Genomic DNA, 57,671 nt, shown 5'->3' with positions numbered 1-57,671 from the left:
TGCGTACGTACTCGCGCGCGTCCGGCAGCGACTCGTCGAGCCGCAGATAGATCTGTCCGCGCACCCCCGGCGCGACCGTCGAGGACAGGGCGCTCGGGGTGATCAGGAGGCCGCCGCGCTTGTAACCCGTCGGATCCACGAGCGAGCGGGCCTGCTTGACGTCCTTCGGCAGGGTCCAGGCGACCGGTTTGGTGTTCTCGGAGCTGTCCGAGGTCTCGGTGTCGAAGTAGAGCCTCCGGCCGGGCTCGGCGGTCAGGGCCCCTTCCTCGCCGTCGTCCCCGCCGCCCTGCAGGACGAAGGAGTCGCCCTCGCGGCACGAGGGCAGTGCGGCGATCTCGCGCAGGGACGCGCAGTCGGCGACGGTCACCCGGCTCCAACGAGCCGAGTCGCCGGGCCCGTCGGCGATGTACCCCTCGTCGAACGCGTACACCTTCTCCACGCCCTTGGTCGCGGCGAGTTCCTTCGCGGACGCGGCCAGTGCCTTCCCGTCCGGGACAGTCACCTGCATCTGAGCCCGCGAGACGTCGTAGCCGGTGCTCTTGGTGTAGTCGCCCTCGACACCCGCGAACAGCATCTGCAGAGCGATCGCCCCAGCCACCGCCACCGCGATGCCGTTGACCATCCGGGCCGCCGTGCCGCTGCTCAACTGAAGCCTGCGCACGGCCAGTTGCCAGGACAGTCCGCCCGCGCCCAGCCGGGCCACGACCGCCTCGACGATCCACGGCAGCAGCGCGGTCACCCCGACAAGGAGCAGGACGACACCGCCGGTGACGAGGTACTGGTTGAAGTCGCCGCCGTCGCGCCCCTGTCCGACCATCGGGTAGAGCATCGCGAGGCCGGCCAGCGGCAGCAGCAGCCGCCACCACAGCCGGCGCCGTGCGGGCTTCGCCGTACGCACCACGCCGAGCGGCTCGATCACCACGCCGCGCAGGGCGAACAGTGTGACCATGACGGCCGCCGCGGGCACCGCGAGACCGACCAGCAGGGCCAGTGCGGGGGAGGGGTTGAGGTAACTCGGGAACACGCTCATCCCGAACACCTCGACGGAGCCCGCCACTTCGCGTCCGATCAGGAAGAACCCGGTGCCGAGGACCAGCCCCAGCACCGCTCCCGCGAGCGCCTCACCGGCGGCGATCCGCCGGGTCGAGCGGCCGTCGGAGCCCACCAGGCGCAGGGCCGCGAGCCGCCGGTCGCGCCGCTCGCCGCCGAAGCGCACGGCCGCGGTGATGAACACGGCGACCGGCATCAGCAGGACGACGAAGACGACGAGGACCAGCAGGAGTATGACCGGGTCGGTCTGCTCCTTGGTCGGGTGCGGGTCCCCGAAGCGGTCGATCCGGGTGATCCGGCCGCCGTCGATGCCCTGGGCCGCGAGCCCCTCGGCGCCCCGGTAGTAGGCGAGTTCATGGGAGCCGATGAGTCCGCTCTCGCCGATCGTGCCGACGATCCGCTCGGGCAGCCGGTCCCGCAGGAGCCTGCCGTCGCCGGACTCCAGCAGCTTCTTCAGCGCGGGGGAGACGACCATCTCGCCGGCCGCCGGGAACGCTCCGACCCCCGGCGGCAGCGGTGCCTTCGGTCCCTCGGGCTGCAGCTCCCGGCCGCGGATGCTCAGGTCCCGGAAGGTGGTTCCGGTGGCCGCGACCAGCAGGGTGTCGGCTGCCTTCGGGATGACCTTGTCGCTGTACGTGATGTCCGTACGGGCCGCCTCCCGGTCGTGCCGGACCGCCAGTGCGCTCGGCAGCGCGGTGGTCAGCAGCAGCAACGCCACCCCGAGCCCGACGCCGACCGCGGTCAGCAGCGCCCGGACCCATCCCTCGCGTCCGCCCGCGAAGGCGAACCGGACCCCCATGGCGAGGTCTCGCCACCACTGCCTGAGACTCATACGACCCGCTCCATGTCCCGGGACTTCCCGTCCCGTACGACGATCTCGCGGTCGGAGTAGGCGGCCACCCGTGCCTCGTGCGTGACGAGGACGACGGCCGCGTTGGTGGACCGGGCGGCCTCGGTAAGCAGGTCCATGACACGCTCGCCGTTGAGGGAGTCGAGCGCGCCGGTCGGCTCGTCGGCGAACAGCACGCGCGGGTTGGTCACCAGGGAACGGGCCACGGCCACACGCTGCCCCTGACCGCCGGACACCTCACCGGGCCGTTTCTTCCTCAGGTCGTCGACCTCGAGGCGTTCCATCCAGCCGAGCGCGGCCTTCTCGGCCTCCTTGCGGGAGGTGCCGTTGAGCCGCAGCGGCAGCGCGACGTTCTCCACGCAGGTCAGCTCGGGGACGAGCTGCCCGAACTGGAAGACGAACCCGAACTCGGAGCGCCGGAGCGCACTGCGCTCGGCGTCGTTCATCGTGGCCATCTCCCGGCCGTTGTAGGTGATCGAGCCCGAGTCGGGCGTGACGATCCCGGCGAGACAGTGCAGCAGGGTCGACTTGCCGGACCCGGAGGGGCCCATCACGGCGACGACCTCGCCGGGGTGGATGGAGAACTCGGCGCCGTCGAGGGCGACGGTCGGACCGTAGGTCTTGCGCAGCGCGTCGGCTATGAGCAGGGAACCGGCCGGGGTCACTTGACCACCACCTCCGCGAGCTTGTCGAGACGCGCGGCGGTGAGCTCCAGCCAGCGCAGGTCGGCTTCCAGATGGAACAGGGCGTGGTCGCAGATCAGCTGGTCGGCGAGGTCGCCCTTGCGCTTGCGGTCGGTGAGGATGCGCATCATCCGCAGGTGCTCCGCGCGCTGGTTGTCGAGGATGTCGCCGGCGTCGCGGTGCGTGAGCAGCGCGAGAACGACCTTGGTGTACAGCGTGGACTGGAGATACGGCTCGGGCTTCTCCGGCGTCGCGAGCCACCGCTGGACGTCGGTGATCCCGGCGTCGGTGATGGCGTACCGCTTGCGCTCGGGGCCGCCGCCGGGCTCGATCCCGTCGACTTCGACGAGCCCGTTCTTCAGCAGCCGCGACATCGTCGAGTAGACCTGGCCGTAGTGCAGCGGCCGGTCATGACCGAACTTCTCGTCGAAGGCCCGCTTGAGGTCGTAACCGTGGCGGGGCCCGGACTCCAGGAGCCCTAGGAGGGTGTGACCGATGGACATGGAGAGGACTGTACATGCGGTGTATACCCCTCGTGTATACGCAGGGTGTGTAGAGGGATTCCGCACGTGAGGAGCCGCAGGTGGGGGCCGATTGTCACGGTTGTGCTACGCGTCTTTGGGCGGCCGTTCGCGGGACGGCTGTTCTTTGGGGGGCCGTCCCCGGCGCGGCAGTGGCCCGGTGTCACCGGGAAGCCGGCCGGTCTCCTTCAGGGCCCGGCGCAGCAGGAACTCGATCTGCGCGTTCGCCGACCGCAGCTCGTCCCCGGCCCAGCGCGCCAGCGCCTCGTACACCAGCGGGTCCAGCCTCAGCAGCACCTGCTTGCGCTGCTGAGGCCGCCGCTCGGGGGAGCCCCCCTCGGAAGGTGTCGTCACTGGTAGAGGGTCCCGGTGTTGAGCACGGGCTGCGGGGCGCGGTCGCCGCACAGCACCACCATCAGGTTGGACACCATCGCCGCCTTGCGCTCCTCGTCCAGCTCGACGATGTCCCGCTCGGTGATCCGGGCGAGCGCCTCCTCGACCATGCCGACCGCGCCTTCCACGATCTGCCGCCGGGCCGCGACGACCGCGCCGGCCTGTTGCCGCTGGAGCATCGCCGAGGCGATCTCCGGCGCGTAGGCGAGGTGGGTGAAGCGGGACTCGATGATCTGGACCCCGGCCGACTCCACGCGCGCGTGCAGCTCGGTGGCGAGCTTCTGGGTGATCTCGTCGGCGTTGCCCCGCAGTGAGAGCCCGTCCTCCTCGTGGGCGTCGTAGGGGTACTCGATGGCGATGTGCCGTACCGCCGTCTCCGTCTGGGTGGCGACGAACTTCACGAAATTGTCCACCTCGAAGGTGGCCTGCGCGGTGTCCTCGACCTTCCACACCACGACCGCGGCCAGCTCGATCGGGTTGCCGTAGGCGTCGTTGACCTTGAGGACGGCGGTCTCGTGGTTGCGGACCCGGGTGGAGACCTTCGTGCGGGAGGTGAAGGGGTTCACCCAGCGCAGGCCGTCCTGGCGGATCGTGCCCTTGTAGCGCCCGAAGAGCTGGACCACCCGGGCCTCGCCCGGCGCGACCGTGTTCAGGCCGCGCAGCGAGATGAGCGCCACTATCAGGACCAGGGCCCCGCCGACGGCGAAGCCGGGGCTCTCCCCGCTCGCGGCGAACAGGAAGACGGCGAGCAGCAGTCCGACCAGGCCCAGCAGCAGCGCGAGCGCGCCGCCGATGCTGTGCGCGGCGAACTCCCGCACGCGCGGAGCGGGCATGTCGGGTGCGTCGGCGATGGGTGCGGATTCTTGCGCGGACATGGAGGTCCCCCGTTTCGAGTCTATCTCGATGCTAACTAAGTGATATCACTTTACCCGGTTCCGGCAACCTTGACACCCTCTCGGAGGTCTGGTTCCGAGGAGGCGGGTGCTGATTCTCACGCCCCCCGAAGACCCGATCGAAGGCCCGGCGCCATATGGACCGGTGTTAGCTTTCTGAGCTGACCTGTGCCACGAACCTGTGTGGCCGCCGATGAGGAAGCGGAGCGAGTCGACCCATGGGACGAGCGGAAGAGAGAAGAGCACGTCAGCGCGGTGGCCGCCGCGCGGCGCCGCCCACGCGCTCGTCCCGGACAACGCCGAGCGAGGGGATCGCTCCGGGCGAGGGCATCGCGCCGGGCGGCAGGGCCGCGGCACGCAAGGCGGCCGCCCGGGGTAAGAAGAGCACCAAGGAAGGTAAGAGCGGTATACGCCGGCTCTTCACCTGGAAGAAGATCCTCGGCACGTTCTTCGCCTTCTCCCTGCTCGGCATCGGCGCCTTCGTCGTGATGTACATGATGATCGACGTGCCGAAGGGCAACGCGAAAGCTCAGGAACAGAGCAACATCTACAAGTACAGCAACGGCTCGGTCATGGCCCGTGAGGGAGACACCAACCGCGAGATCGTCGACCTCTCCGAAGTGCCCAAGCCGGTCCAGCGCACCTTCGTGGCCGCGGAGAACAAGACCTTCTACTCGGATGCGGGAGTCGACTTCAAGGGCATCGCCCGCGGGCTGTTCAACACCTTGTCCGGCAAGGGCAAACAGGGTGGCTCCACGATCACCCAGCAGTACGTCAAAAACTATTACCTCGACCAGGACCAGACCGTCACGCGCAAGCTGAAGGAACTGGTCATCTCGCTGAAGGTGGACCGCGAGACGCCCAAGGACGACATCCTCGCCGGCTACATCAACACCAGCTACTACGGCCGCGGCGCCTACGGCATCCAGGCCGCCGCCCAGGACTACTACCGCGTCGACGCCAACAAGCTCAGCGTCGAGCAGGGCGCCTATCTCGCCGCGCTGCTCCAGGCCCCGAGCCAGTACGACTGGGCGGTCGCCAGCGACACCGGCAAGAAACTGGTGACGGCCCGCTGGAACTACGTCCTGGACAACATGGTCGAGCAGGGCTGGCTGGACAAGACCGAGCGCGCGGGGATGACGTTCCCGGTCCCCAAGGAGCCCAAGGCCGCCCCCGGGATGGAGGGGCAGAAGGGCTACTTCGTCAAGCTCGCCAAACAGCAGCTGGAGAAGCAGCTGGTGGCCAAGGAAGGCATCACCCAGGACGAGGCGGAGGCCCGGGTCGAGAACTCGGGTTGGACCATCACCCTGAACATCGACAAGAAGAAGCAGGCCCAGCTGGAGAAGGCGGTCAAGACCCAGCTGACCAGCCAGTTGGACCCCAAGAAGCGGCCCGTCGACAAGAACGTCCAGGCCGGCGCCGCCTCCGTCGATCCCAAGACGGGGAGGATCGTCGCCCTGTACGGCGGTACGGACTACACCAAGCACTACATCAGCAACGCCAACCGCACCGACTACCAGCCCGCGTCGACCTTCAAGCCGGTCATCCTCGCCGCCGCCCTGGAGAACGCCTCCGAGACGCAGGGCGGCAAGGCGATCGGCGCGAACACGATCTACGACGGCACCAGCAAGCGTCAGGTCGTGGACAGCGACGGCAACAAGGTCGGCTTCGGTCCCGAGAACGAGGACGACGCGAACTACGGCAAGGTCACCGTGCAGACGGCGATGGACAAGTCCATCAACTCCGTCTTCGCGCAGATGGGCGTCGACGTCGGCATGGACAAGGTGCTGGCGACGGCCACGAAGCTCGGGATGGACACCGGCAAGCTGAGGCCGCTGCCCGCCTACACCCTGGGCACGATGGGCGCGAGCCCGATCCAGATGGCCGGTGTGTACGCCACCCTCGACAATCACGGCAAGCAGGTCACGCCGAGCATCATCAAGTCGGCGGAGCAGGGGGGCACCGAGTTCCAGATGCCCGACCCGATCGGCGAGCAGGTCATCAGCCGGGAGGCCGCCGACACGGTGACCTCGGTGCTGACCGGTGTGGTCGACGACGGTACGGCCAAGAAGGCCGTCCAGCAGAACCCCGCACGTGACGGCCGCAAGGTCGCCGGCAAGACGGGTACCTCCGACGACAACAAGTCGGCCTGGTTCACCGGCTACACCCCGGACCTCGTCACCTCGGTCGGTCTGTTCGGTGAGGACTACAAGACCCACGGGCAGAGCAAGCTGTACAACACGGCCGGCCTCGACCGCGTAAACGGCGGTGGCTTCCCGGCCCAGATCTGGGCGGCGTACACCTTCGGCGTCGCGGCCGAGAACACCAAGTTCGACCTCGACACCGACCAGGGCGCAGCGGTTCAGCCCAGCTGGACCCCGAGCCCCACCCTCTCCCGGTCCGAGACCCCGTCGTCGACCCCGACCAAGGAGAAGCCGTCGGAGACGCCCTCGGAGTCGCCGACGGAGTCGCCCTCGGAGTCGCCGACGGAGTCGCCGTCGCAGTCTCCGCCGACCAGCGAACAGAGCACTCCGGTCGAGATAACGACCTCACCGGAGAATCCGTTCGACCCGGGCAACGGCCAGTAGCGAAGAAGAAGGGGCGCCCGGTGACCACCGGGCGCCCCTTCTCGCATGTCAGAGGTGCTTCAGCTCGTGTTGAGCTCGAACCACACCACCTTGCCGGTGCTGAGCCGGGTCGCTCCCCACCGCCGGGCCAGCCGGTTGACGAGGTACAACCCTCGCCCACCCTCATCGGTGGCCCGGGCCTGCCGCAGCCGCGGCAGTTGCGGCACATCGTCCCCGACCTCGCACCGCAGCACATCGGTGCGCAGCAACCGAAGCGTCACCGGCCGGGTCGCGTACCGCACCGCGTTGGTGACGACCTCGCTCACCAACAGCTCGACGGAGTCGGTGAGATCCTCCATGCCCCAGCGGGACAACGCCCGCCGCGCGAGCCGCCGCGCACGCCCCGGCGCCGCGTCCTCCGGCTCCAGGAACCAGTACGCCACATCACTGGGCGCGATCCCGTCGAAGCGGGCCGCGAGCAGCGCGATGTCGTCGTCCCGGTCGCCCGGTCCGAGCATGTCGAGCACCTCGTCGCACAACGCCTCCAGCGGCGGCGGATGGTCCGGCCCGGTGAGCTGGGCGGTCGCGGCGAGCTTCTCCCGCAGCTGCTCTATCCCGGTCCACACGTCCCGCAGCCGGGACTCGACGAGCCCGTCGGTGTACAGCAACAGCGTCGCGCCGGCCGGCGCGTCCAGCTCCACGGCCTCGAAGTCCACGCCCCCGACACCGATCGGCGCGCCCGGCGGCACCCGGAGCACCTCGGCACGGCCGCCCAGGTGCAGCAGCACCGGTGGCGGATGACCGGCGTTGGCGATGGTGATGCGGTGCGACACCGGGTCGTAGACGGCGTAGAGACAGGTCGCCATACGGTCCGTACCGAGCCGCTGCGCCTGCTCGTCGAGGTGGTGCAGCACCTCCTGCGGGGGCAGGTCGAGCCCGGCCAGCGTCTGTGCCGTGGTCCGCAGCTGGCCCATGATCGCCGCGGACGTCATGGAGTGGCCCATCACGTCACCCACGACCAGGGCGACCCGGCTGCCCGGCAGCGGGATCGCGTCGTACCAGTCACCGCCCACCCGGGCCGTCTCGGCGGCGGGCAGATAGCGCGACGCCAGCCGCACTCCCGTCGGCCGCGGGAGCGTCTCGGGCAGCATGGTGCGCTGCAGCTCGTCGGCGATGTACGCCTCACGGCCGTACAGGACGGCCTTGTCGATGCCGAGCGCGCTGTGCGTGGCGAGCTGGGCGGCGACGAGCAGGTCGTCCGGGTCGAAGGGGATGCGGTCGGGGCGGCGCAGGAAGAGCGCGGCACCGATGACCCGGCGCCGGCCGCGCAGCGGGGCCAGGATCGTCCGCCGACCGGTCGGTACGGCGAACTCGCCGCCCTCGCCGAGCAGCTCCGGCAGCGCCCCGCGGGCCGCGGGCGTGTCCGTGAAGACCGGACGCACCCCGCGCAGCACCTCGGCGAGCGCACTGCCGGGCTGCACCTCGCACAGTTCGCTGCCGAGGGCGTCCAGCTCGGTCGGGTTCTCCGGCACCGGCACCGGCAGGATGCCGTCCTCGAGGTCCCGCTCCTGCTGCGGGATCCGGTCACTGCGCCGCAGCCGGAGCACGAGGGGGCCGATGGGCCGCTCGTCGCCGACGGGCAGCGGGTCGCGCAGATAGACGAGGATCGCGTCCGAGAAGGTCGGCACGGTCGCCCGGCACAGACCCATCACGATCTCGTCCAGGTCGATGCCGCGCGCGATCCGGCGGGTCGCCGCGCCCACGAAGCGCAGCCGGTCGCCGTCCCGCCGCATGGGCGTGGGCCGGCCGGGGACCGCGCCCTGTCCGGTACGGCGTTCCTCGCTGCCCACGCCGCTCTGCGGCCGGTCCTCCTCGCCGCCCGGCTGGACCGGGACGCCTTCGGGTACGGGCCGCGGGCGATGGGTGTCCTGCTCGGCGGCGGCCGGCTGGGAGTGCTCGGGGCCGGTACCGGCCGGGTTCATGCCCATGTCCTTGTGGTTACCGGTCCTGCCGGTCGTGCCGCTGCTGCTCTGGACGACGGGTGCCGCGTCCGGCGTGGGGTCACCGGAGCGGGCCTGGACGGGCAGAGCCGTCGGCGCCTCGACGCCCTGGGCGGACGGCGGCGCCGGGGAACGCAGGAGCGCCCCGCGGGGGTCCGTGGGGTCGACGCCCGGCTGGGGGCGTTCGAAGGAGGTCGGGTGCTCCGTCACGCGTGTCGAATCCGTCCGTCCGGGGCTGCACGCCGTACGCGCAGTTGGTCCCGCCGAAATCCCGATACCCGGAATGCGTGTCCCAGGAACGGAATTCCCGCGTGGTCAGGGGCTGTTCCTGCGTTGTTGGTCGACTTTCCGCGGCCCGTACCGGTGTTGCCCTCGTACCCCACGCTCACGTCCTGCCGCCCCTCGGTGACGATCGGTCAAGCCCAGTGCCCGCTCCGGTAGTTGCCGCTGCGCACTCTTGCGGAGGACGATCCTACGTTTGCAGCCCGGGGGCGCATCAAGGGTCTCATGAGGACAAGTGCGCGGGAGTACGGTCCCAGTCTTCCGGAAGAAGCGGCACAGTCCAGGACGGATCGGGCCGCCAGTCGGGCCAGCCGTCCGAGAACGGCGGGCCCCAGGCGCGGATCACCTCCACTGCGGACCGCCCCGCCTCCCTGACCTGTTCGGCCAGGTCAGGGCCCATCAGCCCGTCCTGCTGGGCCTGCGCGAACTCGTCCTCGTCCCGCCACTGCCAACTGTGGTCCGGATCCACGGTGATGTCCAGGAAGTGATCCTCGGAGTCCACACCCCCGGCCCACCGCGCCAGCGGCTCCTCGAGGTTCACGTACCAGTTCTTGAAGCGCCAGCCCGGCTCCCAGAACAGCCACACCGACCACGGCAGTCCCGGCCGCGCCAGTTTCAGCACCCCGGTGCCGAACCAGCGGTCCCGCTGCACGGAGCGCGGCTTGGTGTAACGCGACTCCAACGGCTCGGCATGCACCGAGGTGCCGTCGGCCAGCACCGGCTTCACACACTCGGTGCCCGGTGCCAGCCACACGGCGAGCAGGTCCTCGTCGTCGCGTACGACGGTCACCGGGCGCGCGATGTGCACGTGCGCGCCAGCGTTCTCCCGGTAGCGCCACAGGATCTGACTCCCGGGCTCCCAGAAGTGCGCCGACGTACCCGCTTCCACCGCTCTCACCGCTCCACCGTCTGCCATGACCAGATATTAGGTGCCGTAGGCATACGACGCTGCGGTGCGCGTCACGGTTCACCCCGGGGCGGGGAAAGGTTACGGCCGTGTCATCCGCAGGACATCCAGCGCCTCGTCGAGCTGCTCCTCCGTGAGGTCGCCGCGTTCGACATAGCCGCTCTCCAGTACGACCTGGCGGATCGTCTTCAGCTCCGCGAGGGCCTTCTTGGCGACCTTCGCGGCCTCCTCGTACCCGATGTACCTGTTGAGCGGGGTGACCACGGAGGGCGAGGACTCGGCGTACTCCCGGGCGCGTTCGCGGTGCGCGACGATCCCGTCGACGGTCCGGTCGGCCAGCAGCCGGGAGACGTTGGCGAGCAGCCGGACCGACTCCAGGACGTTCTTGGCGATGACCGGCAGCATGACGTTGAGCTCGAAGTTGCCGGCCGCACCGGCGGTGGCGACGGTCGCGTCGTTCCCGACGACCTGTGCGGCGACCATGAGGACGGCCTCCGGGATCACGGGGTTGACCTTGCCGGGCATGATCGACGAGCCGGGCTGGAGGTCGGGCAGCGAGATCTCCGCGAGCCCGGTCCTGGGCCCGGACGACATCCACCGCAGATCGTTCGCGATCTTCGTCAGGCCGACCGCGATGGTCCTGAGCTGCCCGCTGGTCTCCACGATCCCGTCCCGGGCGCCCTGCGCCTCGAAGTGGTCCCGTGCCTCGGTGAGCGGCAGCCCGGTGGTGCGGGCGACCTCCTCGATGACGGCGGCGGAGAAACCGGGCGGGGTGTTGATACCGGTGCCGACCGCGGTGCCGCCGAGCGGCAGTTCGGCGAGCCGGGGAAGAGAGGCCTGCAGCCGCTCGATGCCGTACCGCACCTGAGCCGCGTAGCCCCCGAACTCCTGCCCCAGGGTCACCGGGGTGGCGTCCATCAAGTGGGTCCGCCCGGACTTGACGACGTCGGCGAACTCCTCGGACTTGCGGCCGAGGGCCGCGGCGAGATGGTCGAGGGCCGGGATCAGATCCCGGGTGACGGCGGCGGTGGCGGCGATGTGGATGGAGGACGGGAAGACGTCGTTGGACGACTGCGAGGCGTTGACATGGTCGTTGGGATGCACGCCCCGGCCTTCGCCGAGCCGCTCGGTCGCCAGCGTCGCGATGACCTCGTTGGCGTTCATGTTGGACGAGGTGCCGGACCCGGTCTGGAAGACGTCGACGGGGAAGTGCGCGTCCCAGTCTCCGCGGGCCACCTCGTCGGCCGCCTCCTGGATCGCCTCCGCGACGTCCTTGTCGAGCACCCCCAGGCGCGCGTTCACCTTCGCGGCCGCCCCCTTGATCCGGGCGAGCGCCTCGATGTGCGCCCGTTCGATCCGCTGCCCGGAGATGGGGAAGTTCTCCACGGCCCGCTGGGTCTGGGCCCGCCACCTGGCGTCCACCGGGACACGGACCTCGCCCATGGAGTCGTGCTCGATGCGAAACGCCTGTTCCTGCTGCTCGTCGGCCACTGCCGATCACCTCCGTCGTGGTCAGCGTCCGTGACCGCCGAGGCTATTCCTGCCGCAGGACCTGGCCCGGCAGGCTCGGCCGCTCGGCGGGCGGGAACGCAGTGGCCAGGTAACGGTGCAGTTCATCGGCGCGGGACTGGACCTGGCGGGCGTGTTCGGCCAACTCCCGTGCGCGCAGGTCGGCCTGCTCCGACTCCGTACGCAGCCGCTCGGCCTCCTGCTCGAACCGGACGATGTGCCGGCGGATCTCCGTCAGCCACTCCGGCTGGTCCGCCTCGCGGCCGGAAAGGTACCCGAAGTGGAGAGTGGCCCCGGGGTCGGAGGACGGGCCGCGCCGTAACCCGGTCAGTTCGGTGGTGAGGGACTGCAGTGTCTGTTCGAGGCGGTCGGTGCGGTGGGTGTGCTGGTCGAGTCGCTCGACGATGTCGTTGAGCAGCGAGGCGACATGGTCCTCGGCGGCGTGCACCTCCGCCTCGGCCGCGCGGTATCTGCGCCGCCAGTAGTCGAGGGTTTCCTGTTCCTTGTCCTCGGGATACTGGCAGATCTCACAGATCGCCCTGACCACGTCCTCGATCAGTTTCCAGGAGGCCAACTCCGTTTTGCACCACGCCCGGTAGACCCCCGTCTTGCTGCGAAAACTGACTTCCGCGATACGGGCCATGCTCACATTCGAGTCCAGGCAGAATGCGTTGAGCTCCTGGCCGAACTGTTCGATCGGGGATCTGCGGTGCTTTGACAACGTCGATCGCCCCCGGGGCCCCGTACTCTCAACGATCTTGAGGGTGGCGGGGGTGGGGGAGGCCCTCCCTTCCTTTCTGCCCGATAAGTGTGGCAGTCCGCCGAAGATCCAATTGCCGCCGCCGTTCTCGGTTTTTAGCGGAGAACTCCAGAGGTGGGTGAGTGGCAAGTGGCGGAACGCGGTCAGTGATACATATGAGCAGACGGTTGGAGAAGGGGCCGAACGGCTGCTGCCCGCAGGCGAGTTGTACGACCGAGAGGCAAAGTCCATGCACGGACCGGGGCGGGACCCCCACTACGACCGCGATTCCCTGCGTTTCCAGATGATCGAACTGGCCGCCAATCTCCTGGCGCTGCTGTCGATCCTGGCGACCATGCTGGTCATCGTGCTCGCGGCGGACACAGGCCCGACAGTGATCGCCGCCCTCGCCACGGCGGTCTCGGTCTCCTTCCGCGCCTGGCTGGCCTACCGCCACCGCCACCACCCGGGAAACCCGACGCCTTTCCCGTCCCCCGATCGTCCCCGACTGCCTGGCCCTCGCCGGTCGTTCGACCAGTCGGCGGGCTCCACCGCAGAGAGCGGGAACGAGACCGTCTGAACCGGCGAAGGAAGCTCGTCGAGGAAATCGGGCCGCATCGGGGATGCGTGCCAGGGAGCATGGCGGTGTGTCCGATCTTCTGTGGGACGACGTCCAGCACTGCTTCGACCTTGACGAGATGGGGTCACTGCCGGACGTGCGTGTCCCTGATGCCTCGGTGGAGGACTGGCAGGCGGTTCTCGACCTGATCAGCGCGAGCGGCTGGAAGTGCCGGTACTCCGAGGGCGAGGTGGTGATGCCGGTGCCACGGGCGGAGGCAGTGCTGTCCCGCCCTGCTGACGCCGAGTGCCCGGACCTGCGGGTCTGGTTGACGCCGGATGTGCTGGTGATCTTCCGCTTCTGCGCACCGGAGGAGATCGACTTCGATGTTGATCTGCGTGAGCTGCAGGGCCAAGAGCGACTCGATGTTTTCTGCGGCTTCCTGCGGGCCATCGGGAGACGGCTGGGCAAGCCGGTCCTGATGGAGCCGGAGGGCGACTGCGGCCATCCGGTTCTCCGGTTCGATGTCGAAGCCGATCAGGTCGTTCTCCTGGCTGGACCGCCGGTCAGCTGACCGCTGATCCTGTGTTCTTGCGCTGGTTGGCGTTGAAGCGGGCCTTTTTCTGGCGGTTGCCGCAGGTGTTCATGTCGCACCATTTGCGGGTGCGGCTCTGACTGGTGTCGAAGAAGGCGGCCCGGCAGGTCGGTGAGGCGCACAAGGCCAGCTTTCCGTCTCGTTCGCCTGCGATGATGCTGATCGCGTCGGCGGCGATCACGCCGAGGGCGTCTTCCACCCGGGAAGCCGGGCCGAGCTGCCATCGCCGCTGGCCCTCGGGCGTCAGGATCGCCGCCGCCCGACCCTGAACGCTGCGGTCATTGATCACCTGGACAGCGGGCGCAGGGAGCGCCTCCTGGATCGCGGCCGCGGTCGCGGCGGCGTGAATCGACTCCCTCAGTTCCCGCGCGAGGTCGAGCTGCGCAGGGGTGCAGGAGTCCACGGCGAGGCCGTACAGGGCCAGCCAGTCGACGAGCCGGTGCGGCGTGGGGATGCGCTCCACGGCGTTGCCGTGACGCTCCGACAGAGTCCCCGTGAAGCTCGTCGCCAGCACGGTACCGAGGCGGAAGTCAGGGAAGCCGGCACGCATGGAACCACCTTAGCCGGTTGCTCGTCGGCATGAAGGCATGCCACGCTGGAACCGCCTTAGACGGTTCCACGACGGCCAGGAGGTCTCATGTCCCGTCCGACCAGCGACGCGCAGCCAGACGTGCAGACATTTGAAGCCCACGCAACCGACGCCGACCTCGACGAACTGCGCGCTCGACTGGCCGCGGCGCGACTACCGGAGGCCGAGACGGTCCACCGCGCCGCGCCCGGCCCCCGCCGATGGGACCAGGGCGTTCCGCTCGCCGACCTCGTCGAGGTCGTGAACTACTGGCGGACCGGGTACGACTGGCGGTCGTTCGAAGAGCGCCTGGACCGTATCGGCCAGTTCCGCACGACCATCGATGATCTGGGAATCCACTTCCTGCACCGCCGATCCGCGCGCGCAGACGCCACTCCGCTGATCCTGACGCACGGCTGGCCGGGCAGCATTGCCGAGTTCGTCGACGTCGTGGACGAGCTGGCGGATCCGAAAAGCGCGGACGCGCCGGCGTTCCACGTCGTGGTCCCGTCGCTCCCGGGCTTCGGTTACAGCGACAAGCCGGCCACCACCGGGTGGGGAACCGAAAAGATCGCGGCCGCATGGGTGGAACTGATGGAAAGGCTGGGGTACAGCAGGTTCGCGGCCCACGGCGGCGACTGGGGAGGCAATATCACCACGGTTCTCGGCGGCAGGTTCCCGGCGCACGTTCTCGGCATTCACACCTTGTTCGCTGAGGCGCCGCCCGGGCTGACCACGGACGGGCTGACGGCGGCCGAGCGCAAGTGGACCGAGGAAACACGAGATTTCTGGAGCCACCGCGCGGCGTACGCGAAGCAGCAGGCGACCCGACCGCAGACCATCGGCTACTCGCTCGTCGACTCACCGGTCGGGCTGCTTGCCTGGATCCTCGACAAGTTCGCCGAGTGGTCGGACACCGAGGACAGCCCGTTCGAGACCATTTCCATGGACAGGGTCCTCGACGACGTCACGCTGTATTGGCTGACGCGGACCGGCGCATCGGCGGCCCGCATCTACTACGAGAGCCACAACTCGCTGGACCCCGAACTCCGTGTCGACGTGCCGTCGGCGATCACCATGTATCCCCGCGACATCGAGAGGTCTCCGCGTCCCTGGGCACAGGAGCGGTACCGGCAGATCGTCCGATGGAGGTCACCGGAAGTCGGGGGCCATTTCCCGTCCCTGGAGGTCCCCGGCTATTTCGTCAAGGATCTGCAAGAGGGCCTCGCGGCGGTACTGGCCGCCGATCGATGAACGCAGCAACAGGCCCCCCGGCGTCCGCCGAGGGGCCTGGAGGATGCGACTGTGGCCGCGACTCAGGCCAGGCCAGGACCCCGGACCGGGATGGTGGTGAACGTCGGCTGCTCGGGTTCCGGTGAAGTGAAGAAGTCGTTGCCCTTGTCGTCGACGACGATGAACGCCGGGAAGTCCTCGACCTCGATCTTCCAGACCGCCTCCATGCCGAGCTCCTCGTACTCGACGACCTCGACCTTCTTGATGCAGTCCTGGGCGAGCCGGGCGGCCGGGCCGCCGATGGAGCCGAGGTAGAACCCGCCGTGCGCGTCGCACGCGTCGGTGACCTGCTTGCTGCGGTTGCCCTTGGCGAGCATCACCTTGGAGCCGCCGGCCGCCTGGAACTGCTCGACGTAGGAGTCCATGCGGCCGGCCGTCGTCGGGCCGAAGGAACCGGACGCGTAACCCTCGGGCGTCTTCGCCGGGCCCGCGTAGTACACCGGGTGGTCCTTCAGGTACTGCGGCATCTCCTCGCCCGCGTCGAGACGCTCCTTGATCTTGGCGTGGGCGATGTCACGCGCGACCACGAGCGGACCGGTCAGGGAAAGCCGCGTCTTCACCGGGTACTTGGTGAGCTCCGCGAGGATGTCGTCCATCGGCTGGTTGAGGTCGATCCTGACGACGTCACCGTCGGACTCGAGGTGCTCGTCCGTCGTCTCGGGCAGGAACCGCGCCGGGTCCGTCTCCAGCTGCTCCAGGAACACGCCCTCCGCGGTGATCTTCGCGACGGCCTGGCGGTCGGCCGAACAGGACACGGCGATGGCGACCGGGCAGGACGCGCCGTGCCGGGGCAGTCGTACGACACGCACGTCGTGGCAGAAGTACTTGCCGCCGAACTGCGCCCCGATCCCGATCTTCTGCGTCAGCTCGAAGACCTTCTCCTCCAGCTCCTTGTCCCGGAAGCCGTGCCCGAGCTCCGAGCCCTCGGCCGGAATCTCGTCCAGGTAGTGCGCGGAGGCGTACTTCGCGGTCTTCAGCGCGTACTCGGCCGACGTACCGCCCACGACGATCGCCAGGTGGTACGGCGGACAGGCGGCCGTACCGAGCGAACGGATCTTCTCCTCCAGGAACTTCATCATGGAGGCCTCGTTCAGGACGGCCTTCGTCTCCTGGTAGAGGAACGACTTGTTGGCCGAACCGCCGCCCTTCGCCATGAACAGGAACTTGTACGCGCCGCCGTCGGTGGCGTACAGCTCGATCTGCGCGGGAAGGTTGGAACCGGTGTTCTTCTCGTCCCACATGGTCAGCGGGGCCATCTGCGAGTAGCGCAGGTTGAGGTTCAGGTACGCGTCGTAGATGCCCTTCGACAGCGCCGCCTCGTCACCGCCCGCCGTCAGCACGTTCTGGCCGCGCTTGCCCATGACGATCGCGGTGCCGGTGTCCTGGCACATCGGGAGGACGCCGGCCGCCGCGATGTTCGCGTTCTTCAGCAGGTCCAGCGCTACGAACTTGTCGTTGTTCGACGCTTCGGGGTCGTCGATGATCCGGCGCAGCTGAGCGAGGTGCGCGGGGCGCAGGTAGTGCTGGATGTCGTGGATGGCCTCCGTGGCGAGCTTGCGCAGCGCCTCCGGCTCCACCTTGAGGAAGGTCCGCCCGTCGGCCTCGAAGGTGGAGACACCCTCGGAGGTCACCAGCCGGTAGGGGGTGGTGTCCTCTCCCATGGGGAGCAGATCGGTATACGCGAACTCAGGCATCTCAGCCCATTCCTCACTCGAAAGACGGCCACCCACCTCCGTTGGCGGGCCGCACCAGCGTAGAACCTGTCCGAGGGCGAGAGCTTGTGAGGTAAGGCTCAGTCGGTTCGCCAGGAGTTGTCCACAGGCCTAGTCGCGATCTATCGCGTTTCGGTACGCTGCTGCCGTGGACCTTCAGAAGCCCGACTCTCAGAAGCACGCGGGCCCCGCCCCCGCGGTGGCCGACCTGCGTGCCTCGGACGCCGACCGCGACCGTATCGCCGACATCCTGCGCGACGCCCTCGCCGAGGGCCGCCTCACCGCGGACGAGCACGCCGAGCGGGTCGAGGCGGTGCTGAGCGCCAAGACGGTGGGCGAGCTGGAGGTCTTCATACGGGACCTTCCGGCGGCCCACGAGCGCCGTGCCGCCCCCGCCTGGACTCCGGCCCCCAACCGTCCTACCGACGCGATACCCCATGACCCCGACGACAACGTGGTGGCGATCTTCAGTGCCGCCGTCCGCAAAGGCCGCTGGCGCGCGGGCCGCCGTATCCACGCCTACGCGATCTTCGGCAGCGTCGAGATCGACCTCAGCGAGGCGATCTTCGAGTACCGCCAGGTCGTCATCAAGGCGTTCTCGTTCTGCGGCAGCGTCGAGGTGCGGGTCCCCGAGAACATCTCGCTGCGCGGCACGGGAGTCGGTGTCCTCGGCGACTTCCAGGTGGACACCCTCGACGCGGCTGAGCATGACGCACCCGTGGTGTACGTCGACGGCTGGGCCGTCCTCGGCAGCGTCGACGCGAAGCCGAAGCGGGGCAAACTCGTCGCGGACATCCTCGACCGGGTTCAGCGCGCGGTCGACCGCAAGGTCGACAAGAGTTTGCGCAAACACCTGGATCGTTGACGGTCGTGAATCCGGGCGCATCCGTAGGGAACGGATCCGCCCGGGGCGGGCTCCGGAAAGCGCACACGAGCGCCCGCGGTCCAGCGGTTCGGGACTCAGTGCATAGGCGCGCGCACAGCGGGTAGGGCTTGCTGCATCGTCTCTCGCTCGCGAAGCCGTCGTCAGGAGTAGACCGTGCTGCAACCGCCGCATTCGTCCCTGCAGGTAGCTGCCGTTCCGGCCCAGCGGGTGCCAGTGCGGGACAGGGACCAAGACGCTCCATGGCACACCGAGGCGGTGTGCCGGCGCGACGAGGCCGGCCTGTTCTTCGCCCCGTCCAAGGAACCCACCGCCGCCAGGCTCTCGCGCGAGGAGGCCGCCAAGCGCGTCTGCGCCCGCTGTCCCGTCATGGTCGAGTGCCGCGAACACGCCCTGCTCCAACCCGAGCCCTACGGCGTCTGGGGCGGCCTCACCGCAGCGGAACGCCGGGTGGTCCTGGCCCGAAGGCGCCGCCGCGACCTGGAACTGCAGAAGGCGGCCAGGGCGGCGCGCATAGCCCAGGCGGGCTGAGCACTCGCACAAGAAGGCGCCCCCACCGCACCGGGGGCGCCTTCTTGAACGGCGGCGAGTGAACTCACCTGGGGCGCGGGGAACCGCGCGACCAGCCACGACGCACCCGCAGCTGTCAAGGCCGCACGGCCCCCGAGCTATTTGGCGCGATCAAAATCAATCGCGCTGTAGGCCCGCAGCTTGCTGAGCCGATGCTCGGAGTCGATCCGCCGAACCGTCCCGGACTTGGACCGCATCACGATCGAGTCGGTCGTGGCCGTCTCCGAGCGATACCGGACACCCCGGAGCAGCTCCCCGTCGGTGATACCCGTGGCCACGAAGAACACGTTCTCCCCGGACACCAGGTCGTCCGTCATGAGCACCCGGTCCAGATCGTGCCCGGCGTCGATCGCCCGCGCCCGCTCCTCGTCGTCCTTCGGCCACAGCTTGCCCTGGATCGTCCCCCCGAGGCACTTCACGGCACAGGCCGAGATGATGCCCTCGGGCGTACCGCCGATGCCCAGCAGCATGTCGACGCCGGTGCCTTCGCGCAGCGCGTAGATCGACCCCGCCACGTCACCGTCGGAGATCAGCTTGATCCGCGCCCCGGCCTCCCGGATCTCCTTGATGATCCCTTCGTGCCGGGGCCGGTCGAGGATGACCACGGTCACGTCCTCCGGAGTGGACCGCTTGGCCTTGGCGACCCGCCGGATGTTCACGGAGACCGGCGCGTTGATGTCGACGAAGTCCGCGGCCTCGGGACCCGTGACCAGTTTGTCCATGTAGAACACGGCGGACGGGTCGAACATCGACCCACGGTCCGCCGCGGCCAGCACGGCGATCGCGTTCGGCATGCCCTTGGCCGTCAGCGTGGTCCCGTCGATCGGGTCGACGGCGATGTCGCACTCGGGCCCGGTCCCGTCGCCCACGCGCTCTCCGTTGAAGAGCATCGGGGCCTCGTCCTTCTCGCCCTCGCCGATGACGACCACGCCGTTCATCGACACGGTGGAGACGAGGGACCGCATGGCGCGCACCGCGGCGCCGTCGGCGCCGTTCTTCTCGCCCCGGCCGACCCAGCGGCCCGCCGCCATCGCGGCGGCTTCGGTCACCCGGACGAGTTCCAGGGCGAGGTTGCGGTCGGGGGCCTCGGAGGGAACTTCGAGTTCGGACGGCAGATGATGATGCTCGGTCATCGGAGCGCACCTTTCTGATACGACGACGGCCGGATGAGGGTTCGACCATCGACTCTATCCCCAGTCCGACAAAATGAGCAGGGGACCCCACGGATGAGCGGACCGGGCACCTGCGACGATAGGGGCGTGGCAGGTTCGAACGGCAAGCAGAAGACGGTCCGGGACATGATTCTCTCCCTGGGCCTGATCGGGATCGCGGCGGCGGTCATCTACGTGTTCATTCCGCACGACGACTCCGCTCCCGACATCAAGACGGTCGACTACCGCGTCGAGCTGCTCACGGCCCGCCGCGCGGCCTCCTATCCGGTGGCCGCGCCCGAGGAACTGCCGGCCGGCTGGAAGGCGACCTCGGTGCGCTTCCAGGGCGACCAGTTCGACGCCTGGCACCTGGGTTTCCAGGCCCCTGGTGGTCAGTACGTGCAGGTCGAGCAGTCCGCTCAGAAGCCGTCGACGTTCATCGACGAGGCGAGCCAGGGCGGCGAGGCGACGAAGCAGACCCAGCAGATCGCGGGCCGCACCTGGACGCGGTACACGGGCGGCCGCTACGACGCCCTCGTGCACACTGGTGACGGGGCGACGACGGTGGTCGCGGGCACGGGATCGTTCGCCCAGCTGACCGAGATGGCGAAGTCGCTCAAGACGGCGTGAGAGCGCGCGAGAGGGCCCGGCCGCCAGGCGGCCGGGCCCTCTCGTCGTGTGTCAGCCGTCTCAGACGGTGGTGACGACGTCGTCGTACGCCAGGCGCGGGGAGCGCGGGAACCAGGCGTCGTCGCCCGGCTTGCCGATGTTGACGACCATCAGCGGGGTGTGGTCGTCGTCGAGGAACTCCTTGCGGACGCCCTCGAAGTCCAGACCGGTCATCGGGCCGGCGGCGAGACCCGCGGCACGGACGCCGATGATGAAGTACGCGGCCTGCAGGGCGGCGTTCAGCCCGGCGGCACCCTCGCGGGCGGGGCGCTCGCTGAAGAAGACGTCCTTGGCCTGCGGGAAGTGCGGGAAGAGCGCCGGCAGCTCCTCGTGGAACTCGTTGTCCGCGGAGAGGATCGCGACCAGCGGGGCGGTGGCGGTCTTCGGCTGGTTGCCCTCAGCCATGTGCTGGACCAGGCGCTCGCGGGCCTCGGCGGAGCGGACCAGGGTGATGCGCAGCGGGCTCTGGTTGAAGGCGGTCGGGCCGTACTTGACCAGGTCGTAGATGGCCTGGAGCTGCTCGTCGGTCACCGGCTCGTCGGTGAAGGTGTTCGCGGTACGGGCCTCGCGGAAGAGCAGGTCCTGAGCGGCGGGGTCAAGAACGAGAGACATGGAAAACCTTCTCGAGGGGGCGTCGACCCCGGGAAACGGACCGGGGACCGGTTGACGTTCTCGACCGTACGCGACTGAAGTTCAACCTTCAACAAAAACCGGCGCGTCGTGATCCGCCTCACAGATCACCAGGTCTCCTACTCGGCGTCGCCCTCGGCTCCGGCCTCTTCCTCCTCGGCCAGTGCCGCGTCCAGCCGCGCCCGCGCCCCGTCCAGCCAGCGCCGGCACACCTTGGCCAGCTCCTCGCCCCGCTCCCAGAGCGCGAGGGACTCCTCGAGCGTCGTACCGCCCGCCTCCAGCCGCCGTACGACCTCGATCAGCTCGTCCCGCGCCTGCTCGTACCCGAGCGCCTCTTCCGCCACCTTGCTGGTCATCCGCCCACCCTATGCATCGACTCGGACAACGAACTCACCCTCGGCGACCCGCGCCCGCAGGGTCTCCTCCGCCGTCACCTCGTCCGGCGCCCGCACCACATGCCCGTCGGCCCTCTGGAGCACGGCGTACCCGCGCTGGAGGGTCGCGGCGGGGGAGAGGGCGACCACGCGTGCGTGCGTGTGCGTCAGCTCGGAGTCGGCGCGGTCCAGCAGATGGCCCAGGGTGCGGCGGCCGCGGTCGGCCAGGGCGGACACATGGTCGGCGCGCTCGTCGATCATCCGGTGCGGATCCTCTATCGACGGCCGCGCGAGGGCCTGCGCGAGGCCCCGCTCCTCCCGCTGGAGGAAGGACTCGACACACCGCCGCGCGCGGTCTTGCAGTGCCCGCACCCGCTCGTACTCCTCACCCACGTCCGGTACGACCTTCTTGGCCGCGTCCGTGGGCGTGGAGGCCCGCAGGTCGGCGACGTAGTCGAGCAGCGGAGTGTCCGGCTCGTGCCCGATCGCCGACACCACCGGCGTACGACAGGACGCGACCGCCCGCACCAACTGCTCGTCGGAGAACGGCAGCAGATCCTCCACGCTGCCCCCGCCGCGCGCCACGATGATCACGTCCACGTCGTCCAGCGCGTCGAGCTCCTTGACCGCCTGGACGACCTGCGGGACGGCGTGCACGCCCTGCACCGGGACGTTGCGCACCTCGAAACGGACGGCCGGCCAGCGGTGCCGGGCGTTCTCCAGGACGTCCCGCTCGGCGGCCGAGGCCCGGCCGCAGACCAGCCCGATGAGCTGCGGCAGGAACGGCAGCGGCTTCTTGCGCTCCGGCGCGAACAGCCCCTCCGCGGTGAGGGACTTCTTCAGCTGCTCCAGCCGGGCCAGCAGCTCACCGACCCCGACGGGCCTTATCTCGGCGGCCCGCAGCGAGAGCTGGCCCCTTGGCGCGTACCACTCCGGCTTCGCCAGGACGACGACCCGCGCGCCCTCGCTGACGACGTCGGCGATCTCGTCGAAGACCTGGCGGAAGCAGGTCACGCTCACCGAGATGTCGTACGACGGATCGCGCAGCGTGAGGAAGACGACGCCGGCGCCGGGGCGCCGGGAAAGCTGGGTGATCTGGCCCTCGACCCACACGGCACCGAGGCGGTCGATCCAGCCGCCGATCAGGCGCGACACCTCGCCGACGGGCAGGGGCGCTTCGGGAGTCGAGTTCACAGCCATGCCGCGAGCGTAACGGCCCGGTACGACAACGCACCGTCACCGGCCGTCACAGCGCTGCGGGATCCGGCCTCCTTCGCTGCCCGACGAGCACCGACAGCCCCACGACCAACCACACCGCGCCCACCACCTGTGCCGCCTCCGACGCCTCCACGATCACGGCCCGTGATCACCGCGCCGGCCACCGGCACCAGCACTTGCCGCCACCAGATCACCGGCCCGCCCCGTCGCCGTAACTGAACGCGGTGAAAGCCGTCGCCGCGGTGGCGACGGCATAGACGAAGGCGACCGCCCCGTGCGACTTGGCGTCCAGGGTGCCGTAGACGCCGACGGGCGCCTTGGGGGCGATGAACAGCAGCCCGTGGACGACGAGGTCCCGGTAGCCCAGGCGGCGCCGCAGGTCGCCCTTTCGCTCCTCGGTCGTACGGTCCGCCGCCTGTGCCTCGCACGTCCCGCCCCCACATCCCCGGGTAGGTCTTCCCGGGAAGGTCACGGGCACGCGATCTTTGACCGGCCGAACGCGGCCTTACGATGGGACACATGACTGCTTCGCCTGGCCGCCGTGTCCTGCTCGCCGCCCCCCGTGGCTACTGCGCGGGTGTGGACCGCGCCGTGATCGCCGTCGAGAAAGCCCTGGAGCAGTACGGCGCTCCGGTCTACGTCCGGCACGAGATCGTCCACAACAAGTACGTCGTACAGACCCTGGAGAAGAAGGGCGCCATCTTCGTCGAACGGACGGAGGAGGTCCCGCCGGGCAACATCGTCATGTTCTCGGCCCACGGCGTCGCCCCCGTCGTCCACGAGGAGGCCGCGCGCGGCAAGCTCGCCACCATCGACGCGACCTGCCCGCTCGTCACCAAGGTCCACAAGGAAGCCGTCCGCTTCGCCGACGAGGACTACGACATCCTCCTGATCGGGCACGAGGGCCACGAGGAGGTCATCGGCACCTCCGGCGAGGCCCCCGACCACATCACGCTGGTCGACGGCCCCTCGGACGTCGCCAAGGTCGAGGTCCGCGACGAGTCGAAGGTCGTCTGGCTCTCCCAGACCACGCTGTCCGTCGACGAGACGATGGAGACCGTCGACGCCCTCAAGGAGAAGTTCCCGCAGCTCATCTCCCCGCCCAGCGACGACATCTGCTACGCCACGCAGAACCGTCAGCTCGCGGTGAAGCAGATGGGCGCCGAGGCCGAGCTGGTCATCGTGGTCGGGTCCCGCAACTCCTCCAACTCCAAGCGGCTCGTCGAGGTCGCCAAGCTGGCCGGCTCCCGCGAGGCCTACCTCGTGGACTACGCGAGCGAGATCGACGAGGCCTGGCTGGAGGGCGTGACCACCGTCGGCGTGACCTCGGGCGCCTCGGTGCCGGAGGTGCTGGTCGAGGAGGTCCTGGAGTGGCTGTCGCAGCGCGGATACGGCGACGTGGAGCTCGTGAAGGCGGCCGAGGAGTCCATCACCTTCTCGCTGCCGAAGGAACTGCGCCGCGACCTGCGCGACGAGGCGGCGGCCCTGGTCGCGGAGCGTAAGGGGACCTCCCCGGCGTGACTGTCAGTCGTCCGTCGTAACGTAGGGCCATGCAGATCTTCGGCTTGGACATCGGCGGATCCGGGATCAAGGGCGCCCCTGTGGACCTGGACAAGGGCGACCTCACCCAGGAGCGCCACAAAGTGTTCACCCCGCACCCGGCCACGCCCGACGGCGTGGCCGACGGGGTGAAGCAGGTCGTGGACCACTTCGGGTGGACGGGACCGGTCGGCCTGACCTTCCCCGGCGTGGTCACCGGCGGCTCGACGATCCGCACGGCGGCCAATGTCGACAAGAGCTGGATCGACACCGACGCGCGCGCGTTGTTCAGCGAGCGGCTCGGCGGACTCCCGGTGACCGTCGTCAACGACGCGGACGCGGCGGGCGTCGCCGAGATGAACTTCGGCGCGGGCAAGGACCGCAAGGGCACCGTCATTCTGCTCACCTTCGGCACCGGCATCGGCAGCGCGGTCTTCGTCGACGGCGTCCTCGTCCCCAACACCGAGCTGGGCCACCTGGAGCTGCAGGGCCACGACGCCGAGAAGAAGGCGTCCAGCAGGGCCAGGGAGGTCGAGGAGCTCACCTGGGAGCACTGGGCCCACCGAGTCCAGAAGTACCTCGCCCATGTCGAGATGCTCTTCTCGCCCGAGCTGTTCATCATCGGCGGCGGCGTCAGCCGCAAGTCCCAGAAGTTCCTGCCGCACATCGAGGGCATAAAGGCCGAGATCGTCCCGGCGCAGCTGCAGAACAACGCGGGGATCGTGGGGGCGGCGATGCGGGCGGTGGAGAGCTAGGGGGCGGGTCGACGACTGTCCCCCTTCGCACCGCCAACGGCCCTCGTCAGCGCGAGCGGCGCCGCACCAGGCGGATCCGGCGGACCAGCGCGATGATGCCGGCGGCCATCGTGCCGGCGTAGAGCCAGCCGGCCTGCGTGGCCAGCGCGGTGAACAGGCCCATCAGCCGGCCCGACGTACCGCCGCCGCTGTCGGCGACCGGGACGAGCCCGGCGGCGAAGGCGATCGGGACGATGATCGGGGCGGTCAGCAGATCGCCCCGGCGCATCCAGACCGCGGTCAGCACACTCACCGGCACGAACAGCACGCCGTACACCGTCAGCGACGAGCCGAACAGCAGTGAGACGAGGCAGCCGAGCACGAACATCAGCCCGGCGCAGAACAGGCCGCCGCCGAGCCCGGTGAGCCGGGGGTTGGGAAACCGTCGCAGCGTCTGGACCACGGGCGGCGGGGGGCGGCGGGGCGCCGCCGGCCGTCGCTCTCCGCGGGCCTGCGAGGGCAGCGGCGCTCCCGGGGCCGGTCGTCGTGTTCCGTTGTGCGGGGGTCGGGTCCTGTGTTGCTCCACTGGACCAACCTAGGTCTGTTTATGTGTGGAATCGCTCTTCGGACACGCGGTGGGAAAGACCTTGGCCATGCGTTCGAGAGGTCAGCCGGGGCGTGTTGCGGCACGCCGTAGACTGGTGGATCGGCCCCCTGGCCGCCAGTCTCCTCACGTCTCCTCTCACGTACGGGAAGTCGCAACGTGTCGCTCACGATCGGAATCGTCGGTCTGCCGAATGTCGGCAAGTCGACCCTGTTCAACGCCCTGACCAAGAACGACGTGCTGGCGGCCAACTACCCGTTCGCCACGATCGAGCCGAATGTCGGTGTGGTCGGCGTCCCGGACCCGCGGCTGGCGAAACTGGCCGAGATCTTTTCCTCCCAGAAGATCCTCCCGGCGACCGTCGACTTCGTGGACATCGCGGGCATCGTGAAGGGCGCCTCCGAGGGTGAGGGCCTGGGCAACAAGTTCCTGGCGAACATCCGTGAGTCGGACGCGATCTGCCAGGTCATCCGCGCCTTCAAGGACGAGAACGTCGTGCACGTCGACGGCAAGGTCTCGCCCAAGGACGACATCGAGACGATCAACACCGAGCTGATCCTCGCCGACCTCCAGACCATCGAGAAGGTCCTGCCCCGTCTCCAGAAGGAGTCGCGGATCAAGAAGGACACCGTCCCGAAGGTCGCGGCGGTGGAGGCGGCGAAGGAGATCCTGGAGAAGGGTGACACGCTGTTCTCCGCGGGCATCGTCCAGGGCTCCGGCAACGAGGAGCTCCTGCACGACCTGCACCTGCTGACGACGAAGCCCTTCCTGTACGTCTTCAACGTCGACGAGGACGAGCTGGTCGACGAGTCCTTCAAGGACGAGCAGCGAGCCCTGGTCGCCCCCGCCGAGGCGATCTTCCTCAACGCCAAGCTGGAGGCGGACCTCGCCGAGCTCGACGAGGAGGACGCGATGGAGCTCCTGGAGTCGGTCGGCGCCGAGGAGCCGGGCCTCGCCACCCTCGCCCGCGTCGGCTTCAACACCCTCGGCCTGCAGACCTACCTCACGGCAGGCCCCAAGGAATCCCGCGCCTGGACCATCAAGAAGGGCGCGACCGCCCCCGAGGCCGCCGGAGTCATCCACACCGACTTCCAGAAGGGCTTCATCAAGGCGGAGGTCATCTCCTTCGACGACCTGGTGGAGACGGGCTCGGTCGCCGAGGCCCGCGCGAAGGGGAAGGCGCGGATGGAGGGCAAGGAGTACGTGATGCAGGACGGGGACGTGGTGGAGTTCCGCTTCAACGTCTGACGGTTGATCAGGAACCCGTGCCCCACCGACTCGTGGATCGGGCACGGGTTCCCCTCCGTCCGGGTCCTCGCCCCGTCGGCCGGCACCACGACGGCGCGGCCCACCCGCGAAGAGATTGAAGCCGCCTGCGCGCTCCTGTGCAACGACCACCGGGCAGGTCGCCGGGCCGTCGTCCGACGGCTTCGTCGTTGTGGGGGCCTCGGCGGGAGCTGTGAATATCCGCAGGTGGATCTGAGTCGTTCACCGGGCGCCGCGGGCGTCCGTCGGACGGTGGGAGGATGCGGGAGGGTGGCAGAGGGGCGGGAAGCGTGGGGCGTGGTGAGCGGGACACGGTCGCGGGGGGAGTGCGACTGTACGAGGCGGCCCAGGCCGTGGCCGGTGACCACGGAAGGGCGGTGGAGGCGGCACGCGCGGCGCTGAAGCCGATCCACGACGCGGCGGTCAAGCGGGAGTTGGACACCATCCCCGTGGCCCGACTGCAGGACGTCACCGAAGGACGGCTGCGGCTGGGGAGTGTCGAGAAGAGCGGCCTGCACTCAGTGGGCGATGTCCTCGAAGCGGGCCCCTACCGGTTGCGGCAGATTCCCGGTGTCGGGCAGCGCACCGTCGACCAGATGGTCGCGGCCGCCCGCCGACTCTCCGAGGCCGTGCACGAGGCCGTGGCCGTGCACATCGACATGGACCGGCCGGAACCGAGCACGACCGCGCTCGTCATGGCCCTGCACGTACTGGTGGAGGCCGGCCCGGACACTCGCCGTGCCGTGGACAGGGCCGCCGTCCTGTCGGAACGGCTCGGTCCGTTGCTCGCCGACGCGGGACCCGCCACCGGACGGATCCGCATGTTCCTGGCGGGCCGGGAGAAGAAGGCTCGCGCGTCGGCCGCGGTCACCGAGATCCGGTCACTGGTGGACGAGGCGGAGCGGGCGGACCTGCCCGGGCTGTTCGCCCAGGCATCGGTGGACCTGCTCCGGGGCCCTTCGTCCGACATCGCGGCCTGGGTGGACTTCGAACTCCGCTCCGCCGAGTACTACAGCCTGCTCGCCGAGATCTCCGGGCGGCTGCCGGACACGGCGGCTGCCGAGGGTTTCCTGCCGGACGAGATCGCCGAGAGGGTACGGAGTCAACGTCTCGACGACGCGCACCGGCGGGTCTCCCTGCGGGGGTACCAGGCGTTCGGCGCCCGGTTCGCGCTCGCGCAACGCAAGGTGATTCTCGGCGACGAGATGGGCCTCGGGAAGACCATCCAGGCGATCGCCGTGCTGGCACACCTGGCCGCCGAGGGACAGAGCCACTTCATGGTCGTCTGTCCGGCGAGCGTCCTCGTGAACTGGACACGCGAGATCGAGGCCCGCAGCGCCCTGCGTGTCATGGTGCTCCACGGTTCCGACCGGCACCACGCGTTCGCCGACTGGAAGGGGCGGGGCGGGGTCGGGGTGACCACTTTCGACGCGCTGCGCGGGTTTCCCGTGCCGGGCGGCGGTGAGGTCGGACTGCTCGTGGTGGACGAAGCGCACTCCGTGAAGAACCCGAAGGCCAAGCGGTCCCAGGCGGTCGCTCTGTGGGCGGAGCGTTGCGGGCGCACCCTCCTCATGACCGGAACCCCGATGGAGAACAGGGTCGTGGAATTCCACAACCTGGTCCGAATGCTCGACGGCGATCTCGCGGACGCCCTAGGTGAACGGGAAGCGTTGGCCGGATCGGTCGCCTTCCGCAAAGCCGTGGCCCCGGTCTACCTGCGGCGCAACCAGGAGGACGTTCTGACGGAACTCCCGAGTCTGCAGCAGACCGACGAGTGGGAGGAGCTGAGCGCATCGGACGAGGAGGCGTACCGCGAAGCCGTGCGCGCAGGCAATTTCATGGCGATGCGCAGGGCCCCGTACATGCGCCCCGAGAAGTCGGCGAAGCTGGACCGGCTCCGGGAGATCGTTCAGGAGGCCGGGGAGAACGGGCAGAAGACGGTGGTCTTCTCCTATTTCAAGGACGTCCTGAGCGTGGTGAAGGAAGCACTCGCGCCAGGGAGCACCGATGGTGTTCCACTGTTCGGTCCGCTCACCGGAAGCGTCCCGGCCGGGCGGCGGCAGCAGATCGTCGACGACTTCGCCGGTGCTCCGGGCCCCGCGGTGCTCCTGGCGCAGATCCAGGCAGCGGGCGTCGGCCTCAACATGCAGGCAGCCTCCGTCGTGGTCATCTGCGAACCCCAGATCAAGCCGACCATCGAGCACCAGGCGGTGGCCCGGGCCCACCGCATGGGTCAGGTCAGGCCGGTCCGCGTCCACCGTCTCCTCGCCACGGGGGGCGTCGACGAACGCCTGGTGAAGCTGCTGGAGGCCAAGACGCGTCTCTTCGATGCCTACGCCCGCCGCAGCGCCGTGGCCGAAGCCTCCCCGGACGCGATCGACGTGTCGGACACCGAGCTGGCCCGACGGATCGTCGAGGAGGAGCAGGCGCGTCTGGGCATGGCGGACGAGAGGCTCACAGCAGCCGAGTGAACGGGCCGAGCCGACCGTGGTCTTGCAGACCAGGAGGGTGAGGCCAGGCCTGACTTGTGCCCGGGTCTCGCGAGGCGCTTCCGCATTCCGCCACTGCGCGGGCGTCCGCGACCACTGGCTCCGGGCCCGCCCGTTGTCCGTACGCGATCTGCGCCGCCGCATCGCCGACATGCTCGGCGGACTGGGTGCCGCGAGCCGCTTCCAGGCCGGGTTCGAGGTCAGCCGTCCCAGTCTCCGACCCCCACCCTCGCGCACATACCTGAGGTGCGCGGAAGTGGATTGCCCCGGGCGGTTCGACCAGGATGGACCGCGGAGCGTCCCGGGTCCGGCACCGGCCGCGGACACCCGGCAGCGGGGCCCCGCGGCGGCGGACACCGTGTCCTGACCCGCCCAGCCCGGCCTCAGCCGCTCCGCAACGCGACCCCGCCGCCCCCGACCACCCCTGTTCCGTGCCGTGGCGCTCGGGGCCGAAGATCACCCCCCGTCAGACCGCCCCCGCCACCGCCCGGCACGCCTCCGCATACCCCCGCACCAGCGGCCGCCCCCCGTCCTCCTTGCGCCAGGCAAGTACGTATCTGCTCGGGCCGATCCCGCGGACCGGCCGGGTGACCACCCCGCCCAGGGTGATCAAAGGGGCGTTTCCGGCGGCCACGAGGCAGATGCCCAGGCCCGCGACGAGGGCCTCGTACGTCTCCTCCGTGCCGGCGATCTCCGCGCCGATGCGGGGCGGCCGACCGGACCGTTCGTCGAGGGCGAGCCAGAAGTCGCGCAGGGGTCCCGCGCTCGGCGGCAGGGCGAGGAACGGTTCGTCGGCCAGGTCGGCGAAGTCGATCTCCTCGCGGGCGGCGAGCGGGTGGCTGTCGGGGAGGGCGACCAGGCGGGACTCCTCGGCGATCACCGTCCACCCGTAGCGCTCCTCGTCGGGCAGCGGCAGCCAGACGAACGCGACCTCGGTCTCGCCGTCCGCCAGACCCGCGGTCGGGTCCTGCCAGCCCATCTGCCGGAGCCGTACGACCGCCTCCGGATGCGCGGCCGTGAAGCGGGAGCGGATCGCCGGGAGCAGACCGCCGCGGCCGGGGCTGGTGCTCATGCCCACCACCAGCGTGCCGCGCCCCGCCGCCCGGGCCGTCGCCATCGCGGCGTCCGCCGCCGCCCAGGCCGCCAGTACCTGCCGGGCGTGCGGCAGCAGTGCCTGACCCGCCTCGGTGAGCAGGACGCCCCGCGGGTCCCGCCGTAACAGCTCCACGCCCAACTGCCGCTCCAGTGCCCGGATCTGCTTGCTCAGCGCGGGCTGTGACACGTACAGCCGTTCGGCCGCGCGGGTGAAGTGCAGTTCCTCGGCCACCGCCAGGAAGTAACGCAGGTCCCGTACATGCACGTCGATCGTCATAGCCATCGGTTATCACCGTGGGTCTTGGACGGGCAACCGACTTCGGCGGCAGGCTGGTTCGCGGAAGAACCCGAGAAGAGGAGTCGTCATGAACAAGGTCTGGCTGATCACGGGCGCGAGCAGCGGATTCGGGCGGGCGATCGCCGAGGCGGCCCTGGCCGACGGCGATGTCGTGGTGGGCGCGGTCCGCAGGCCAGAGGCGCTGGACGACCTCGTGGCCGCCCACCCCGACCAGGTGGAGGCGGTGCGTCTGGACGTGACCGACACGTCCGCCGCGGAGGCCGTCGTACGGGATGTGGTGGCCCGGCACGGGCGGATCGACGTGCTGGTCAACAACGCGGGCCGGACCCATGTCGGCGCCTTCGAGGAGACCACCGACGCCGAACTGCGCGAGCTGTTCGACCTGCATGTCCTCGGACCGGCGGCGCTCACGCGGGCGGTGCTGCCGGTCATGCGCGAGCGGCGTTCGGGCGCGATCGTGCAGATGAGCAGCATGGGCGGGCAGCTGTCCTTCGCGGGCTTCTCGGCGTACAGCGGGACGAAGTTCGCGCTGGAGGGCATGTCCGAGGGGCTCGCAGACGAGGTGCGGGAGTTCGGCATCAAGGTGCTGATCGTGGAGCCGGGGTCCTTCCGCACCTCGCTGTTCGACTCCAGCCGCGCGGGGGTCAGCACCGACAGCGGCGTCTACGCCAAGGTGAGCGAGACCCGTGGGTTCGTCTCCGGCGGCGACGGCACCCAGGCCGGCGACCCGGCGAAGGCGGCGGCCCTGATCCGCGCCGCGCTCGACGCCGAGGAGACCCCGCTGCGGCTTCCCCTCGGCGACGACGCGGTGACCGCCGTACTCGACCACCTCGACGCCGTACGGAACGACGTGGCCGCCTGGGAGAAGACCACCCGGGCGACGGCCTTCGACGACTGAGACCCCATGGCGGTCACCGGAGTGGCGCCACTTCGGTCCACCCGTCCGGTCGCCGAGGGGAGGACCTGCCCGGGTCACGGCTTTCGGCGGCTGAGGCCGCAGGGGCGGCCACCGGAGTGGCGTGGCGTCGGTCCGCCCGCCCCGTCCGGTCGCCGAGGGGAGGACCTGCCCGGGTCACGGCTTTCGGCGGCTGAGGCTGCAGGGGCGGCCACCGGAGTGGCGTGGCGTCGGTCCGCCCGCCCCGTCCGGTCGCCGAGGGGAGGACCTGCCCGGGTCACGGCTTTCGGCGGCTGAGGCTGCAGGGACGGTCACCGGAGTGGCGTCGCTTCGGTCCGCCCGCCCCGTCCGGTCGCCGAGGGGAGGACCCGCCCGGGCCACGGCTTTCGTCGACTGAGGCCGCAGGGACGGCCACCGGAGTCACGCCGATTCCGCCGCCATGCCGAGGCTGCGGCGGTCGAGCCCGCGCAGGGTGCGGCCCCGCCATGGGCCCGTGGACGGCCGTGCCGGACGTACCTCGAAGGGCCGCAGCCACGCGGTCCGCAGAGCCGGCGCACTCGCCAGCACCAGCGCGGTGTCGTCCCGCACCTCCACCGGCATCCGCTCGATCAGCCCACCCGTCCGCTTCGCGGCCCAGGCGTCCAGCTCCCGCTGATCGAGGACGGGATCGCCGGTGAGGACCCCGAGCGCGTCGGTGGCAGGCCTGCCTCCCACTCCTCGCGCAGCACCAGCGTCCGCCAGGTCCACAGTCCGAGAGCCGAGTCCAGTGCCTGCGACTCGGCCAGTCCCGCGAGCAACTCCCGTGCCGCCGCGGCCGCTTGCTCCGCCGGCACTCCGAGCGCCCCTGCCGGCTCGGCCCGCGCCGGGCCCCGCGCCCCGTCGGCCAGGAAGGCCAGCAGCGGCCACACACCCGCAGCCGAGAACACGGTCCCTCCGGAGGACACCCCCGCCCACCTTGTCGTCAGCCCGTTCACCGCCTGGGTCGTCGCACCCGTGATCGGCATTCCACGCCCGCCCGCCCCGCGCATACCATGCGCCCTGTCGTACGTCAGTTCCCCGCCACTGCTGAACCAGGAGCACGGTACCCGTGTCCATACCCCCGCCCCCTGGGCCCCACCAGCCCGACCCCGCCCGGGGGCCGTCCCCCGCCCCGGACCCGTACGGGCCGCCGCCGCAGGGACAACAGCCGTACGGACAGCAGCCGTACGGACAGCAGCCGTATGGGCAACAGCCGTACGGACAGCAGCCGTACGGGCAACCCTATGGCCCGCCGTACCAGACCTGGGGACAGGGCTACAGCCCTTACGCCCGCCCGTCGCCGGTCAGCGGCCTTGCCATCGCCTCACTGGTGCTCGGCGTCCTGTGCTGCTTCCCGGCGGTGGGCCTTGTGCTGGGTGTGATCGCGCTCGTGCAGATCAAGAAGAAGGGCCAGTCCGGCAAGGCCATGGCGATCACGGGGTCGATCCTGTCGACGCTCGGACTCGCCCTGTGGGTGACGGTGCTCGCCACCGGCGGGCTCTCCGACGCCTGGGAGGGGTTCAAGAAGGGCGCGACCGAGGGCGCGACCTTCTCGGTGGTGAAGGGCCAGTGCTTCGACGCGCCGGGGGAGTCCCTCGAAGGCCTCACCTACGACGTCGACCAGGTGCCCTGCGCGGGTGAACACGACGGCGAGGTGTTCGGCGAGTTCAAGATGACCGGCGGCGACGGCTTCCCGGGGGACGGCGCGGTCTCCGACGCCGCCGACGACAAGTGCTACCCCCTCCAGGACGCCTACGTCATGGACACCTGGGCGCTCCCCGACGACGTCGACGTGTACTACTTCGGCCCGACCCGGCAGAGCTGGCGCCTCGGCGACCGCGAGGTCAGCTGCATCTTCGGCAACACCGACGAGAAGGCCACCCTGAGCGGCTCGCTGCGTGCCGACGAGACCACCCTCGACACGTACCAGATCGCCCTGCTGAAGTCCCTCAACTCCCTGGACACCGTCCTGTGGAAGGAGCCCGAGGACTACCCCGAGGACGACCTGCGCGGCTACCAGGACTGGTCCCAGGACGTCCACGACAGTCTCGACGAGCAGATCAAGGTTCTGCGCGCGAACTCCTGGCCGGCCGCCGCCGACAGGCCGGTCGCGGCCCTGGTGAAGGACATGGAGCACGCGCGCGACGAGTGGGCGAAGGCGGTCGCCGCGGCCGAGGACGACGACGTGGACACCTTCTACCTCCACTACGACAAGGGCTACGAGTACGTCGACGGCGCCAGCACGGTCACCGCACGCAAGGCTCTGGGGCTCGCCACCAAGCGGCCGACGTACGACGACGGGGGCGAGGACGGCGGCGGCGAGTCGGGCGGCGGCGAACTCAATGTGTGAGCGCGGCCATAGCGGGGAGAAAGTGCCTGCGTAAAGACCCCCACCCGCACATGTCATCACATCGAGTGATTCTCTGGCCTTTGCTTGCATGGCCCAACCCACGGTTGCCAGGCTGTTGCTGTCTGTACAACCTGATGGGAGCGGCCAGTGACATTCGGTGAGCAACCGGCGTACCTGCGTGTCGCGGGAGATCTCCGCAAGAAGATCGTCGACGGTTCGCTGCCACCGCACACCCGCCTGCCGTCCCAGGCCAGGATCCGCGAGGAGTACGGCGTCTCGGACACCGTCGCGCTGGAGGCCCGCAAGGTGCTGATGGCCGAGGGCCTGGTCGAGGGCCGCTCCGGCTCCGGGACGTACGTCCGGGAGCAGCCCGTGCCCCGTCGCATCGCCCGCTCCGGCTACCGCCCGGCCTCCGGTGCCACGCCCTTCCGGCAGGAGCAGGCCGACGGGGAGGGGCGCGGCACCTGGGAGTCCAGCAGTGCGCAGACCGAGGCGTCGGCCGCCATCGCCGAGCGGCTCGACATCCGGGTCGGCGACCGCGTGATGTGCACGAAGTACGTCTTTCGGGAGGCCGGTGAGCCGATCATGCTCTCCACTTCCTGGGAGCCCCTCGCGGTCACCGGCCGCACTCCCGTGATGCTCCCCGAGGAGGGCCCGCTCGGCGGCATGGGCGTCGTCGAGCGCATGGCCGCCATCGACGTCGTCGTGGACAACGTCACCGAGGAGGTGGGTGCCCGCCCCGGCCTGGCCGAGGAACTGCTCGCCCTGGGCGGTGTCCCCGGCCATGTCGTCCTCGTGGTCCACCGCACCTACTACGCCTCGGGCCGCCCGGTGGAGACGGCCGACGTGGTCATTCCCGCCGACCGCTACCAGGTCGCGTACCACCTCCCGGTGAAGTAGCGCGCGCCCCGGGGAGGTTGCCCCGGGCGAACACCCAACGGACCCGCAGGTGAACGCCGTTCGGATTCGGCCGTTCTCGCAGGTCGAGACCACTGTTCCCGAGGCGCTCCTGACCGGAGGCATCGCCGCCCACCGGGGGCGCGTTCATGGCTGCGCGCCCCTGTCGGAGGAGTCCGTCCTGGCTGGTTGCGTACCTCTTTGTGAAAACGCGTGTTCGCTCAGTAAAGGTTGGGCGTAGGCTCGGGCATATGCGGAGTGCGGTTTCCTTATCGGGTGGGGCTCGACGCAGGTCGGGAAGGAGCGGTGGGACGCAATGAACGACGGCACGATCACTCTTCCCTGGCTCGTCATACGACAGGACGACAACGGCAATCGCTACCGCGTGGGCAGGTACGCGACCCGGGCCGAGGCCCAGAAGATCGCCGACAGCCTCGATGCCCGCGGTCACAAGCAGCTCTACTGGGTCGAGCGCATCAGCCAGAACGGCGCGAGTTCGGCCGACTGAGAAGCCTCCCGTAGGCTCCGGCACATGACGGAACGGATCGTGGTGGTGGCGGCCGCCCTGTACGACGGCGACCGCCTTCTCGCAGCCCGCCGCAGCGCACCTCCTGTTCTGGCCGGCCGCTGGGAGCTGCCCGGAGGCAAGGTGGAGGAGGGGGAGTCGTCCGAGGCGGCCCTCGTGCGCGAACTCCGGGAGGAGCTGGGCGTAGAGGCGGAGGTCGTGGCGCGCGTCCCCGGCGAGTGGCCCCTCAAGTCGCCGTACGTCCTCCACGCCTGGACAGCCCACCTCTTCCCCACCTCCCCGGACCCCGAGCCCCTGCAGGATCACGACGAACTGCGCTGGCTCGCCCCGGACGAGATCTGGGACGTGGACTGGCTCGACCAGGACGTGGAAGCCGTTCGCTCCCTGGAGACACTCAGGGGCCCGAGCTCCTAGGTGCCCCGTGTTAAGCCGTTCGGCACGGTACCGCGCCCCCGATATCGGGTATGTGCCCCTTAACCCCACGAAAGTGGACAAGGGCTGCCCGGGATGTGATCGGCGTGATCGACACCGAAGGCGACCGCGCCGCGTGGACGTTCCCGGCCGACCCGGGCGCCGTACGCGCTGCCCGGACGGCTGTCCGGGACCGGCTGGCCGCCTGGAATCTCGACGTCCTCGCCGATGTCGCCGCCCTGCTGGTCAGTGAACTGGTGACCAACTCCCTGCGGCACGCCACCGGCCCCATCGGCGTCCGCCTGGTCCGCCCCGGCGCCGTCGACGGCGTCCTCCTGGTGGAGGTCTCCGACCCCCTGCCCGACCCGCCCCGTGAGCGCGTCGCCGCACTCGACGACGAGAACGGCCGCGGTCTGCAACTGGTCGCCCACGCGGCCCACCGCTGGGGCACCCGGCCCGGCGCGACGGGCAAGACGGTCTGGTTCGAACTCTCCGTTCCGGGATGAACGGGACCTGATCACGGTGAAGAACGCCTGTACGCCACCCCTACCCCTGTCCATCGACTGGTTCAGGCCAGTGGCGGTTGTCGGCAGACGTGATTCGAGGAGGTGTCCGCTGGTTAGAAGACTGGAAGTGTTGTCGCAGCCCGGACCGAAAACCGTCGGGATCGTGCTGTGATCGTGAACACCGTGTTGTGCGGCGCCGTAGTGCTGGATACTGCGGGCAGCCGCCCCCGGTGACCGGTACCGGACGCGGTGAGCTGGAGGGGACGGTTCGCGTGAGCGAGATACCAGCGAAGGCCACGGAGTCGAAGGACCCGTTGGACGGCGCGAGGACGGAGGCCGCGGCTGATGCCGTGGCGCACGGCCGTCCCGGCGAGCCGCCGTCCGGTGACGCCATGTGGCAGAGCAGCCCGCCCGGCTCGATCTACGACTACATCAAGGTCGCGTCCTTCTCCATAGGCCCCGACGGCCTGGTCGAGCAGTGGAGCCTGCGCGCCGAGCAGCTCTTCGGCATCCCCGCCCGGCACGCCGTCGGCATGGACCCCATCGAGGCCTTCATCGACCCGGACCTGCGCGCGCAGGGCCAGCGCAAGATGGCGGAGATCCTGGACGGCCGCGAGTGGACCGGTGTGGTGCCCTTCCGGGTGCCCCCGTCGGCGGCCGACGGCGAGTGCGGCCGGGAGGGCCTCGCCGAGGTCTATGTGATGCCGACGCGGACCGAGGAGGGCGAGAAGGCCGCCGTCTGCATCGTCGTCGACGTGCGCACGCTGCGCAGCATCGAGACCGACCTCGCCGCCTCGCAGGCGATTTTCGGTCAATCTCCCTTCGGGTTCATCCTGATCGACCCCGACCTGCGGGTTCGCCGCGTCAACTACCGTTTCGCCTCCCTCTTCGGCGGCAGCCCGGACGACCACCGGGGCAAGGGCGTGCACGACTATCTGCCGCGCCCCGAGGCCGAGCGGGTCACCGCGACCCTGCGCCGGGTCCTGGAGACCGGCGACTCCATCACCGACATGCACGTCACGGGCTTTCTGCCCGGTTCCGACGAGCGCCGCCACTGGTCCATCAACCTGTACCGGGTGCGCAGCGGGTCCGGCCGGCCCATCGGCATCGCCTGGCTGGGAACCGACATCACCGCCCGCCGCGCCGCCGCCCGCGAGGCAGCCGCCGCCCGGCGCAATCTCGCCCTCCTGAACGAGGCCGGCGCCCGCATAGGCAACTCCCTCGACCTGGAGACCACGGCCCGCGAACTCCTCGATGTCGTCGTCCCCGGCTTCTGCGACCTGGCCACCGTCGACCTCTACCAGGGCCTCCTGGCCGGCGACGAGACCCCGCCGGGCCTCGCCGACGGCAGCGCGGAACTGCGCCGGGTCGCCTTCGCCAGCGCGGTCTCCGACGCCCCCTTCGTCGGCTCCGGCGACCCCGTCTCGGTCGGCGCCGTCCACCACTACCCCTTCAACTCGCCCTGCGCGGACGCCCTGCGCACCGCGCGCCCGCAGTACATCCCGGCCGAGGAGGGCGGCCTCGTGCAGTCCACGCTCGCCGTGCCGATGGTCGCCCACGACACCGTCGTAGGCCTCGCGCAGTTCTCCCGGACCAAGGGCAGCGAGCCGTTCGGGGACCGGGACCGGGACCTCGCGGTGGAGCTGGCGGCGCGGGCGGCGGTCTGTATCGACAACGCGCGCCTGTACCGGCGGGAGCACGAGCGGGCGCTGATACTGCAGCGGTCCCTGCTGCCCCCCGGCGACCCGGTCGCCTCCGGCCTGGACATCGCCTGCCGCTATCTGCCCGGCAACTCCTCCGCGGACCGGCCGAGCGAGGTCGGCGGTGACTGGTTCGACGTCATCGAACTGCCGGGACACCGTACGGCGTTGGTGGTCGGTGACGTGATGGGCCGTGGTCTGCGGGCGGCGGTGGCGATGGGGGAACTGCGGTCCGCCGTGCGCACTCTGGCCCTCCTGGACCTCGAACCGGCCGAGGTGCTCAGCGCCTTGGACGAGATCGCCCGCGGTCTCGGCGCACCCGGCGGTGTCCAGCAGGCCACCCGGGCGGCCCGCCGCCCCCGTGAGGCGGACCTGTCCGAGGTCTACCTCGCGACCTGCGTCTACGCCGTCTACGACTCGGTGACCCGCCGCTGCACCTTCGCCAACGCGGGGCACCTCCCGCCCGTCCTGGTGGAGCCTGGCGAGGACGCGCTGATGCTCGACGTGCCGCCCGGCATGCCGCTCGGCGTCGGTGGCGAGCCCTTCGAGGAGGTCGAGGTCGAACTACCCGAAGGCGCCCTGCTCGCGCTCTACACGGATGGACTGGTCGAAAGCCGCGATCATCCCCTCGACGAGGGGCTCCAGGCCTTCGTCGGAGCGCTCACCGACCCCTCCGCCCCCCTGGAGGACGTCTGCGACCACGTCCTCAACACCCTCGACACCCTCCACGGCGAGGACGACATCGCACTGCTGATGGCACGTGTCCAGGGCCTGCCCGTCGACTCGGTCGGCGACTGGACCCTGCCGCGCGAGCCCCGCAGTGTGGGCAAGGCCCGGGAGTACACGCGCGGTCGGCTGCTGAGCTGGGGCCTGGAGCCGCTCGTCGACACCACGGAACTCCTGGTCAGCGAGCTCGTCACCAACGCCCTGCGGTACGGCGAGGGGGACATCCGGCTACGGCTCCTGCTGGACCGCACCCTGGTCTGCGAGGTCTGGGACTCCGGACTCGTCCAGCCGCGCCGCCGCCGCGCCCGCGACACCGACGAGGGCGGCCGGGGCCTGCAACTGGTCGGCCTGCTCAGCGCGGCCTGGGGCTCCCGCCGTACACCGCGCGGCAAGACGGTGTGGTTCGAACTGCCGCTGCCCGACGGACAGAACGGCATGGTGGACCCGGCGGAGGCGTTGCTCAGCCTGTTCTGACTCCTGAGCCTGCTTCTAGGCGGGGTGCCCGCGCAGGCGTACGTCCTGTTCGGCGCGGCCACGCGCCTCGCGGGCCAGGGCGTCCGCCCGCGGGAGATCGTCGGTGAGCCGAGCCTGCGACAGCAGGACGCGGGGCGCGGCACCGACGGCCTCGCGGTGGACGGCGACGTAGTCGTCCGCCGCGGCGACGGACTCCCGGGCGACCAGCAGCGCGGCCACCGCGAGCACCCCGGACCGGCCGACCGCCAGGGGCGCGGTCGCCTGCACGATCCGACGCAGGACGCCGAGGGGGTCGTACGGCTGTCCGGACGTCGTCTCCTGTCGTACGGCGGCCAGCACCGCGTCGGCGTGCAGGAGCCGGGCGTAGGTCTCGCCCTCGTAGGGGGTGCTGTCGCGGAAGGGGGCCAGCTCGGCTTCCGCGCCCGTGAGCGCGGGCGGCATCAGCCGGGCGGCCTCGGTGCGCGCCGAGCGCAGCCGGGCCACGGCCGTCACCAGCACGTCCGCACGGGAGATCGCGGTCTCCGCCGCACGGAGGCGGTGGGCCGCCTCGTCCGGCCGGCCGGCGGCGGTGGCCTGGTGGGTCTGGTTGAGGTGCACGGTGGCGGTGACCAGGCTGTCCTTGGCCAGCTCGACGTACCCGGTGACGGAGTCGTCCAGGGGTGTCGTCTCCGCCCCGGCCGTGCGGGCGGTCAGCTCACGGAAGCGGGCCTCGGCCGACGCCAGGGCCGCGGCGGGGTCACGGTCCAGTGCCCGCAGGGTGCGCAGCTTCTCCGCCTCGGCGGTCAGCCGCAGCTCGGCCTCCTCACAGCGGCCCACGACCCCGGCGAGGGCGGCCGCCTCCTCCGGTACGCCTTCCTCGTACCGAGCCCGTATCGCGCACGCGGCCGACAGTTCGGCCTCCGCCGCCTCGGCCGCCGTCGCGAAGGGGCCGGAGACGGCCTCGGCGAAGAGCAGTTCCTCCCGGAAGGCGCGCAGGCGGTTGTCGGCGTCGACCAGCGCGGCCCGGGAGCGTTCATCGAGGTCGGTCGGCGGGGGCTGGGCCCCGGGGGCGGGATACGCGCCGACGTGGGTCGTACCGGCGGCCGCCGGTGTCGTACGGCTGCGGGTGCGGCGTATCCGGCGGACTGAACCGTAGGCGGCGAGGCCGAGCACCACGGCGAGCGCGGCCACCGGCAGGACCAGGTCGGTGCCGGAGCTCTCGTCCGCCGCCGGAGCGGCGGCGCTCGTGCGCACGCCCGCAGCCGGAGCGTCGTCATCGATCGTCATCCACGGCAACACCAGCCACAGAACCCCGACGACCACACCCACCAGGGCATGCGCCACCCGCACGAACAAGTGCGAGCGGCCCCGCCGAGGTCGGCCCCGTATCAAGGATGGCGTCACGTTTGGGAGCGTATGATCCGAAATGCCCTGACGCGAGCGGGGTGCGACGGGCGGGGGTACGCGAGGGGACGGGGGAGCGGATCCTCACGGCGAGGCGGAGAAGCGCCCACTTACACCTGAAGCCCCTGCACTCATGGGCCTGCCGTGCCACCCCGGAAAACCACCTGCGGTCCGGCGCACCGCACTGCGACGATCGGCCGAATGACCACCACCCGCAGACACCTCACCCGCGACGACCTCGCCCCCCTCGCCCGCGCCGCGACCGGCCGTGCCCTCACCGGCGTCACCCGGCTCCGCGGTGGCAGCAAGAAGGGTGTCTACCGGCTCGCCCTCGACGACGGCACGACGGTCGTCGCCTACGTCTGGTCGCCGGACGAGGACTACTGGGACGCCGGCCCCTCCGACCCCCGCGACCCCTTCTCCGCCGGCACCGGTCTCGATGTGTTCACGGCCGCCCACGACCGGCTGGTCGCGGCCGGCGTGCGCACCCCCCGCCTCCTGTACGCCGACCCCGCCATGGACGCCGTGGTCGTCGAGGACATGCGGGGCGGCAGTCTGGAGGAGGCGCTGGAGCGGGACCCGGTCGCCGATCATGCCGCGCTGCAGCTGCTGGCCGCCGAACTCCGGACTCTGCACACGCAGGAGGGCCCCGCCTTCGGCAAGGTCGCACTCGTCGACAACGGCGGTACCTCGTCGGCGGGGTCGGCCGCCCGGCGCATCACCGAGGGCGCCCTGCACCACATCGAGCAGGCCGCCGTACGGGATGAACGCATCGCCGTCGTACGGGAGCAGCTGGAGGAGACCGTACGACGGCTCGCCTCAGCCGTGCGGCCCCGCGCCCGGCACACCCTCGTCCACGGCGAACTCGGCGCCGACCACGTCCTGTTGGACGACCGGGGCAGGCCCGCCCTCATCGACATCGAAGGACTCATGTACGCCGACGTCGAGTGGGAGCACGTCTTCCTTCGCATCCGCTTCGGACCGCGGCACTACGACGTCCTGCGCGCCCCCGGCCTGGACGAGGACCGGATGCGCCTCTACCGCCTCGCCATGCACGTGTCCCTGGTCGCCGGCCCCCTCCGCCTGATCGAGGGCGACTTCCCGAATCCGGAAGGGATGCGGGAGATCGCGGAATCCAACCTGGTCAGGGTGCTGGAGCTCGTCGGCTAGGTGGACCTCCTCCTGATCTTTGAGCCCAGCCATACCAGCGGGTCGTACTTGCGGTCGACGGCTCGTTCCTTCAGTGGGATCAGTGCGTTGTCCGTGATCTTGATGCCCTCGGGGCAGACCTCCGTGCAGCACTTGGTGATGTTGCAGTAGCCGAGGCCGTGCTCGTCCTGGGCCGTCTTCTTGCGGTCCAGGCCGGACTCCTCGGCCGCGTCCAGCGGGTGCATGTCGAGTTCGGCCACCCGCATCAGGAAGCGTGGGCCCGCGAACGCCGTCTTGTTCTCCTCGTGGTCGCGGACGACATGGCAGGTGTCCTGGCACAGGAAGCACTCGATGCACTTGCGGAACTCCTGCGAGCGGTCCACGTCCTCCTGCATCATCCGGTACTCGCCCGGCCCGAGATCGGGCGGCGGCACGAACGCCGGCACCTCGCGCGCCTTCTGGTAGTTGAAGCCGACGTTCGTGACCAGATCCCGGACGACGGGGAAGGCCCGCAGCGGGGTGACCGTGATCGTCTCCTCCGGAGTGAACACCGACATGCGGGTCATGCACATCAGCCGGGGCCGCCCGTTGATCTCCGCGGAGCAGGAACCGCACTTGCCCGCCTTGCAGTTCCAGCGGACGGCGAGATCGGGCGCCTGGGTGGCCTGGAGGCGGTGGATGATGTCCAGCACCACTTCACCGTCGTTGACCTCGACCTTGAAGTCCTCCAGGTCCCCGCCCTTCACATCGCCCCGCCACACCTTGAAGTGGGCCGTGTAGCCGCTCATTCGTACAGCTCCTCTTCGGCGAGGTACTTGACCAGCTCCTCCTTGTCGAAGAGGGCGAGCAGGTCGGCGCGGATGGGGTCGGTGGTCTCACGGGTGAGGTCGATCTGACCCCGGACGGGGTCGGTCGCCGCCAGCCCGCCCGTGGGGTCGGTCAGTTGGCACAGCAGGTTGATCCGGCGCCACTCGCGGTCCATCGCCGGATGGTCCTCGCGGGTGTGGCCGCCGCGCGACTCGGTCCGCTCCAGCGCGGCCCGCGCCACACACTCGCTGACCAGCAGCATGTTCCTGAGGTCCAGCGCGAGGTGCCAGCCCGGGTTGAACTGCCGGTGCCCCTCGACCCCGGCCCGCCGGGCCCGTACCCGAAGATCCGCCAGCTTCTCCAGGGCCTGTTCCATCTCGCCCTCGCGGCGGATGATGCCGACCAGGTCGTTCATCGCCTGCTGGAGTTCCTGGTGCAGGGTGTACGGGTTCTCCGGAGGGCCTACGGCGGGCTCCGCGCCCTCCGCCGAGAACGGCCGCAGCGCCTCCGCCGCCGCCGCGTCGACCTGGACCTCGTCCACGGGCGGGCGGTCCGCCGCGAGCCCGGTCGCGTACTCGGCCGCGTGCCACCCCGCCCGGCGTCCGAAGACCAGCAGGTCGGAGAGGGAGTTGCCGCCCAACCGGTTCGAGCCGTGCATGCCGCCGGCCACCTCACCGGCCGCGAACAGCCCCGGCACCCCGCGCGCCGCCGCCGTGTCCGACTCGACCGCGACACCGCCCATCACGTAGTGACAGGTCGGCCCGACCTCCATCGGCTCGGCCGTGATGTCGACGTCGGCCAGCTCCTTGAACTGGTGGTACATCGAGGGGAGTCGTCGGCGGATGACCTCCGCCGGCATCCGCGTCGAGACGTCCAGGAAGACGCCGCCGTGCGGGGAGCCCCGGCCGGCCTTCACCTCGGAGTTGATCGCGCGGGCCACCTCGTCGCGGGGGAGCAGCTCGGGCGGGCGCCGGTTGTTGTCCGGGTCCTCGTACCAGCGGTCGCCCTCCTCCTCCGACTCGGCGTACTTCTCCTTGAAGACGTCCGGGACGTAGTCGAACATGAACCGCTTGCCGTCGGAGTTGCGCAGCACACCGCCGTCGCCACGGACCGACTCGGTGACGAGGATGCCCTTCACCGACGGCGGCCAGACCATGCCGGTCGGGTGGAACTGCACGAACTCCATGTTCAGCAGGGGCGCGCCGGCGAGCAGCGCCAGCGCGTGGCCGTCGCCGGTGTACTCCCACGAGTTCGACGTCACCTTGAAGGACTTGCCGATGCCACCGGTCGCGATCACGACGGCCGGGGCTTCCAGGACGAAGAAACGGCCGGTCTCGCGGTCGTAGGCGAAGACCCCGGAGACACGGTTCCCGTCCTTCAGGACCCTGGTCACCGTGCACTCCTGGTAGACCTTGAGGCGGGACTCGTAGTCGCCGGTCTCCTTGTGGTCCTCCTGCTGGAGCGAGACGATCTTCTGCTGGAGCGTGCGGATCAGCTCGAGGCCGGTGCGGTCGCCGACGTGGGCGAGGCGCGGGTACTCATGGCCGCCGAAGTTGCGCTGCGAGATCCGGCCGTCCTTCGTACGGTCGAACAGGGCGCCCCAGGTCTCCAGCTCCCAGACCCGGTCCGGGGCCTCCTGGGCGTGCAGTTCGGCCATCCGCCACTGGTTGAGGAACTTCCCGCCGCGCATGGTGTCGCGGAAGTGGACCTGCCAGTTGTCGTTCGAGTTGGCATTGCCCATGCTGGCCGCGATGCCGCCCTCGGCCATCACCGTGTGCGCCTTGCCGAACAGCGACTTGCAGATCACGGCCGTACGGGCACCGCGCTCCCGGGCCTCGATGGCGGCACGCAGCCCGGCCCCTCCGGCGCCGACCACGACGACGTCCCACTCCTGCCGGTCCACCACGGACATCAGAAAAACCTCGGATCGTCGAAAGCGCCGGAGGCGACCAGATACACGTAGAAGTCGGCGAGCGCCACGCTCACCAACGACGCCCAGGCGAGCTGCATGTGCCTGGCGTTGAGCTTCCCGGCCCACTGCCACATGCGGTAGCGCACGGGATGCTTGGAGAAATGCCTGAGCTTGCCGCCGACGATGTGCCGGCAGGAGTGGCACGAGATCGTGTACGCCCAGATCAGCACGATGTTGACCAGGAAGACGAGGGTGCCGAGGCCCATGTGTCCCCACTCGTACCGCTCGTTGCGGAACGAGAGCACGGTGTCGTAGGTCAGGATTCCGGCGACCACGATCGCGGCGTAGAAGAAGTACCGGTGGATGTTCTGCAGGATCAGCGGGAAGCGGGTCTCGCCGGTGTACTTCTTGTGCGGCTCGGCCACCGCGCAGGCCGGCGGGGACGCCCAGAAGCCCCGGTAGTAGGCCTTGCGGTAGTAGTAGCAGGTCAGGCGGAAGCCGAGCGGGAAGATCAGGATGATGATCGCGGGGGAGATGCCCCACCAGCCGCCGAAGATCTCCCAGTTGGGGCCGTGGCGCATGGGTGCGCAGCGCTCGGCGAGACAGGGGGAGTAGAACGGCGAGACATACGGGGCCGCGTAGTAGTCCGTGTCGGCGAAGGCCCGCCAGGTCGAGTACACGATGAAGGCGAGCAGCCCGGCGGCGGTGACCGCCGGTGCCAGCCACCAGCGGTCCGTGCGCAGGTGCGGAGCGTCGATCGCGGCGCGGGTACCGGTGCGTACGCCGCCGCGGGAGCTATGGGATTCGGTGTCGGGGGGTTCCGTACCAGTGGCCAACGCTTGACTCCGGTCGGGTTCAGGGGGCTCGCCGGTCGCGGGCGCCGAGTCCCTCGTCGTCCGAGTCCGTCCACAGGGTGTTGTCGTACGGGGTGTCGGAGATGGAGACGAGATCCGGGCGGCGCGCCTTCGCGAGCGCCGGGTCGGTCTCCTTCAGCAGCGCGAGGCTCTCGCGCAGCCGGTCGGTGTCGATCCGGACGCGGCGCATCTCCAGGCTGCCGCTGCCCAGCTGCTGCTCCAGGCGCTTGACGTACCTGAGCACCTCGTCGAGCGAGCGCTGCGCCGCTGTCAGTTCGTCGTTCACGGACATGACGTGACCTCACTTCCGTGGGCGGGGATGCCCTGGACGGGAACGGTCATGCGCCTGCGAGTGTTGCGCGTCACACCAGCCGGTGTGAAGGGACGTGCACGGATTGGCGGATCGTGAGCCTCCGTGCGCGCCCCTCGTGCGCCGTCGATTGCGCCGCACGGGTGGGCTTCCCGGTCGTTGTCGCCGTGTCGCCGTCCGTTGCCGAACCCTTTCCTCTTCAGTGGCCGCATACATGTGATCAGCACCATATACCGCCAAAAGTGATCATAACGCCCGCGGCTCCCGGAGGTAAGCAGAGATGTCCCACAACGGCGTCGCACTGCGCGCGGTCACGCGCTCGGTCGCCTTCCTGACCGCGGGAGCGCTCGCGGTGACCGCCCTCTCCGGGTGCAGCTCCGAGGAGAAGCGGAGCAAGCCCCTCGCCGCGCAGGACATCGCGCCCGCCGCCCGCAGCCTGGTCGCCGACGGCGGCACCCTGCACTGGGCCGTGGACGCCGTACCGGAGACCCTGAACACCTTCCAGTCGGACGCGGACGCGACCACCACCACCGTCGCCCAGGCGGTTCTGCCGTCGATGTACCGGCTCGACGCGAACGGCCGGCCGCAGGCCGACCCCGACTACCTGGAGTCGGCGAAGGTCGTCGAGACCAAGCCGAAGCAGGTCGTGCTGTACAAGCTGAACCAGCAGGCCGTGTGGAGCGACGGCCGGGAGATCGGCGCCGCCGACTTCGCCGCCCAGTGGCGCGCCCTGTCCGGCAAGGACTCCGCGTACTGGACCGCCCGCAATGCCGGCTACGAGCGCATCGAGAAGATCGAACGCGGGGCCGACGACCTGGAGGTCCGGGTCACCTTCGCGCGGCCGTACGCCGACTGGCGCTCGCTGTTCTCACCGCTGTACCCGAAGGACGTCATGGGCACCCCGGACTCCTTCAACGACTCCGCCCGCAAGAAACTCAAGGTCACCGCCGGTCCCTTCACGCTGAAGAAGGTCGACCGCAAGGACGACGAGGTCATCCTTGCCCGCAGTGCGCGCTGGTGGGGCCACCCGGCCAAGCTGGACCAGATCGTGCTCCGTGCCGTGCCGCGCGACAAGCGGGCCGCCGCGCTGGCCGCCGGTGAGATCGAGCTCGCCGAGGTCGACCCCGAGGCCCTCGGCCGCATCGGCCTCGCCGCCCGCGCCGGGGCCACGCCCGGCAGCAGCCCGCTCGCGGGCCCGGGCGGACTTCCCGCGCACGGCTCCGGCAGCAACCTGGGCGCCGCCGACGCGCTGCGTTCCTGGGCCCTCGCCCACGACGAGGACGAGGAGGACGCCGACGACGAGCTCAGTGCCCGGCAGAAGGAGCGCAAGGCGCTCGCCGCCTACCAGCGCGAGCAGGCGGCCCTGAAGGGCTTCGAGATCCGCAGGTCCCTGGAGCCCGCTTACACCCAGCTCGCCCTCAACGGCGCCTCTGGCCCGCTCGCCGACGAGCGGGTCCGCCGGGCTGTGGCGCGCGCCCTCGACCGCAAGGTGCTGGCCGGCGTCGTTCTCTCCCCGCTCGGGCTGCCCGCCGTGCCCGTCGGCAGCCACCTCGCGCTCTCCGGCCAGGACGCCTACGCCGACAACAGCGGCGCGCTCGGCGGCCAGGACACCGAGGAGGCCCAGGCGCTCCTCGCGGACGCCGGGTGGGTGGCCGGCGGCAAGGTCGAGAAGGAGAAGAAGGAGAAGAAGAAGGGCGAGAAGGCCGCTGGAGCCAAGGGCAAGAAGACGGAGAAGGAGGACGACGGCACGTACGTCGTCGGCGAGGACGACAAGGGCGACGACAAGGACCCCAAGGACCACCCCAAGGGCGTGGACGCTCCGCGGCATCTCGCTCAGGACGGCAAGCGGTACGCGAACAAGCTGAGGCAGGGCGGCGCTCCCGGGGCCTACGCCCCCAAGGGCACGGCGGCTCCGGCGGACGCGGCGAAGAAGGTGCTGGCCAAGAACGGCAAGGCGCTCGCCCTGCGGTTCGTGCTGCCGTCCGGCCCCGGGTCCGGCACGCTGCGGACGGTGGCCGGTCGGATCTCCTCGATGCTGGAGAAGGTCGGTATCCGGACGGAGATCTCCAAGGTCTCCGACGAGAGCTACTTCAAGGACCACATCGCGTCCGGGGAGTACGACCTGGCGTTGTACTCCTGGCCCGCGTCCGCGTTCCCCGCCACCGACGCCCGCCCGATCTTCGCGAAGCCGGTGCCGGCCGCGGACGGCTCGCTCAACGTCGAGCAGAACTACACGCGGGTCGGCACCGACCAGGTGGACCAGCTCTTCGACCGGGCTGTCGCCACTCTCGACGAGGGCAAGAGCCGCAGCCTGATCCGCAAGGCCGATTCCCGGATCTGGGCCGCCGCCGGGTCCATCCCGCTGTATCAGCGTCCCCAGCTGATCGCCGTGAAGAAGGACGTGGTCAACGCCGGTGCCTTCGGATTCCGGACGCCCGTCTACGAGGACATGGGCTTCCTGAAGAAGGGCGGGAAAGGCTCGGGCCGGCCGTCCGGGGACTGAGCCCGGCGAGCCTCCGCCCGGGAGGCAACGTACGATGGGGTGAGGCCGTGGCGTGTCAAGCCCGGCAGGCCCGCGTCACACGGACGTTCGTAGCAGGGCCTTCTCACCACTTGGGAGTACGCCGCAATATGGCCACGCGCCACGACATCCGCAATGTCGCCATCGTCGCCCACGTCGACCACGGCAAGACGACTCTTGTCGACGCCATGCTGAAGCAGGCCGGTGCCTTCGCCGCGCACGCTGCCGAGTCGCTCGACGACCGCATGATGGACTCGAATGACCTGGAGCGTGAGAAGGGCATCACGATCCTGGCCAAGAACACGGCCGTGAAGTACCACCCGAAGGATGGCGGCGACGTCATCACCATCAACATCATCGACACCCCCGGCCACGCCGACTTCGGTGGCGAGGTGGAGCGCGGTCTGTCGATGGTGGACGCGGTGGTCCTGCTGGTCGACGCCTCCGAGGGGCCGCTGCCGCAGACCCGCTTCGTGCTGCGCAAGGCGCTGCAGCAGCGCCTGCCGGTCATCCTGTGCATCAACAAGACCGACCGCCCGGACTCCCGGATCGACGAGGTCGTCAACGAGACGTACGACCTCTTCCTGGACCTGGACGCGGACGAGGAGCAGATCGAGTTCCCCATCGTCTACGCGTGCGCGCGTGACGGTGTCGCCTCGCTGACCAAGCCGGAGAACGGCACGGTCCCGGCGGACAGCGACAACCTGGAGCCGTTCTTCACCACGATCCTGTCGCACGTCCCGGCCCCGGAGTACGACGAGACGGCCCCCCTCCAGGCGCACGTCACCAACCTGGACGCCGACAACTTCCTCGGCCGCATCGCGCTGCTCCGCGTCGAGCAGGGCGAGCTGCGCAAGGGCCAGACCGTCACGTGGATCAAGCGCGACGGCACGATGTCCAACGTCCGCATCACCGAGCTGCTGATGACCGAGGCGCTCACCCGCAAGCCCGCCGAGATGGCCGGCCCCGGTGACATCTGTGCCGTCGCCGGTATCCCGGACATCATGATCGGTGAGACGCTCGCGGACCCCGAGAACCCGATCCCGCTGCCGCTGATCACGGTCGACGAACCGGCGATCTCCATGACCATCGGTACGAACACCTCGCCGCTGGTCGGCCGGGGCGGCACCGGCAAGGGCGCCTCGGCCAAGGCCGCGGTCAAGGACCGCAAGGTGACCGCCCGTCAGGTCAAGGACCGCCTCGACCGCGAGCTCATCGGTAACGTCTCCCTCCGTGTGCTCGACACCGAGCGCCCGGACGCCTGGGAGGTCCAGGGCCGTGGCGAGCTCGCGCTCGCCATCCTGGTCGAGCAGATGCGCCGTGAGGGCTTCGAGCTGACGATCGGCAAGCCGCAGGTCGTCACCAAGATCGTCGACGGCAAGGTGTACGAGCCCGTCGAGCGCATGACGATCGACGTCCCCGAGGAGCACATGGGCGCGGTCACGCAGCTCATGGGCGTCCGCAAGGGCCGTATGGACAACATGTCGAACCACGGCTCCGGTTGGGTCCGTATGGAGTTCGTCGTGCCGTCCCGCGGCCTCATCGGCTTCCGTACGGAGTTCCTGACCGGCACCCGTGGCACGGGCATCGCCCACTCCATCCACGAGGGCCACGAGCCGTGGTTCGGCACCCTGACGACCCGTAACAACGGCTCGTTGGTCGCCGACCGCGCCGGTGCCGTCACCGCCTTCGCGATGACGAACCTTCAGGAGCGCGGTGTGCTGTTCACCGACCCGGGCACCGAGGTGTACGAGGGCATGATCGTCGGCGAGAACTCGCGCTCCGACGACATGGACGTGAACATCACCAAGGAGAAGAAGCTGACGAACATGCGGTCGGCCTCGGCCGACTCGTTCGAGGCGATCGTCCCGCCGCGCAAGCTCTCCCTGGAGCAGTCCCTGGAGTTCTGCCGCGACGACGAGTGCGTCGAGGTGACCCCGGAAGCGGTCCGCATCCGTAAGGTCAACCTGGACGCCCGCGAGCGCGCCCGCGCCGCGAGCCGCGCCAAGCACGGCTGATCCCACCGCCGGCGAATGTCGGCAGCCCGGTTCTCCGAGACACGGGGAACCGGGCCTCAGGCGTGTCCGCCGATACCTGTCCGTGACCTATGAGTGACCGTCCGGATATCGGTAATGCGCCCAGGTGTTTCGGACATGTGAACAGAAATCCATTGCGGTATGTCCGTTTTGACGGTCTGTCGGTTCACGTGTCAAGCGCGCGCAGGTGTCAATCTTTGCAATTTTTCCTCAAAATATGGTCGGTAGGGAGATCCCTATGCCTTCCGCCCTTGACGCGCGTTGAACACTTTGGCGAAAGTTCCCCCAAACCACAGAACCTGCCGGTATCTGTGCTGCGCTCAACTCTCCAACCCCCCGGGGGAAGTACACACATGACCAGTCCAGTCGCCTTGGACCCCGAGCTCGAGACGGACGCCGAGCCTGTCAAGGGCGAGCAGAAGCTCGAGGGTCGTTCTCCCGGCCAGTTGATGTGGCAGCGCTTCAAGCGTGACCGTACCGGTGTCATCTGCGCCGTGGTAGTGATTTTGTACTTCGTGATCTCGCTGCTCGCGCCGCTGCTGGTCAAGCTGAGCGGGACCGACCCGTACACGCTGTACGGGCAGGACCCGACCTACGCCGACAAGCCGATCCTGGATCAGTTCGGGCTGCCCCTGGGCTACTTCGGCGGCGTCTCCGGCGACCACTGGTTCGGTGTGGAGCCGCAGTACGGCCGTGACCTGTTCGCCATGCTCGTGTACGGCATGCGGACATCGCTGTTCATGGCTCTCGGTGTGACGGTCCTGCTGATGGTCACGGGCGTGATCATCGGTCTGATCGGCGGATACTTCGGTGGTCGCACCGACTACTGGATCGGCCGGGTCACCGACTTCTTCCTGTCCTTCCCCCAGCAGCTGTTCTTCATCGCCTTCATGCCCGTGGTCACCGCATTCTTCGTCGACCCGCGGGAGGCGACCCCCACGTACTTCCGCGCACTGGCGATGCTGGTCGTGCTGTGGCTGCTGGGCTGGATGGGTATGGCGCGTCTGGTCCGCTCGACCGTGCTGTCCCTGCGTGAGAGGGAGTTCGTCGAGGCCGCGAAGGTCTCCGGTGCCTCCCCCTGGCGGATCGTCCGCAAGGAGATCCTGCCGAACGTGGTGACGCCGATCCTGGTGCAGTTCACGTTCCAGCTGCCCAGCACCATCCTCACCATCGCCTTCCTTTCCTTCGCCGGAGTCGGGTTCGTCGAGCCGACTCCGGACTGGGGACGACTGTTCGCCGCCGCTGCCAAGTACACCGAGCAGGACCCGGCGTTCCTCTTCTTCCCCGGCGCGGCGCTGGTGATCTTCGTTCTGGCCTTCAACCTCCTCGGAGACTCGGTCCGGGACGCTTTCGACCCCAAGTCCGGGCGGTAACTCGTCCATTGGTGGGGGGTGACTGCCGCCCCCGCGTCGGCCTACCAGCCACGTCAGGCAGTACTCATGGATAACAACCGACAGGTAGGTAATCGCCTCATGAAGCCCATCAGCTCGCGCAGAGCGCGTGCAATCGTCGTCGCCCTCGCGGCCGGTTCCCTGGCTCTCACGGCCTGCTCCAAGAACGACGGCGGCGACTCCGGTGCCGACTCGAAGAAGGACCAGAAGGAGGCCTCCGTCCAGTCGAAGGCGGTCACCTACGCCGACGCCGCGGGCTCCACGGGTCCTGCCCAGGAAGTCACCGGCGCCAAGGCCGGCGGCACGATCAACGTGTACCAGGAGGCGGGCCTCTCGCACCTGGACCCGGGCCAGATCTACGTCTCCGACGCGGGCCAGGTCGCCAACCTGCTCTTCCGTCGTCTGACGCAGTTCAAGGAGGACGACAAGGGCAACGTCTCGGTCGTCGGCGACCTCGCCACCGACTCCGGCAAGTCCTCGGACGGCGGCAAGACCTGGACCTTCACGCTGAAGGACGGCATCAAGGACCAGAACGGCAACGCCATCACGTCCGCCGACGTCCGCCACACCGTCGAGCGCCAGTACGCGAAGTTCATCTTCGACGGCCCGACCTACCTGCAGACCTGGCTGAGCGGCGCGGACTACCGCAAGGCGCTCCCGGACGGCGGCTTCGGCAAGAAGCACCTGCCGGACTCGGTCCTCGCCACCCCGGACGACAAGACGGTCGTCTTCCACTTCGACACCGCGCGCCCGGACCTGCCGCAGACCCTGGCCATGGCCGGCTACGCCATCGTCCCCGCGAAGACGGACACCAAGGAGAAGTACGACAAGGCCCCGGTCGCCACGGGCCCGTACAAGATCGCCTCCAACAAGGTCGGCAAGGAACTCGTTCTCACGAAGAACACCAACTGGGACCCGAAGACCGACTCCGTCCGGCACCAGTACGCCAACAGCTTCGACCTCCAGTTCGGCGTCACCGAGTCGACCCAGACCAAGCGTCTGATCGCCGACCAGGGCGAGGACAAGAACGCCATCCAGCTCACCGGCGGCGTCGAGTCCACGCAGATCCAGGACGTCATCGGCAACGCCGCGGTCAGCAAGCGCACGGTCAAGGGCTACCAGCCCTACGTCATGCAGCTGACCTTCAACCTCGACCGGGTCAAGGACCTCAAGGTCCGCCAGGCCATCACGTACGCGGTCAACTCCAAGTCGCTCATCGCCGGTGAGGGCGGTGCCTACGGCGGCGACGTGGCGCCGAACTACTTCGCCCCGACCCTGCCGGGCTACGAGGCGAACTACGACCCCTACGGCCGTCTGAAGGCGCCGCAGGGCAACATCGCGAAGGCCAAGGAGATCCTCAAGGGTGTCCCGGCCGCCGAGAAGAAGGTCGTCTTCGCCTACTCCAACAGCGAGGCCGGTCAGAAGCGCAAGGTCGCCATCGAGGACGCGCTGACCAAGGTCGGCTTCAACGTGGTGTCCAAGGAAGTCGACTCCGCGAGCTACTACGAGCAGATCGGCAAGCTCAACAACCCGTACGACATGTACATCTCCGGCTGGGGCCAGGACTGGCCGTCGCCGGGCACGGTTGTCACGCCCATCTACGACGGCACCCAGGTCGCCGACGGTTCCTCGAACTACTCGCACGTCAAGGACCCGAAGGTCGACGCCCTGATCAAGCAGGCGCTCTCCGAGGACCCGACCGCGGCCGCCAAGACGTGGAAGGAAGCCCAGCACTACCTGCTGGAGAAGGTCCTCCCGGCCGCCCCGCTCTGGTACACCAAGCAGTTCCAGCTCTCCGGTTCGAACATCGGCGGTGCCCGCTACGGCTCGGTGTCCAGCCTCATCGACATCACCCGCCTCTACGTGAAGTCGTAACTCTCTACGGCTGATCGCGGGGGTGCGCACCAGGCGGAGCGCACCCCCGCACCTCCGTGAAACCTCCCACCGTCTCCGCAGAGAGCAGCCCTCCCGCCATGTTTCAGTTCATCATCCGGCGCACGGTCGGTGCCCTGGTCACCCTGTTCCTCATCGGCGCCGCCACGTTCTTCCTGTTCGTCGCCGCGCCCTCCGACTACGCCTCCCTGGCCTGTGGCAAGGACTGCTCGCCCGCGAGACTGGAGGACATCCGCCAGGCACTCGGCCTCAACCTGCCGATCCACCAGCAGTTCTGGGACTTCATGTCCGGCATCGTGATGGGCCGTGACTACCCCACCGGGCACTGCAGCGCGCCCTGTCTCGGCCAGTCGTTCTACTCGGGCGACATGGTCTGGTCGACCATCATGGACCGCTTCCCGACGACCCTCACGCTCACCGCGGGCGGCGCGATCGTCTTCGTCATCGTGGGTGTCGGCGCCGGCATGATCGCCGCCTACCGGCGCGGCACGCTGGTCGACAAGGTCGCCACCGGTGTGTCGATGGTGCTCAGTTCGTTCCAGATCTACGTGCTCGGACCGATCGTCCTGCTGATCTTCGTCTACAGCACCGGCTGGATGGACAACCCGGCCTACCACCCGATCACCGACGATCCCTGGAAGTGGTTCACCGGCCTGCTGCTGCCCACGCTGGTGATGGCCACCATCTTCACCGCGCAGTACACCCGTATGGCCCGCTCCTCGATGATCGAGCAACTCGCGGAGGAGCACGTCCGTACCGCCCGCGCCAAGGGCATGTCGAACAAGTACGTCTTCTTCCGCTACGCCTGGCGCGGTTCGATGATCCCGATCGTCACCGTCCTCGGCATCGACATCAGCTCGATGCTCGGCGGCGCGGTGGTCACCGAGCTGACCTTCTCGCTCCAGGGGATCGGCCGCCTCGCCGTGGACGGCGCGGTCCACAAGGACCTGCCGCTCACGATGGGCGTCATGATGTTCGGTGCCTTCTTCATCCTGATCGTCAACATCCTCACGGACATCGCGTACGCCGTCATCGACCCGCGCGTCCGTCTCTCCTAGGAAGAACGAACCACCGTGACCACACTGACCAAGACCGAGGACGCGCCGGCCCCTTCCGGCTCGGACAGCTTCCTCTCAGTGCGCGATCTGAAGGTGCAGTTCTCCACCGAGGACGGCATCGTCAAGGCCGTCGACGGCCTGTCCTTCGACGTCGAGCGCGGTAAGACCCTGGGGATCGTCGGCGAGTCCGGCTCCGGCAAGTCCGTCACCAACCTGACGGTCCTGGGCCTGCACAACCCCCGCACCACCACCGTCGACGGGGAGATCATCCTCGACGGCAAGGAACTCGTCACCGCCGGCGAGCGGGAACTGGAGCAGCTCCGCGGCAACAAGATGGCGATGATCTTCCAGGACCCGCTGACCGCCCTGTCGCCGTTCTACACGGTGGGCCGGCAGCTGGCCGAGCCGTTCGTGAAGCACCGGGGCGCCTCCAAGAAGGAGGCCAGGGACCGTGCCGTCCAGATGCTGGAGAAGGTCGGCATCCCGCAGCCCAAGCAGCGCTACGACGACTACCCGCACCAGTTCTCAGGCGGTATGCGTCAGCGCGCGATGATCGCCATGGCGCTGATGTGCGACCCCGACCTGCTGATCGCCGACGAGCCGACCACCGCGCTGGACGTCACCGTGCAGGCCCAGATCCTGGACCTGCTCAAGGACCTCCAGCAGGAGTTCGGCTCCGCGATCATCTTCATCACGCACGACCTCGGCGTCATCTCGAACATGGCCGACGACCTGCTGGTGATGTACGCGGGCCGGGCCGTGGAGCGCGGCTCCGTCCGGGAGGTCCTGGGCGCGCCCAAGCACCCCTACACCTGGGGCCTGCTGAGCTCGATGCCCCGCCTGGACGGCGACATCAACGCGGCGCTGGAGCCGATCCCCGGCTCGCCGCCCTCGCTGCTCAACCCGCCCTCCGGCTGCCCGTTCCACCCGCGGTGCGCTTTCAAGGACGAGGTGCCGGGCACGCTGTGCACCGACTCCCGCCCGCCGCTGGGCGAGGGGCGCGCCTCCGCGTGCCACCTGACGGCCGAGCAGAAGCAGACCATCTTCATCGACAAGATCCAGCCCCGGCTGCGCTAGGGAGATCCGAGACATGAGCGACAACCTCACCCTCCCCGCCCAGCAGGGTTCCACCGGTACGTCGACCGAGGAACTCCTCAAGGTCGAGGGCCTGACCAAGCACTTCCCGATCTACGGCGGCTTCCCGATCAAACGCAAGGTCGGCGCCGTCCAGGCCGTCGACGGGGTCGACCTGACGGTCGGCGTCGGCGAGAGCGTCGGCCTGGTCGGCGAGTCCGGCTGCGGCAAGTCGACGACGGGCCGGCTGATCACGCGGCTCCTGGAGCCGACGGCGGGCAAGATCACGTACTCCGGTCAGGACATCACGCACGCCTCGCGCCGTCAGCTGGCGCCGGTGCGGTCCGAGATCCAGATGATCTTCCAGGACCCGTACTCCTCGCTGAACCCGCGGCAGACCGTCGGCTCGATCATCAAGTCGCCGATGGAGGTCAACGGGATCGAGCCGGAGGGCGGCCAGGAGACGAGGGTCCGCGAGCTCCTGGAGCTGGTCGGCCTCAACCCCGAGCACTACAACCGCTTCCCGCACGAGTTCTCCGGCGGTCAGCGTCAGCGCATCGGCGTGGCCCGTGCGCTGGCCCTCCAACCGAAGCTGATCGTGGCGGACGAGCCGGTCTCCGCGCTGGACGTGTCGATCCAGGCGCAGGTCGTCAACCTGCTCAAGAAGGTCCAGGACGAGCTGGGCATCGCCTTCCTGTTCATCGCCCACGACCTGGCCGTCGTACGGCACTTCTCGCAGCGCGTCGCGGTCATGTACCTCGGCAAGATCGTCGAGGTCGGCGACCGGGAGTCGATCTACAACCGGCCCCGGCACCCGTACACGCACGCCCTGCTCTCCGCGGTGCCGGAGGTCGACATCGACGGCACGGGTGCGAGCCGTGAGCGGATCCGCCTGTCCGGCGACGTCCCCTCGCCGATCCTGCCGCCGTCCGGCTGCCGCTTCCGCACCCGGTGCTGGAAGGCGCAGGACAAGTGCGCCACGGACGAGCCCCCGCTGGTCCAGATCTCTGGCAACCTGGCCGGCCACCTCACGGCCTGCCACTTCCCGGAGGACCCGACCATCGAGGCCCGTGACGAGGACGTGATCATGGACCCGGCGCTGAAGGCGCTGGAGGACGCGGCGGAGCCGTCCGCGTCGGACGAGGCGCCGTCCAAGGACTGACGCACCCTGCACGACCCCCGGCCGGGGGCGGAGGCACTGCGCCTCTGCCCCCGGCCGCAGTTCCACCCTGGCTCGCCGAGCCGACGCCGGTGGGGGTGACCGGGGGAGTTGTCCGAGGAACTCCCTGCGCCTCCTCCAGAGGAGGCGGGGACCACGGCGTCGGAGCCAGGGCTGATCGGCCGTCAGCGCCTGGTCAAAACGCTGTGCCCGCCGCGCGTTTCCCGGGCCCGACTCATCGTCGCGGTGCGGGGACGCCCACGTGGGCCTGGCGACGCCTGGACCTGCTGCCGGTCTGGCCTGTCGTCCCCCTGACCCCCGGCACGTGGGCTTGCCGGTTCCCTGTCTCACGGTGGCTGCGTCTGACGGTGCCGCGATCTGCCGGCGGGTCCCGTGAGTCACCGGCACCCTGGCCTGGCGGCCTCCCGCCCCATGGGCGGCTTGGTCCGCGGGGACCGTGGCTCGGCGGCACCTGGCACGGCGACGCTCCGACCCGTTGCCCTGGGCCCGCTCGGCCCCGGTTCTCTGGCCCATGGGCGGCTTGGTCCGCGGGGACCGTGGTTCAGCGGCACCTGGCACGCCGACGCTCCGACCCGTTGCCCTGGGCCCGCTCGGCCCCGGTTCTCTGGCCCATGGGCGGCTTGGTCCGCGGGGACCGTGGCTCGGCGGCACCTGGCACGCCGACGCTCCGACCCGTTGCCCCGGGCCCGCTCGGCCCCAGCTCTCTGGCCCATGGGCGGCTTGGTCCGCCGGGACCGTGGCTCGGCGGCACCTGGCACGCCGACGCCGCGACCCCCTTCAACCCCTCGTCCCGCTGACCCCGAGCCCTTAGCCCCTTCGTCCCCCTGACCCCTGACCCCTGACCCCCGACCCTTCGGCCCCTCCCCCCTCCCCCCTGCCCCCCGACCCTTCGGCCCCTCCCCCCTCCCCCCTGCCCCCCGACCCTTCGGCCCCTCCCCCCTCCCCCCTGCCCCCCGACC

48 protein-coding genes and 2 pseudogenes (1 of these 50 running past the window's edge) are annotated in these 57,671 nt (G+C 69.7%); 26 read left to right on the top strand and 24 right to left on the bottom strand.

Features of this window, described 5'->3' with window-relative positions:
• The 5 genes from BFN33_RS30370 to BFN33_RS30350 form a co-directional block, all read right to left on the bottom strand.
• Positions 1–1,882 carry the 5' portion of an FtsX-like permease family protein gene (locus BFN33_RS30370; protein ID WP_069763351.1) on the bottom strand. Its footprint begins 461 nt before the window's first position, so only the first 1,882 of its 2,343 coding nucleotides appear in the window; its start codon is at positions 1,880–1,882; the stop codon falls past the left edge of the window.
• Positions 1,879–2,565 (bottom strand): ABC transporter ATP-binding protein, encoded by a 687-nt coding sequence (locus BFN33_RS30365; protein ID WP_069763350.1) that lies wholly within the window; start codon positions 2,563–2,565, stop codon positions 1,879–1,881. The genes BFN33_RS30370 and BFN33_RS30365 overlap by 4 nt, the downstream gene beginning before the upstream one ends.
• Positions 2,562–3,086: a PadR family transcriptional regulator gene (locus tag BFN33_RS30360; RefSeq protein ID WP_057609981.1), complete on the bottom strand. Its 525-nt coding sequence runs from the start codon at positions 3,084–3,086 to the stop codon at positions 2,562–2,564. Before BFN33_RS30360 ends, BFN33_RS30365 begins: the two co-directional genes overlap by 4 nt.
• A 105-nt stretch (positions 3,087–3,191) precedes the next feature.
• The gene (locus tag BFN33_RS30355; protein WP_079141081.1) at positions 3,192–3,509 is read right to left on the bottom strand and encodes a hypothetical protein; all 318 of its coding nucleotides are present in this window, start codon (positions 3,507–3,509) and stop codon (positions 3,192–3,194) included.
• The gene (locus tag BFN33_RS30350; protein WP_059204629.1) at positions 3,455–4,372 is read right to left on the bottom strand and encodes an SPFH domain-containing protein; all 918 of its coding nucleotides are present in this window, start codon (positions 4,370–4,372) and stop codon (positions 3,455–3,457) included. The genes BFN33_RS30355 and BFN33_RS30350 overlap by 55 nt, the downstream gene beginning before the upstream one ends.
• 236 nt (positions 4,373–4,608) lie before the next feature.
• On the opposite strand from BFN33_RS30350, the gene BFN33_RS30345 reads away from it, so the two are divergent.
• Entirely contained in the window at positions 4,609–6,978 is a 2,370-nt protein-coding gene (locus tag BFN33_RS30345) for a transglycosylase domain-containing protein (protein WP_069763348.1), read from the top strand.
• Between the two features lie 59 nt (positions 6,979–7,037).
• Here the strand turns inward: BFN33_RS30345 and BFN33_RS30340 are convergent, their stop codons facing one another.
• The 4 genes from BFN33_RS30340 to BFN33_RS30325 form a co-directional block, all read right to left on the bottom strand.
• Entirely contained in the window at positions 7,038–9,167 is a 2,130-nt protein-coding gene (locus BFN33_RS30340; RefSeq protein WP_069763347.1) for a SpoIIE family protein phosphatase, read from the bottom strand.
• A 295-nt stretch (positions 9,168–9,462) separates the two neighbouring features.
• Positions 9,463–10,155: a DUF402 domain-containing protein gene (locus BFN33_RS30335; RefSeq protein WP_176742498.1), complete on the bottom strand. Its 693-nt coding sequence runs from the start codon at positions 10,153–10,155 to the stop codon at positions 9,463–9,465.
• 72 nt (positions 10,156–10,227) lie between these two features.
• Positions 10,228–11,637, bottom strand: a complete 1,410-nt coding sequence (locus BFN33_RS30330) for an aspartate ammonia-lyase (RefSeq protein WP_079141080.1) — start codon at positions 11,635–11,637, stop codon at positions 10,228–10,230.
• Between the two features lie 43 nt (positions 11,638–11,680).
• The gene (locus tag BFN33_RS30325; protein ID WP_069763345.1) at positions 11,681–12,298 is read right to left on the bottom strand and encodes a hypothetical protein; all 618 of its coding nucleotides are present in this window, start codon (positions 12,296–12,298) and stop codon (positions 11,681–11,683) included.
• Between the two features lie 346 nt (positions 12,299–12,644).
• On the opposite strand from BFN33_RS30325, the gene BFN33_RS30320 reads away from it, so the two are divergent.
• Both BFN33_RS30320 and BFN33_RS30315 read left to right on the top strand, forming a co-directional pair.
• Positions 12,645–12,974, top strand: coding sequence for a hypothetical protein (locus BFN33_RS30320; RefSeq protein ID WP_069763344.1), 330 nt, complete (start codon positions 12,645–12,647; stop codon positions 12,972–12,974).
• Positions 12,975–13,041: 67 nt separating this feature from the next.
• A complete protein-coding gene (locus BFN33_RS30315) occupies positions 13,042–13,527 on the top strand; it encodes a hypothetical protein (protein WP_176742497.1) in 486 nt (161 codons plus the stop codon).
• Here BFN33_RS30315 and BFN33_RS30310 read toward each other — a convergent pair.
• Complete coding sequence (locus tag BFN33_RS30310) at positions 13,520–14,098, bottom strand: ABATE domain-containing protein (protein WP_069763342.1); 579 nt, start codon at positions 14,096–14,098, stop codon at positions 13,520–13,522. The genes BFN33_RS30315 and BFN33_RS30310 overlap by 8 nt on opposite strands.
• An 87-nt stretch (positions 14,099–14,185) precedes the next feature.
• Between BFN33_RS30310 and BFN33_RS30305 the strand changes: the two genes are divergently transcribed.
• Positions 14,186–15,370 (top strand): epoxide hydrolase family protein, encoded by a 1,185-nt coding sequence (locus tag BFN33_RS30305; protein WP_069763341.1) that lies wholly within the window; start codon positions 14,186–14,188, stop codon positions 15,368–15,370.
• A 62-nt stretch (positions 15,371–15,432) separates the two neighbouring features.
• Here BFN33_RS30305 and BFN33_RS30300 read toward each other — a convergent pair whose 3' ends face one another.
• Entirely contained in the window at positions 15,433–17,103 is a 1,671-nt protein-coding gene (locus BFN33_RS30300) for a fumarate hydratase (protein WP_069763340.1), read from the bottom strand.
• 166 nt (positions 17,104–17,269) lie between these two features.
• On the opposite strand from BFN33_RS30300, the gene BFN33_RS30295 reads away from it, so the two are divergent.
• Positions 17,270–17,986: a DUF1707 domain-containing protein gene (locus BFN33_RS30295; RefSeq protein ID WP_069763339.1), complete on the top strand. Its 717-nt coding sequence runs from the start codon at positions 17,270–17,272 to the stop codon at positions 17,984–17,986.
• A gap of 174 nt (positions 17,987–18,160) precedes the next feature.
• Positions 18,161–18,535 (top strand): WhiB family transcriptional regulator, encoded by a 375-nt coding sequence (locus tag BFN33_RS30290; protein WP_079072149.1) that lies wholly within the window; start codon positions 18,161–18,163, stop codon positions 18,533–18,535.
• A gap of 137 nt (positions 18,536–18,672) precedes the next feature.
• On the opposite strand, the gene glpX is transcribed toward BFN33_RS30290, so the two are convergent.
• A complete protein-coding gene (gene glpX / locus BFN33_RS30285) occupies positions 18,673–19,707 on the bottom strand; it encodes a class II fructose-bisphosphatase (protein WP_037719931.1) in 1,035 nt (344 codons plus the stop codon).
• Between the two features lie 126 nt (positions 19,708–19,833).
• On the opposite strand from glpX, the gene BFN33_RS30280 reads away from it, so the two are divergent.
• A complete protein-coding gene (locus BFN33_RS30280) occupies positions 19,834–20,355 on the top strand; it encodes a DUF4245 domain-containing protein (RefSeq protein ID WP_069763338.1) in 522 nt (173 codons plus the stop codon).
• 60 nt (positions 20,356–20,415) lie between these two features.
• On the opposite strand, the gene BFN33_RS30275 is transcribed toward BFN33_RS30280, so the two are convergent.
• From BFN33_RS30275 to BFN33_RS52100, 4 genes and pseudogenes are all read right to left on the bottom strand, one after another.
• A complete protein-coding gene (locus BFN33_RS30275; RefSeq protein ID WP_069763337.1) occupies positions 20,416–21,006 on the bottom strand; it encodes a malonic semialdehyde reductase in 591 nt (196 codons plus the stop codon).
• A gap of 137 nt (positions 21,007–21,143) precedes the next feature.
• Positions 21,144–21,380 (bottom strand): exodeoxyribonuclease VII small subunit, encoded by a 237-nt coding sequence (locus BFN33_RS30270; RefSeq protein WP_069763336.1) that lies wholly within the window; start codon positions 21,378–21,380, stop codon positions 21,144–21,146.
• 9 nt (positions 21,381–21,389) lie between these two features.
• Entirely contained in the window at positions 21,390–22,598 is a 1,209-nt protein-coding gene (gene xseA, locus BFN33_RS30265; RefSeq protein WP_069763335.1) for an exodeoxyribonuclease VII large subunit, read from the bottom strand.
• Between the two features lie 229 nt (positions 22,599–22,827).
• Positions 22,828–22,995, bottom strand: a pseudogene (locus BFN33_RS52100) (amino acid permease); the annotation flags it as partial.
• A gap of 140 nt (positions 22,996–23,135) precedes the next feature.
• Between BFN33_RS52100 and BFN33_RS30255 the strand changes: the two are divergent.
• Together BFN33_RS30255 and ppgK are read left to right on the top strand one after the other, a co-directional pair.
• On the top strand, positions 23,136–24,137 hold the full coding sequence (locus BFN33_RS30255) for a 4-hydroxy-3-methylbut-2-enyl diphosphate reductase (protein WP_079141079.1): 1,002 nt from the start codon (positions 23,136–23,138) through the stop codon (positions 24,135–24,137).
• 29 nt (positions 24,138–24,166) lie between these two features.
• On the top strand, positions 24,167–24,910 hold the full coding sequence (ppgK, locus tag BFN33_RS30250; protein ID WP_069763332.1) for a polyphosphate--glucose phosphotransferase: 744 nt from the start codon (positions 24,167–24,169) through the stop codon (positions 24,908–24,910).
• Positions 24,911–24,956: 46 nt separating this feature from the next.
• On the opposite strand, the gene BFN33_RS30245 is transcribed toward ppgK, so the two are convergent.
• Positions 24,957–25,352, bottom strand: a complete 396-nt coding sequence (locus BFN33_RS30245; protein WP_069763331.1) for a DUF6542 domain-containing protein — start codon at positions 25,350–25,352, stop codon at positions 24,957–24,959.
• 300 nt (positions 25,353–25,652) lie between these two features.
• Between BFN33_RS30245 and ychF the strand changes: the two genes are divergently transcribed.
• Positions 25,653–26,741, top strand: a complete 1,089-nt coding sequence (gene ychF, locus BFN33_RS30240) for a redox-regulated ATPase YchF (protein WP_062046027.1) — start codon at positions 25,653–25,655, stop codon at positions 26,739–26,741.
• Positions 26,742–27,049: 308 nt separating this feature from the next.
• Positions 27,050–29,230 carry a DEAD/DEAH box helicase gene (locus BFN33_RS30235; RefSeq protein WP_176742496.1) on the top strand — a complete coding sequence of 727 codons (2,181 nt, stop codon included), beginning with the start codon at positions 27,050–27,052 and terminating at the stop codon, positions 29,228–29,230.
• 484 nt (positions 29,231–29,714) lie between these two features.
• On the opposite strand, the gene BFN33_RS30230 is transcribed toward BFN33_RS30235, so the two are convergent.
• Positions 29,715–30,626, bottom strand: coding sequence for a LysR family transcriptional regulator (locus BFN33_RS30230; protein ID WP_069763330.1), 912 nt, complete (start codon positions 30,624–30,626; stop codon positions 29,715–29,717).
• A gap of 82 nt (positions 30,627–30,708) precedes the next feature.
• On the opposite strand from BFN33_RS30230, the gene BFN33_RS30225 reads away from it, so the two are divergent.
• On the top strand, positions 30,709–31,539 hold the full coding sequence (locus BFN33_RS30225; RefSeq protein ID WP_069763329.1) for an oxidoreductase: 831 nt from the start codon (positions 30,709–30,711) through the stop codon (positions 31,537–31,539).
• Positions 31,540–31,980: 441 nt separating this feature from the next.
• Here BFN33_RS30225 and BFN33_RS30220 read toward each other — a convergent pair.
• Positions 31,981–32,540, bottom strand: a pseudogene (locus tag BFN33_RS30220) (serpin family protein); the annotation flags it as partial.
• A gap of 83 nt (positions 32,541–32,623) precedes the next feature.
• Between BFN33_RS30220 and BFN33_RS30215 the strand changes: the two are divergent.
• From BFN33_RS30215 to BFN33_RS30190, 6 genes are all read left to right on the top strand, one after another.
• Positions 32,624–33,904, top strand: coding sequence for a DUF4190 domain-containing protein (locus BFN33_RS30215; protein WP_069763328.1), 1,281 nt, complete (start codon positions 32,624–32,626; stop codon positions 33,902–33,904).
• A gap of 147 nt (positions 33,905–34,051) precedes the next feature.
• Positions 34,052–34,804, top strand: coding sequence for a GntR family transcriptional regulator (locus BFN33_RS30210; protein ID WP_069763327.1), 753 nt, complete (start codon positions 34,052–34,054; stop codon positions 34,802–34,804).
• 313 nt (positions 34,805–35,117) lie between these two features.
• The gene (locus BFN33_RS30205; RefSeq protein ID WP_069763326.1) at positions 35,118–35,309 is read left to right on the top strand and encodes an SPOR domain-containing protein; all 192 of its coding nucleotides are present in this window, start codon (positions 35,118–35,120) and stop codon (positions 35,307–35,309) included.
• Between the two features lie 24 nt (positions 35,310–35,333).
• Positions 35,334–35,741: a (deoxy)nucleoside triphosphate pyrophosphohydrolase gene (locus BFN33_RS30200; protein ID WP_069763325.1), complete on the top strand. Its 408-nt coding sequence runs from the start codon at positions 35,334–35,336 to the stop codon at positions 35,739–35,741.
• 50 nt (positions 35,742–35,791) lie between these two features.
• Positions 35,792–36,244: an ATP-binding protein gene (locus BFN33_RS30195; protein WP_069763324.1), complete on the top strand. Its 453-nt coding sequence runs from the start codon at positions 35,792–35,794 to the stop codon at positions 36,242–36,244.
• A gap of 272 nt (positions 36,245–36,516) precedes the next feature.
• Positions 36,517–39,144, top strand: a complete 2,628-nt coding sequence (locus tag BFN33_RS30190) for a SpoIIE family protein phosphatase (protein ID WP_069763323.1) — start codon at positions 36,517–36,519, stop codon at positions 39,142–39,144.
• A gap of 15 nt (positions 39,145–39,159) precedes the next feature.
• Here BFN33_RS30190 and BFN33_RS53310 read toward each other — a convergent pair whose 3' ends face one another.
• Positions 39,160–40,527 (bottom strand): hypothetical protein, encoded by a 1,368-nt coding sequence (locus BFN33_RS53310; RefSeq protein WP_176742495.1) that lies wholly within the window; start codon positions 40,525–40,527, stop codon positions 39,160–39,162.
• 201 nt (positions 40,528–40,728) lie between these two features.
• Here BFN33_RS53310 and BFN33_RS30180 point away from each other — a divergent pair, with 201 nt between their 5' ends.
• Positions 40,729–41,697: a phosphotransferase gene (locus BFN33_RS30180; protein WP_069763322.1), complete on the top strand. Its 969-nt coding sequence runs from the start codon at positions 40,729–40,731 to the stop codon at positions 41,695–41,697.
• Here BFN33_RS30180 and BFN33_RS30175 read toward each other — a convergent pair.
• Genes BFN33_RS30175 through BFN33_RS30160 form a run of 4 tightly spaced genes read right to left on the bottom strand, consistent with a single transcriptional unit; the run spans position 41,694 to position 45,541 of the window.
• Complete coding sequence (locus tag BFN33_RS30175) at positions 41,694–42,464, bottom strand: succinate dehydrogenase/fumarate reductase iron-sulfur subunit (RefSeq protein WP_069763321.1); 771 nt, start codon at positions 42,462–42,464, stop codon at positions 41,694–41,696. The genes BFN33_RS30180 and BFN33_RS30175 overlap by 4 nt on opposite strands.
• Positions 42,461–44,395, bottom strand: a complete 1,935-nt coding sequence (locus BFN33_RS30170; RefSeq protein ID WP_069763320.1) for a fumarate reductase/succinate dehydrogenase flavoprotein subunit — start codon at positions 44,393–44,395, stop codon at positions 42,461–42,463. Before BFN33_RS30170 ends, BFN33_RS30175 begins: the two co-directional genes overlap by 4 nt.
• Complete coding sequence (locus tag BFN33_RS30165) at positions 44,395–45,231, bottom strand: hypothetical protein (protein WP_069763319.1); 837 nt, start codon at positions 45,229–45,231, stop codon at positions 44,395–44,397. The genes BFN33_RS30170 and BFN33_RS30165 overlap by 1 nt, the downstream gene beginning before the upstream one ends.
• Positions 45,232–45,250: 19 nt before the next feature.
• Positions 45,251–45,541: a hypothetical protein gene (locus BFN33_RS30160; RefSeq protein ID WP_069763318.1), complete on the bottom strand. Its 291-nt coding sequence runs from the start codon at positions 45,539–45,541 to the stop codon at positions 45,251–45,253.
• A 298-nt stretch (positions 45,542–45,839) separates the two neighbouring features.
• On the opposite strand from BFN33_RS30160, the gene BFN33_RS30155 reads away from it, so the two are divergent.
• The 7 genes from BFN33_RS30155 to BFN33_RS30125 all read left to right on the top strand — a co-directional run bounded on the left by BFN33_RS30155 (position 45,840) and on the right by BFN33_RS30125 (position 56,694).
• Complete coding sequence (locus BFN33_RS30155) at positions 45,840–48,062, top strand: ABC transporter family substrate-binding protein (RefSeq protein WP_069763317.1); 2,223 nt, start codon at positions 45,840–45,842, stop codon at positions 48,060–48,062.
• 128 nt (positions 48,063–48,190) lie between these two features.
• Positions 48,191–50,098 (top strand): translational GTPase TypA, encoded by a 1,908-nt coding sequence (gene typA, locus BFN33_RS30150; RefSeq protein ID WP_069763316.1) that lies wholly within the window; start codon positions 48,191–48,193, stop codon positions 50,096–50,098.
• Positions 50,099–50,469: 371 nt separating this feature from the next.
• Positions 50,470–51,489, top strand: coding sequence for an ABC transporter permease (locus BFN33_RS30145; protein WP_069763315.1), 1,020 nt, complete (start codon positions 50,470–50,472; stop codon positions 51,487–51,489).
• Positions 51,490–51,588: 99 nt separating this feature from the next.
• Positions 51,589–53,382 (top strand): ABC transporter substrate-binding protein, encoded by a 1,794-nt coding sequence (locus BFN33_RS30140; RefSeq protein WP_069763314.1) that lies wholly within the window; start codon positions 51,589–51,591, stop codon positions 53,380–53,382.
• A 98-nt stretch (positions 53,383–53,480) separates the two neighbouring features.
• A complete protein-coding gene (locus BFN33_RS30135) occupies positions 53,481–54,458 on the top strand; it encodes an ABC transporter permease (RefSeq protein WP_069763313.1) in 978 nt (325 codons plus the stop codon).
• Between the two features lie 15 nt (positions 54,459–54,473).
• On the top strand, positions 54,474–55,535 hold the full coding sequence (locus BFN33_RS30130; protein ID WP_069763312.1) for an ABC transporter ATP-binding protein: 1,062 nt from the start codon (positions 54,474–54,476) through the stop codon (positions 55,533–55,535).
• A gap of 13 nt (positions 55,536–55,548) precedes the next feature.
• On the top strand, positions 55,549–56,694 hold the full coding sequence (locus tag BFN33_RS30125) for an ABC transporter ATP-binding protein (RefSeq protein ID WP_069763311.1): 1,146 nt from the start codon (positions 55,549–55,551) through the stop codon (positions 56,692–56,694).
• Positions 56,695–57,671 lie beyond the last annotated feature (977 nt).

It is taken from the genome of Streptomyces sp. LUP47B (assembly GCF_001746295.1).
Classification (GTDB): Bacteria; Actinomycetota; Actinomycetes; order Streptomycetales; family Streptomycetaceae; genus Streptomyces.
This window is presented reverse-complemented; position numbering and strand designations above follow the sequence as displayed.

Bases quoted from the DNA above. Each gene is read 5' to 3' on its own strand.
- BFN33_RS30360 (WP_057609981.1), bottom strand. From the start codon at position 3,086: ATGTCCATCGGTCACACCCTCCTAGGGCTCCTGGAGTCCGGGCCCCGC.
- BFN33_RS30350 (WP_059204629.1), bottom strand. From the start codon at position 4,372: ATGTCCGCGCAAGAATCCGCACCCATCGCCGACGCACCCGACATGCCC.
- BFN33_RS30345 (WP_069763348.1), top strand. From the start codon at position 4,609: ATGGGACGAGCGGAAGAGAGAAGAGCACGTCAGCGCGGTGGCCGCCGC.
- BFN33_RS30335 (WP_176742498.1), bottom strand. From the start codon at position 10,155: ATGGCAGACGGTGGAGCGGTGAGAGCGGTGGAAGCGGGTACGTCGGCG.
- BFN33_RS30325 (WP_069763345.1), bottom strand. From the start codon at position 12,298: ATGGCCCGTATCGCGGAAGTCAGTTTTCGCAGCAAGACGGGGGTCTAC.
- BFN33_RS30320 (WP_069763344.1), top strand. From the start codon at position 12,645: ATGCACGGACCGGGGCGGGACCCCCACTACGACCGCGATTCCCTGCGT.
- BFN33_RS30310 (WP_069763342.1), bottom strand. From the start codon at position 14,098: ATGCGTGCCGGCTTCCCTGACTTCCGCCTCGGTACCGTGCTGGCGACG.
- BFN33_RS30305 (WP_069763341.1), top strand. From the start codon at position 14,186: ATGTCCCGTCCGACCAGCGACGCGCAGCCAGACGTGCAGACATTTGAA.
- BFN33_RS30300 (WP_069763340.1), bottom strand. From the start codon at position 17,103: ATGCCTGAGTTCGCGTATACCGATCTGCTCCCCATGGGAGAGGACACC.
- glpX (WP_037719931.1), bottom strand. From the start codon at position 19,707: ATGACCGAGCATCATCATCTGCCGTCCGAACTCGAAGTTCCCTCCGAG.
- BFN33_RS30275 (WP_069763337.1), bottom strand. From the start codon at position 21,006: ATGTCTCTCGTTCTTGACCCCGCCGCTCAGGACCTGCTCTTCCGCGAG.
- BFN33_RS30270 (WP_069763336.1), bottom strand. From the start codon at position 21,380: ATGACCAGCAAGGTGGCGGAAGAGGCGCTCGGGTACGAGCAGGCGCGG.
- xseA (WP_069763335.1), bottom strand. From the start codon at position 22,598: ATGGCTGTGAACTCGACTCCCGAAGCGCCCCTGCCCGTCGGCGAGGTG.
- BFN33_RS30255 (WP_079141079.1), top strand. From the start codon at position 23,136: ATGACTGCTTCGCCTGGCCGCCGTGTCCTGCTCGCCGCCCCCCGTGGC.
- ppgK (WP_069763332.1), top strand. From the start codon at position 24,167: ATGCAGATCTTCGGCTTGGACATCGGCGGATCCGGGATCAAGGGCGCC.
- BFN33_RS30230 (WP_069763330.1), bottom strand. From the start codon at position 30,626: ATGGCTATGACGATCGACGTGCATGTACGGGACCTGCGTTACTTCCTG.
- BFN33_RS30225 (WP_069763329.1), top strand. From the start codon at position 30,709: ATGAACAAGGTCTGGCTGATCACGGGCGCGAGCAGCGGATTCGGGCGG.
- BFN33_RS30205 (WP_069763326.1), top strand. From the start codon at position 35,118: ATGAACGACGGCACGATCACTCTTCCCTGGCTCGTCATACGACAGGAC.
- BFN33_RS30200 (WP_069763325.1), top strand. From the start codon at position 35,334: ATGACGGAACGGATCGTGGTGGTGGCGGCCGCCCTGTACGACGGCGAC.
- BFN33_RS30195 (WP_069763324.1), top strand. From the start codon at position 35,792: ATGTGCCCCTTAACCCCACGAAAGTGGACAAGGGCTGCCCGGGATGTG.
- BFN33_RS30180 (WP_069763322.1), top strand. From the start codon at position 40,729: ATGACCACCACCCGCAGACACCTCACCCGCGACGACCTCGCCCCCCTC.
- BFN33_RS30175 (WP_069763321.1), bottom strand. From the start codon at position 42,464: ATGAGCGGCTACACGGCCCACTTCAAGGTGTGGCGGGGCGATGTGAAG.
- BFN33_RS30170 (WP_069763320.1), bottom strand. From the start codon at position 44,395: ATGTCCGTGGTGGACCGGCAGGAGTGGGACGTCGTCGTGGTCGGCGCC.
- BFN33_RS30160 (WP_069763318.1), bottom strand. From the start codon at position 45,541: ATGTCCGTGAACGACGAACTGACAGCGGCGCAGCGCTCGCTCGACGAG.
- BFN33_RS30155 (WP_069763317.1), top strand. From the start codon at position 45,840: ATGTCCCACAACGGCGTCGCACTGCGCGCGGTCACGCGCTCGGTCGCC.
- typA (WP_069763316.1), top strand. From the start codon at position 48,191: ATGGCCACGCGCCACGACATCCGCAATGTCGCCATCGTCGCCCACGTC.
- BFN33_RS30145 (WP_069763315.1), top strand. From the start codon at position 50,470: ATGACCAGTCCAGTCGCCTTGGACCCCGAGCTCGAGACGGACGCCGAG.
- BFN33_RS30140 (WP_069763314.1), top strand. From the start codon at position 51,589: ATGAAGCCCATCAGCTCGCGCAGAGCGCGTGCAATCGTCGTCGCCCTC.
- BFN33_RS30135 (WP_069763313.1), top strand. From the start codon at position 53,481: ATGTTTCAGTTCATCATCCGGCGCACGGTCGGTGCCCTGGTCACCCTG.
- BFN33_RS30125 (WP_069763311.1), top strand. From the start codon at position 55,549: ATGAGCGACAACCTCACCCTCCCCGCCCAGCAGGGTTCCACCGGTACG.